Here is a 57671-nt window from a genome sequence, read left to right as displayed (position 1 = left end):
CAGCGCCACGTCGGCGGCAGGCAACGCCTCCAGCAGCGTCAGCAGCGCGAGGTACCCGTGTTCCTGGGCCGCCGCCACGGCGTCGGCGTCCGGGCCGGCCGGGTCGCCGTCGAGCGCCCACGCGTGCACGATCCGGGCGGCCCGGCCGTCGTCGGCGCACTCGTCGAGCAGGCGCTGGTGGTCGGCGACGCTGGCCGGGCGCAGCCGGTAGCCGTCCGGGCGGACCGCGAAGGCCGGTCCGGGACGTACCACCGTGACGTCCACGCCACGCTCGCGCAGCCGGTCCGCGAGCGCCGTGCCGCGCTCCCCTGCGGCGAACAACAGCAGCGGGCCGGGCGCCTCGACGGGCGCGAGGTCGGGCAGTTGACCCCAGACCGGCACCTCGACCACGCCGTCGTCGTACCGCTCGTCGGTGGCCGGTCCGGCGGGCGCGGCCACCGGCTCCGGGTCGATCCAGTGCCGGGCGCGCTGGTACGGGTAGCCGGGCAGCGGCACCCGGCGCGGCGTGCCGGAGGCGGGCAGCCGCACCGGCACCCCGGCCGTCCACAGCCGGCCCGCCGCCTCGTACGCGGTCTGCCTGCCGGTCAGCCGCTCCCCCGGCGCGGGCAGCGTGCGCAGCGGCGCCCGGGCTCCCGCCGGCAGGCTCAGCCGGGCCAGACCGGCGAGCTGCCGGCCGGGGCCGCACTCCAGCAGCAGCCAGTCGTCGGCGGCGCCGGTCGCGGCGAGCGCGGCCACCGTGGCGCCGAACCGCACCGGCCGGCAGAGCTGGTCGGCCCAGTACGCCGGGTCGGTGATCTGCTCGTCGGTGAACGGCGCGGCGGTCGCGGCCGAGAACACCGGCAGGTCCGGCGCCCGGCGCGGCACCGCCGCCACGAGCGCCGCGAACTCGTCGCGCACCGCCGTCAGCAGCGGCACGTGCATCGCGTACGGCGACCGCAGCGGCGTGCAGCCGATGCCGCGTTCGCGCAGGAGGACCTCGGCGGCGGCGACCGGTTCCGGCGCGCCGCCCACCACGCAGGTGTGCGGGCCGTTGCTGATCGCCACCGCGACACCGTCGGGCAGCAGCGGCGCGATCTCGTCGGCGCCGCGCTGCACGGCGAGCATCCGGCCCTCCGGCGCGGCCTGCACGAGGCGGCCCCGGGCGGCGGCGAGCCGCAGCGCGTCCGGCAGGTCGAACACCCCGGCCACCGTGGCGGCGACCAGTTCGCCGACGGAGTGGCCGATCATCGCGGCGGGCGTGACGCCCCAGTGCCGCCACAGCGCCGCGAGCGCGTACTCGACGGCGAACAGCGCGGGCTGCGCCACCGCCGGTCCGGCCAGCCGCTCGTCCGCGCCCGGTCCGGCGTCGAAGATCATCTCGCCCGCGTCCCAGCCGAGGATCGCGGCGCACTCGTCCACGGCGGCGGCGAACACCGGCTCGGTAGCGGCCAGGTGCGCGCCCATGCCGGGGTGCTGCGCGCCCTGCCCGGGCAGGAGCAGGCCCACCCGGGGCGGCGTCGCGGCGTCCCCGGCGGCCCGGCGCTTCGGGTCGGTGAGCGCCGCCGCCGCCCGGGCCCGGTCGACAGCGACGACGGCGGCCCGGTGCCGGTACGCCGGCCGGCCCTCCCGCAACGTGTGGGCCACGTCGCGCAGCTCCACATCGGGCGCGCCGGTGAGCCGCTCGGCCAGCCGGGCACAAGCAGCGGCCAGCGCGTCGGGCGTCGCGGCGGACACCTGGAGCAGCTCGCCGCCGCCGTGATCCGGCTCCGGGGGTACGCGCGGCGGCGCCTCCTGGAGCACCAGGTGCGCGTTGGTGCCGCCGAGGCCGAGCGAGCTGACGCCGGCCCGCAGCGGCCGCTGGTCCTCGGGCTCCCACTTGGTCAGCGTGGACACCACGTAGAACGGGCTCGCCTCGATGTCGATGTCCGGGTGCGGCCGGTCGTGGTTGACGGTGGGCGGGATGAGCCGGTGCCGCATCGACAGCACGGTCTTGATCAGGCCGATCACGCCGCCGGCCGCGCTGAGGTGACCGATGTTGGCCTTCGTGGAGCCGACCCCGCACCAGCCGCGCTCGGCGGTGCGCCGGCCGTACGCCGTGCTCAGCGCCGCCAGCTCGATCGAGTCGCCGAGGACGGTGCCGGTGCCGTGCGCCTCGACGTACCCGACCGAACGCGGGGCGACGCCGGCCACCGCGAGCGCCTGCGTGACCACCTCCACCTGACCGGTGACGCTCGGCGCGGTGAAGCTCGCCTTGGCCGAGCCGTCGTTGTTCACCGCGTTGCCGATGACCAGCGCCCGGATGTCGTCGCCGTCGGCGAGCGCGTCGGAGAGCCGCTTGAGCACGACCACGCCGACGCCGCTGCCGTAGACGGTGCCGTCGGCGTCCGCGTCGAACGGGCGGCAGTGCCCGTCGGCGGAGGTGTAGCCCTCGTCGGCGACGTACCCGACGCCGTGCGGCAGTTCCACGCACACGCCGCCGGCCAGCGCCGTGTCGCACTCGCCGCTGCGCAGCGCCTCGGCAGCCAGGTGCACCGCGACGAGCGACGACGAGCAGGCGGTCTGCACCGTCATCGCCGGGCCGCGCAGGCCGAGCCGGAACGCGACGGTGCTGGCCAGGTAGTCCGGCTTGTTGCCGAGCGACACGCGCAGCTCACCGGCGTCCGCGAGCGCCCGCGGGTTCCGCCGGACGTTGAGCCACTGGTACAGGTCGGCGTTGCCGCCCGCGTACACGCCGATCTCGCCGTCGTAGCGGGCCGGGTCGCAGCCCGCGTCGGTGAGCGCGGCGTGCGCGTGCTCCAGGAACAGCCGCTGCTGCGGGTCGGTCAGCTCCGCGTCGCGGGGGCTCAGCCCGAACAGCTCCGCGTCGAACCGGTCCACGCCGTCGAGCACGGCGGCCACCGGCACGTACGCCGGGTCGTCGAGCTGCTCCGCCGGGACGCCCCGGGCCAGCAGCTCCGCGCGGGTGAACCGGGTGAGCGACTCGGCGCCGACGACCAGGTTGCGCCAGAACTCCTCCGCCGACGCCGCCCCCGGCACGCGCAGGCTGAGCCCGACGATCGCGATCGGCTCCACTGTCTCGTTCACGCCATGACCTCCGGCTCGGCCGAATCGCTGATGTGCAGGCGCAGTTCGCTGACGTAGCGGCGGCCCGCGCGGTCGGGCAGCCACGCCTGCCCGAGCGCGGGCAGCAGCTCCGACACGGTCACCGTCACGTCGTCGCCGCCGGACCGCCGGGCGGCGCGCAGCAGCAGGCAGAGCCGGTTGGCGTAGAGCGGGCTGGTCAGGTCCACGTAGGTGGGCTTGAGTTCGGTGGCCACCCGGACGAAGACCCGCTCCGGCAGGCCCAGCGCGGTCCGCCACCGGCGTACCGCGAGGTAGCGCCGCGCCTGGTCGACGGCGTCGGCCAGGCCGGTCGCCCCGACCGTGGTGCGCCAGGTCTCCCGCGCCAGCACCAGCCGGTCGACTGTCACCCGGGGGCTGTGCGGGCGGTCGGTCATCAGCTTGAACGCGTCACCGGCGTGCACCGCGATCAGGTCGGAGAACACCTCGACCAGCGGCCAGCGCGTGCCGTCCGGGCCGGTCGCCACCAGCACGCCGTCCACCTCGGACACGATCGCCGCGTTCGCCGGCACGAGCCGGTCGCGCGGCGCGCCGGGCGCGTCGGCGAACGCGAGCCGGTGGTCGTCCGGCCCGTGCAGGGACGCGGACAACCGCCCGCCGACGCGGGGGAAGTCGACCGGGTAGAGCGGGCGCAGCCGTCCCGGGCCCAGGTCGGCCGCGTACGCGCGCCGCAGCCGGTCCACGTCGGGGTGGCAGTGGGTGAACAGCTCGGCGTTGAACGTGGCGTACGCGGCGTGCAGCTCGCCGAGCACCGCCCCGACCTCGCCGGCGGCCAGCGCCTCGGGTGACTCGGCGAACAGTTGCAGGTCGGGGCTGTGCACCCGGCCCGCGCTCCAGCCGGGACGGCCGGCCGGGAACGCGTCGGCCACCAGGGGCGCCAGCTCGGCCGCGGCGAACTCCACCCGGGTCGTTCCCTCGGGCAGTCCGGCCAGTCCGAGCACCCGCTCCCAGCGGGCGGCGAACTCGGCCGCGACCCGGTCCACCGGCCGGTCACCGGGCCCGAACAGCGGCCCCTGCGCGACGAACCACAGGTCACCGAGCCGGACCGGCCCGTCGCCGCCGAGGTCGTCGTACAGGTCGCGCAGCGCGTCGCCGTACGCCGTGGCCAGTTCGGCGGTGAGCCAGCGCGCCGCCCGCAGCGGCAGGTCCAGCGCCGGGGCCAGGGAGTCGAGCAGGCCGCCGCCGACGGTGAGGTCCACGTCGCGTGCGGTCTCCTCGTGGCACAGCGCCCGCCCGGCGTAGTTCTGCCCGGCCCGGCGGCGCGGCGGCAACCCGGTGAGCGCGGTGAACTCGGCGTCCAGCGCGGACAGCGCGGCGGTGAGGGCGGCCGGGTCACCGGCGGCGTCGGCGACCCGGGTGCGGGCGGCGGCCAGCCGGTCCAGCCCGGCCAGCGCCCGCGCGCGGCACTCCCGGTCACCGATCGCGGCGATCCGCTCCCGCAGGTGCTCCTGCGCGGCGAAGCCCTGCGGCAGGTCGAAGTCCCAGCGCAGCAGCCCTCGCTCGACGAGCTGCGCGAGCAGCAGGAACCCCTCTGCGGCGCGGCGCACACCGGTCTGCCCGTCGCGCACCAGGTCGTCGACGACGTCCCGGGCCGGGCGGGTGCCGTCGCACCGGCACAGCGCGATCGACTCGCTCAGCGACACCGGTTCCGGGCGCTGGGCCGGCCGGTGCACGACCCGGTCCGCCAGGTGGACGTGCGGCGCCCGGACCGGGGCCAGCCACTGCCGGACCTGCGGGTCGGCGGCCAGCCGGTCCGCGTACGCGGCGAGCGCCCAGTGTTCGAGGTGGACGGCGCGGCGGCGGAGCAGTCCGGGGCCGGGCGCGGCGGTGACGCCGGGCGCACCAGGTGCCACGGTGCCCCAGCACACCGGCCCGAAGAAGCCGATGGTCTCGCACTTGGCGACGTAGCGCTGCCAGTACCCGGCGACGACGTTCTCCCGGCCCCGGCGGCGCACGTTGCGGGGCGCGTCCGGGCCGTCGCGGAGCAGCCCGTCCAGCGCCACCAGCGCCTCCGGGTTCTGCCAGGCGACGGCCTCGCGGAACAGCGGGTCGGCGGCGATCCCGCACAGCGCCGCCGACGACGCCCGGACGGCGGTGGCGTACGCGGCGCTGAAAGCCGTCTCGTCCAGCTCGCCGGACAGATGCCGGTCGGCCGCGTCGGCGCAGTCCGGCGCGGCGAACCGGTCCAGTCCGTCGGCGGGGAACCCGGCGCTGCGCAGCAGCACGTCCCGCCACACCGACCAGCCGGTGTCGCCGAGGGGGACCAGGTACGTCACCGTGGCTCCTCCTCCACCACCGGGCGGCGCTGGACCCGCTGGCGGCGTAGCGCGCCCCGGCGCGCCGCGCGTTCCACCGCCTCGTCCTCGGCGTCCTCGCCGGACGAGGGCGCACCGAGGCTGTCCAGGTGCGCGGCGAGCGCGCGGACGGTCGGGTGGTGGAACAGGTCCACGACCCGCAAATTCGTGCCGAGCAGCCGGTTGAGCTGCCGTTGCACGACCGCGACCGCGAGCGAGCCGCCGCCGACGTCGAAGAAGCTGTCCGTCGCGGCCACCTCCGGTACGCCGAGCACGTCGCACCAGACCGAGGCGATCCGCCGCTCGGTGGCGGTGGCCGGGCGGGCGGCGGGCACCCCGGCGCGGCCTCCGGCCCGGTTCACCCGGGCGGCCCGGGGCACGTCGTCGGCCGTTCCGGCCGGGACGGCGGTCCAGGCGGGCAGCTCGGCCACCGGCCGCTCCGGGTCGGCGACGCCGGCCCGCAGCAACCGCTCGACGTCGGCGAGCACGTCGGTGATCAGGGCCTCGCCGTAGACGTCCGGGTTGAAGACGATCTCCACGCGCAGCCGCCCGTCCCGGGTGATGCCGTAGAGCGTGAGGTCGAACGGTGAGCCGGGTGCGGGCACCGGCACCGGCTCGGCGGACAGGCCGGCCAGGTCCAGCCGGGGCTCGTCGAACGTGTACATGTTGAACAGCACCTGCACCAGCGGGCTGCGGTCGAGCAGGCCGCCCAGCCCGAGGCCGCCGACGATGCGTTCGACAGGCGCCTCCGGGTGGGCGAGCGCGGCGAGCAGTTCCTCCCAGGCGGCGCGGACGTGCGCGGCGAAGCCGGCCCCGGGCGTCCGGCGCAGCCGCAGCGGTGCGATCTCGATGAAGAAGCCGACCATCGCCTCGAAGTCGGCGGCCCGCCGGTCCACCGTGGGGGTGCCGACCACCAGGTCGGGCAGGCCGGTACGCCGGGCCAGCACCAGCGCGAACGCGGCGAGCACGGCGGCCGCCGGCGTCGCGCCGAGCCCGGCGGCGAGGTCGGTGAGCGCGGCAGTGGCGGCCCGGTCCAGCCGGGTACGCACCGTCGCGCTGGTGTACGTCTGTTCGGCCGGCCGGTCCCGTCCACCGGGGAGCCGCAGCACGACCGGCGCCCCGGTCAGGTGGTCCAGCCACCAGTCGAGGTCGGCGGCGGCGCGGCGCCGGGCACGGTCGGCGCGCCAGGCCACGTAGTCGCCGTACGTGGCGGGCAGCGGCGGCAGCGGCGGCCCGTCCCCGAGCGCGGCCCGGTACGCGGCGGCCAGGTCGGCGTAGAACAGCGACTGCGACCAGCCGTCGAACACGGCGTGGTGGGCGTAGACGGCCAGCACGTGCTCGCCGTCGCCGGTGCGGATCAGCTCGGCCCGCCACAGCGTGTCGGTGCCCAGCGCGAACGGTGTGGCGGCGCTCGCCGCGAGGTGGCCGGCGAGGTCGGTGCCCGGGGCGAGGTCGCGTACCGGCAGCGGCACCGGTGTGGACGGGTCGGCGACCGCGTACGGCACGCCGTCGCGCTCCGGGATGCGCCAGCGCAGGATCTGCTGCCGGTCCGCGACGGCGGTGAGCGCCGTGGCGAGCGCCGCCACGTCGAGCGGGCCGGTGATCCGTTCGGCGAACGCGACGTTGTACGCCGACGCGGCGGCCGGGAAGTAGCGGTCGAGGAACCACAGCCGCTGCTGCGCCGGGGACAGCGCCGGTGGCCGTCCCCGGACGACCGGGGCCGGGCCGGTTCCGGCGGCGGCGTCGGCGCGGGCGGCGATGCCGCGTGGCGTCCGCCCGACCAGCACGTCCTCGATGGCGAGGTCGCGGCCCAGCCGCTCGCGCAGGTCGGCGACCAGCCGCATCGCGGTGATGGAGTGCCCGCCCTGGTGGAAGAAGTCGTCGTCGCGGCCGACCGCGGGCACGTCCAGCAGCGCCGCCCACGCCTGCGCGACGAGGCGTTCGGTGTCGGTGGCGGGCGGCTCGCCGGACGGCACGGGGGCCGGTCCGGCCAGGTCGAGCGCGGCCAGCCGCTCGGTGTCGATCTTGCCGTTGATGGTGATCGGCAGCGCGGGCATGGTGTGCATCCGGGCCGGTACGGCGGCGGGCGGCAGCAGCCGGGCGCAGTAGTCACGCAGCTCGGCGGCGTCCAGGCCGGTCGCCACGTACGCGACGAGTTCCTGACCGCCGGCGCCGGCGCGGACCTGGACGCTGGCCAGGTCGACGTCCGGGTGGCGGCGCAGCACCGCCTCGACCTCGCCCAGTTCGATCCGCTGCCCGCGGATCTTCACCTGCCGGTCGGCCCGGCCGAGGAACTCCAGGCTCCCGTCCGGCAGCCACCGGGCCAGGTCACCGGTGCGGTAGAGCCGCTCCCCGGGCTTGCCGGAGAACGGGTCCGGGAGGAACCGTTCCGCCGTGCGGGCGGCGTCGAAGAGGTATCCGCGGCCGAGCCCGGGCCCACCGGCGAGCACCTCGCCGATCTCCCCCGGGCCGACCTCGCGCAGCTCGTCGTCGACCAGGTGGATGCGGTGGTTGGCGGCGGGCCGGCCGATCGGGATGGGCCGGGTCCAGTCGCCGCTGCCCTCGAACCAGGTCACCAGCACCGTCGCCTCGGTCGGGCCGTACACGCTGACGAAGCGGCGCCCGCCGGCGGTCCAGCGGCCGACCTGTTCCGGGCCGGTGGCCTCGCCGCCGGTGACGACCAGCCGCACGCCGGGCAGCCGGACCGGGTCCAGCAGCGGCAGGATCGGCGGCGGCAGCACCACCACGTCGACCGCCTGCTCGGCACAGATCCGGTAGAGCCGGGTCGGGTCGGCCCGCTCGGCGTCACCGGCGAGCACGACGGTGCCCCCGGCGGCGAGCGGGGCGAGCATGTCGACCACCGACGCGTCGAACCCGATCGAGGCGAACGCCAGGCACCGGGTCGCCGTGTCGAACCCGGAGAACTCCGCGATCGAGGTGACCTTCTCGGTCAGCGCCCGGTGCTCGATCACCGCGCCCTTCGGCTGCCCGGTCGACCCGGACGTGAACATCGCGTACGCGGTGGTGCCGAGCGTCGCCGGGGTCGGCTGCCAGGGCGCGGTGCCGGTGGGGACGTCCAGCACGGTGCGTCCGGTGAACGCCTCGGCGGCGGGCGTTCCCACGACGACGCGCAGCCGGGCCTCGGCGGCCAGCTCGCGCAACCGCCCGGGCGGCAGCGCCGGGTCGAGCGGGACGTACCCGGCGCCGGCCGCCTGCACGCCGAGCAGCGCGACCACCAGGTCCGGGCGACGGTCCACGCAGACGCCGACGAGGTCGTCCGCGCCGATGCCGTGGGCGCGCAGCGACGCGGCCAGCGCGGCGGCCCGGCCGACCAGGCCGGCGTAGCTGAGCGTCAGGTCGCCCTGCACCACGGCCGGGGCGCCGGGACGCCGCCGGGCGTGCGCCGCGACCAGGTCGGGCAGGCACACCTGCGGGTAGGGCAGCTCGGGACCGACCTGCTGGTCGCGCTGATCGTCGCGGACGGTCATCGTCGGGCCTCGATCCAGTGTCGGGTCCGCCGGAACGGGTAGCCGGGCAGCGGCACCCGCCGGCCCGGCGGGACGGCCGGCTCGTCACCGGCGCGCCAGGCGCGGACTGCGGCGTCGTCGTCGGAGGCCGGGTCGCCCGCCGCGAGCGCGGTCAGCCGGCGCACCGCCTCCCCCGCGTCGGCGCAGGCGACCGCGTCCCGGTATGCCAGCCGCCGCCGTCCCACCGCGAGCGTGTGCGCCACGTCGGCCACCGCCAGGTCGCCGTCGGCCAGCCGGAGGGCCAGCCGCCGGGCCAGTTCCCGCAGCGCCGCCGGGCTGCCCGCGGACAGTCCCAGCACCACCGGGCCGGGTGCCCCGGCGTCCGGCGCGTCCGTCGCGGGCGCCGGCTCGACCAGCACGTGCGCATTGGTGCCGCCGAGACCGAACGAGCTGACGCCCGCGCGCCGCTCCCCCGTCCACGACCGGGTCTCCGCGCCGACTTCGGCACCCGCTGCGGCCAGGTCGACGTCGTCGTGCGCGCCGGTGAAGTGCGCGGTACCCGGCACCTGCCCGGTGCGGACCGCGTACACGGCCTTGATCAGGGAGATCACGCCCGCCGCGGCGTCCAGGTTGCCGAGGTTGCCCTTCACCGAGCCGAGCAGCAGTGGGCCGCGGGCGCCCCGGCGTACCCGGGCCAGCGCGTCCACCTCGATCGCGTCGCCCACCGGGGTGCCGGTGCCGTGCCCCTCCAGGTAGCCCACGTCGGCCGCGTCCCAGCCGACCGACGCCAACGTCTCCGCCAGCACCGCCGCCTGCCCGGACACACCCGGCACGGTGAAGCCGGGCCGGGCGGCGCCGTCGTTGTTCACCGCCCACCCGGCGAGCACCGCGTACACGTGGTCGCCGTCGGCGCGGGCGTCGGCGAGCCGCTTCAGCACCACCGCCCCGGCGCCGTTGCCGAACACCTGCCCGGTGGCGGCGGCGTCGTACGGGCGGCACACCCCGTCGGTGGCCAGCAGCCCGCCCGGCCGCAGCCGGTAACCGGCCTGCCGCGTCGAGACCACCGCCGCGCCGCCCGCTATCGCCACGTCGCAGCGGTAGTCCAGCAGGCTCTGCCCGGCCTGGCACACCGCGACGAGCGAGGTCGAGCAGGCGGTCTGGACCGCCACGGCCGGGCCGGACAGCCCCAGCGCGAACGCGGTGCGCGTCGGCAGGTAGTCGCAGCCGGAGCCGGTCAGCGCGTCGTCCCAGTCCTCGGCGAGCGTGCCGGCCGCCGGGGCCAGCGCGGGGTTGCCGAGCAGGTGGTGGTGCAGGTAGCGGCTGGGCGCGCATCCGGCGAACACGCCGATCTGGGCCGGGTCGCGGTCCGGGTCGATCGCGGCGTCCTCCAGGGCGTGCCAGGCGACCTCCAGGAACAGCCGGTGCTGCGGGTCGAGCAGCGCCGCCGCCGCGGCGGGATAGCCGAACAGGTCCGCGTCGAAGCCCTCCAGGTCGTCGAGCCGGCCGAACGCCGACACCCAGTCCGGTCCGCCCGGCGCGCCCTCCCCGGCCGGGACCCGGCGCACCGAGTCCACCCCGGACAGCAGGTTGCGCCACAGCGCCGGTGCGTCGTCCGCGCCGGGCACCCGGCAGGCCAGGCCCACCACCGCGATCCGGTCGTCCTCGCTCACGCCCGTCCCTCCCCGCCGCCGGCGGCCCGCGCGGCGGCACGGCGGGCCATCCGGCGTCCGACCGCGGTCAGCCGGCCGTCCTCCGGTACGCCCGCGGCGTCCCCGGCCGTCTCCAGGTACGCGGCCAGCGCCGCCACCGTCGGGAACTCCACCAGCCGGGCCAGCGGCACCCGGCGGCCGAGGTGTTCCTCCAGGTACCCCTGCACCAGGGCGAGCTGGAGCGAGTGCCCGCCCGCCTCGAAGAAGTTCACCAGGCGGCCCACAGTGGTCAGTCCGAGCACCGTGCGCCAGCCCGCCGCGATGGTCTGCTCGACCGGCCCGGCCGGCGGTCCCCCGGCATCCGGGCGGTCGGCGGCCGGCTGCCCCGCGTGCGGCCCTTCGGCGGCCGGGTGGCCGGCGTCCGGGTCGGGCAGGGCGGCCTGGTCGAGCTTGCCGGTCGGGCCGATCGGCAGCTCCGGCACCGCCACCACCGCCCGGGGCACCATGAAGTCCGGCAGCACACCGGCCAGCCGTTCCCGCAGCGCTCCCGGCTCGACGACCGTACCGGCGGCGCCGACCACGTACGCGACGATCTCCTGCTCGCCCGCGCCGGACGCACCGCGTCGCGCCACCACCGCCGCGTGGGCCACGCCGGGCAGCGCCGCCAGGCACGCCTCGATCTCGCCCAGCTCCACCCGGTAGCCGCGGATCTTCACCATCCGGTCGCCGCGGCCCAGGTAGACGAGCGTGCCGTCGGGCAGCCGCCGCGCGATGTCACCGGTCCGGTACGCGCGCACCCCGTCGTGCTCGGTGAACCGGTCCGCGGTCAGCTCCGGCAGGCCCAGGTAGCCGAGCGCGACGTGCGGGGTCCGCACGACCACCTCCCCGGTGAGGCAGGCGGGGCGTCCGGCCGGGTCGGTGAGCACCACCTCGACGCCCGGCAGCGGGTGCCCGATCGGCACGACTGCCCGCCCCGGGTCGGCGTCCGGCGGCAGGTGGTGCTGCGCGGCGAAGCTGATCTCGGTGGTGCCGTACCCGTTGACGAACACCACGCCCGGCGCGAACGACCGCCGGGCCAGCGTCACGTCGTGCCGGGTGACCTCCTCGCCGCCGAGGACGACAGCACGGACCGACGGCAGCCGCCCATGCTCGCCGAGGCTCGCCATCACGTACCGGAAGACGGTCGGGGTGGAGTGGTAGACGGTGACGCCCCGGCCGGCGAGCGCACCGGTGAGGTGGCCGAGGCCGTGCGTGCGGACGTCGACCGGGACGGCGGCAGCGCCGGACAGCAGCGCGCCGAACGTGTCGGTGACCGCCATGTCGTAGCCGAACGAGGTGAGCACGCTCGTGCGGTCGTCCGGCCGGACGGCGAAGTTGCGCACGTGGTTGCGGACGCCGAACAGCACGTTGCGGTGGCTCTGCACCACGCCCTTCGGCTTCCCGGTGGACCCCGAGGTGTAGAGCACGTACGCCGGGTCGTCCGGGCGCGCGGGCCCGGCCGGCACCGGCACGCCGGCCTCGCCCCGGCGCAACGACACGACCGGCAGCTCCAGCCCGGCGGCGGCAGCGAGCGTGGCGGCGCGCTCTGCGTGGCCGGGGTCCGCGACGATCGCCCGGACGCCTGCGTCGCGCAGCATCGCGGCCAGCCGGGCCGCCGGGTACGCCGGGTCCAGCGGCACGTACGGCGCCCCCGACGCCAGCGCCGCCAGGATGCCGGTGATCGTGGCGACGCCGTGGCGGCACAGCACCGCCACCGGCGCCGTGACGTCACCCGGCCCGGCCAGCGCTTCGGCGGTCGCGGCGACTGCCGCGCCGAGTTCCCGGTAGGTCACCGTCGCGTCGTCGGCGAGCACCGCCGGCCTGTCCGGGTACGCCCGCACCGCCGCGGCGAACGCGGCCGGGATGGTGTCGCCGCGGACCCGCTCGGCCTCGGTGCCGTCGCCACCGTGCAGCCGCCACAGGTCCGGCGCCGGTCGCCGCTCGTAGCGGGCCGACGGCAGCAACCCCGCCGACGAGGCGGCCGGGTCCAGCGTGGACAGGACGTCGGCCAGGTCGGCGCGGAGGTCGTCGGCGTACGCGGCGGGCAGCCCGGAGACGGTGACGCCGGCCAGGTCGGGGCTCACCTCGACGGTGGCGTCGACCGGGTGGTCCGGCGGCGCCGGGCACAGCGACCGGCACAACTCCCGGATCGGCGCGTCGGCGGTCAGGTCGAGCGTCACCGGGTCGTCGCCGTGCCGCAGCGTCACCGCGGGGGCTCCGGTGTACCGGCGTACCACCAGGGCGGTGGCGGTGAGGACGACGGCGGCCGGGTCGACGCCCGCGGCGCGCGCCCCGGCGGCGAGCCGCGGCGGCAGGCCGAGCGGCTGCGGAGACGGGCTCACCGCTGGTCCAGGACGGCGGCGACCACGTCGGCGAGCGTGGACACCTCGGCGTCGGCCTCGGCGATCCGGAAGTCGTCGCAGTAGCTGCCGGTGCCGTGCACCACGATCTCGTACCCGGCCGGCACCAGGCCCCGGTCGACGGCGTTGCAGACGCCGGTAAGCGCCATCAGGATCGACCACTCCCGCAGCCGGGCCGGGTCCTCGGGCAGCGTCAGACCGGCGTCGGGGAGCCACTGCCGGGCGACCGGATAGCGCCGCACGCACTCGCGCCGCGACACCACGATGCCGTCGCCGCCGTGCCGTCCGATGAGCGCGTTCATGGCCGGGGAGGTCACCGGGCGATGGGTGTAGAACGTCGGGTCGAGCACCTCGGCCGGGTCGTCGGTGACGGCCGGGAAGCGCAGGTCGGCGTCCTGCGTCCAGACGCCCCGGCTCTCGTCGAGCGTGTACGCCGGGCAGTGGTCCCGCTCGAACGAGCCGTGGCGCAGGCTGAGCACCATGTCCGGCGTGCCGAGGTGCTGCACGAGCAGGAAACCGGGCCGGTCGGCCGGGTCGGCGTCGCCGGCCGCTTCCAGCACGTCGCGGCCCAGGTTGTAGCCGAGCAGGCCGAACGCGCTGGACACGGCGTGCGCGTGCCAGCGGGAACCGGCGGCGGGCGACACGTCGGCTTCGAAGGCGGCCCGGGCGGCGTCGGCGACCAGGTAGTTGCGCAGATCGAGCGTGTACCAGAGGGTGACGCCGCGCTTGTCGTACGCGGTGGCCGCGTACTCGTCGACGAACGCGCGGCCGAGCGCCTTCACGCCCTCCGGGTCCGCGCCGGTGTACCGCAGCAGCGGGTTGACCGCACGGGTCGCGGGATCGTCGGCGAGCGCGTCGTGGCGGAACTTGTGCCGGGTCGCCGCCGGGGCCAGCACCACGATGGACAGCTGCTCCGGGGTCACCAGCCCGGCCGCGTACGCGCGGGCCACCGAGTCGCGCAGCGCGACGCCCTTGTTGCCGGAGGTCGGGGTGACGATGCACAGCCGCTCGCCGGTACGCCGGATGTGCTCCACCGCGCGGGCGACGATCACCATCGAGGCGAACGTCTTCGTGGTCCGGGTGCCCGGGTTGGCGGTCAGGTCGAGCATCGTCAGGTCGTGCCCGCCGTAGTGGCCCAGCGGGGACCAGCTGACCGTGGCGGCGGCGTAGAACTCGCGTACCTGCGGGGTCAGCTCGGGCAGGTCGAAGCCGGGCGCGAAGCCGGGCGTGCCGGGCGCGTCGCCGGGGACCGCGCCGCATCGGCGCACCGCCGACGCGATGACGTCGTAGTAGTCGGTGATCATGTTGCGGGTGGCCGGGGTGGTCACGGTCATCGGGCTTCCTCCAACACACTCCGGGCCGGCGCCGGCGGCACCGTTCGCAGATGGTCACGCAGGGCGGTGAACCGGCAGGCGATCTCGGGCAGCTCGCTCGCGTGCCAGCCGCCGGCCAGGTCCGGCCGGTACGCCGCCAGTGCCGCTCGGGCGCGCTCCGGGTAGCGGACGTGGCCGCCGCCGACCTCGACGCCGTCGCGGCGTCCGGCGGCGGTGTTCCAGGCGACCGCCTGCGCCACCGGCAGCTCGGCCGGCAGCCGCAGCTCGGTCCGGCCGCCGGTGAGCCGGACCGGATAGCCGCCCGGCAGTCCCAGTGGCCCGGGCAGGCTCGCCGTCACCTCGTCGCCGGTGGCGAGCGCCGCCACCAGGGCGGCCCCGGCGTGCCCGGCGAGCGCGTTCAGCTCCGGCCGGGGCAGCGCGCGGTAGCCGGCGAGCAGCCCGGTGACGTCCGGGACGGGCCGGCCGTCCAGCCAGGCGCGTACCTCGGCGGTGTCCTCGTCGTCCGGGCCGGGCGCGGCGAGGTGGGCGTGGTGGCCGAGCACCGCCAGGCGGCGCTGGCCGGGACGGCCGAGCGCGGCGTCCAGGCACGCGGCGAGCGTCGCCACGTTGCCGATGCCGCAGCGCACCGGCAGGTCCCGTGCGGCGAGCAGCGGGTTGACCGCGTCCGGGAACGCGCCGTTGACGAGCGTCGCGCCGGGCGCGCCGCCGGCCAGCGCGGCGGCCAGCCGGGACACCAGCTCGGCCTGCAATGCCAGCGTCACGCCGAAGCCGGCCGCGGCGATCAGGTCCGTCCAGGCCGACGGCGCCGCCGCCCGCTCGTACGGCGACTGCGCGGACGCGGCGCAGACCAGCACGTCGGGCCGGAGCCGGGCCATCGAGGCGGCGTCGGCGGCGTACCCCTCCCCCGGGTCGGCGCCGGGTTCGGCGGTGAACGGCCGGGCGGTGACGGCGACGGGGGTTCCGGCGACTGTGGCGCGCACCCGCGCGGCGCGGGCGAGCGCGAGCGCCGCGTCCGGGTCGCGGGCCAGGACCGTCACGCGCAGCGGCGCCGGGGTGGGCGTCGCGGCCAGGGCGTGGCACAGCGAGCGGGCCAGCCGGCCGGCGCCCACCACGACGACGTGCCGCGCGTCAGCGGACCGGGCTGACATCGCGTCCCGCCTCCGTGACCCGGTCGACCCAGTCGGCGAACGACCCGGCGCGCAGGCAGCTCGCCGGGGACACCTCCAGCCCGGCCATCTCCCGTACCCGCAGCGCAATCCGCAGCGCGGTCAGCGAGTGCCCGCCGAGCGCGACGAACGTGTCGTCGTCGTGCACCGCGTCGACGCCGAGCGTGGCCCGCCACGCCTCGCGCAGCCGGTCGGTGAGGGCGCCGTCGCCGGGTTCCGCAGCAGGCCCGGTGGGCCGGGGCGGTGGTGGTGGCAGCTCCAGCCGGGCGACCTTGCCGTTGGGCAGGCGGGGCAGCCGGTCGACCAGGACGATCTGGTCCGGGCGCATCGCGGGCGGCAGCGCCGAGGCCAGGTAGCCCTGGAGCAGCCCGGTGGTCAGCAGGTGGTCGGCGGGCTCGTCCCGGGGCGTCGCCGCGGGCGGCGGGTCCTGCGGCCGTACGGCGTAGACGTAGCTGACGTCGGCGTCCGCGCCGACGTTCCAGTCGCCGATGTCGTTGACCTCGAACCCGGCCGCGCACAGCATCTCGCGCACCAGCGGGGTGGTCACGCTGCTGCGCTCGACCTCCAGGCAGACCTGGCGGATGCGGGGCCAGTGCTCGGGGCGCAGCCCGCGCAGCACGCTCAGCTCGGCGCCCTCGGTGTTGATCTTCAGCAGGTCGACGCGGTCCAGCCCGAAGCGGTCCAGCAGGTCCGACAGCGTCACCGTCGGCACCACGTGCGCCACCGGGGCGAGGCGGCGGCGGGCGTCCGCGAGTAGCGCCGCCTGTTCGGTCTCGTCGGCGTCGCCGCCACCGTTGCGGTAGTGCGACCGGACCAGGTCGGAGGCGACGCCGGCCCGGTCGGCGCCGAGGCCGGACAGGTAGCTCAGCTCGGGGAACGAGGTCAGCTCGGCGGTGCCCGCCGCGTCGGTCACGGCGGCCTCGACGACCGACGCCGACCCGGCGTAGAGGCCGAGGTTGGCGCGCAGGTACGGCAGGGTGTCCGGGTTCGGTTCGACCGCCACCAGTCGCACGTCGCGCGCCTGCCGGGACGCCCAGAGCGAGAACAGCCCGATGTTGGCGCCGACGTCGACGACCACGGCGCCGTCGCCGACGCGGACGCCGAAGCGGGCGTACTCGGCCTGGTCGAAGATCTGCCGGTAGAGGAAGACCGCCTCGTCCGGCGACGCCGCGGTGACCGCCATGCCGTTCGGCAGCGGGAAGCGCGGCAGCCCGCCGACCGCCGGGGCCTGCCGGGGCTGCGGCACCACGTACCCGACCAGGCGGGGGCCGTCGTCGGTGTCCGGGACCGTCACCACCACCGCGTCGTGCACGGCGGGATGCTCGCGCAGCACGGCGGCCACCTCGCCCGGCTCCACCCGGACCCCCCGGATCTTGACCTGGTCGTCGGCCCGGCCGCGGAACTCCAGGAAGCCCTGCGGCGCGATCCGCACCAGGTCGCCGGTGCGGTAGAGCCGCGCGCCCGGCCGCGCCGGGTCGGCGCGGAAACGTTCCGCCGTCCGCTCGTCGTCGCGCAGGTAGCCCAGCCCGACCGCGACCCCGCCGATCCACAGCTCGCCGGTCCCGCCCTCGGGCACCGGGCGCAGATCGTCGTCGAGCACGTGGGCGGTGACGCCGTCGATGATCCGGCCGATCGGGGCGATGCTGCCCGGGTACGGCTCGGCGCAGTCCCAGTAGGACACGTTGATCGACGTCTCGCTCGGGCCGTACCCGTTGAACAGCCCGCACGGCAGCACCTCGCGCAACCGCCGGACCAGCCGCATGTCCAGCGCCTCGCCGCCGCACAGCACCCGCCGCAGCGTGAGGCAGCCGGCGAACTCCGGCTCGTCGAGCACGTGCCGCAACATGGTCGGTACGAAGTGCGCGGTGGTGACCGCCTCCCGCTGGATCAGCCGGACCAGCCCGAGGCTGTCGAACTGCAGGCCCGGCCCGGCGACGACCACGGTGCCGCCCGCGATCAGCGGGGAGAGGATCTCGTGCACCGACGCGTCGAATCCGATCGACGCCTTGTGCAGCACCCGGTCGTCGGCGCCGAAGCCGAACCACTCGTGACCCCAGGCCAGCCGGTTGACCAGCCCGGCGTGGTGCAGCACCACGCCCTTCGGCCGGCCGGTGGAGCCGGAGGTGAACAGCACCAGCGCGGCGTGCTCACCCGGCGGCAGCCAGCCGGTGCGATCGGTCAGGTCGGCCGTCGACCCGGCCCGCGCGGTACGCACGTCCCGCCAGCCGGTGGACGCGGGCGCGGCGACGGCGGGCGGACGGTCGGCGTACAGGACGAGCCGGGGCGCGGCCGCCGCGAGCATCTGCTCGGCCCGGCCGGAGGGCAGCTCGGGGTCGACCGGCACCGCCACCGCGCCCACCGCGAGCGTCGCCAGCAGCGACGTCACGTAGTCGGCGGACCGGTGCAGGTAGAGACCCACCAGGTCACCCGGCCGCACGCGGGCGCGGCGCAGCAGCTCGGCCGTCGCGCCGACCCGCTCCCACAGCGCGGTGTAGCTCAGCTCGCCGTCCGGGCCGACGATCGCGGGCCGGTCGCCGCCGGCGCCGGCGGGCCGGTGCACCAGGTCGATCAGGTAGCGCGGGCCGGTCAGGTGGCTCGGGCCGGTCACGGCGCTACCTGCGTCCTCGTCGCGACCGCGACGATCGCCATCCGGGGCACCTCGGCCACGAACTGCCCGTCGGCCCGGTAGACCAGCGGACGGGCCGGCAGGTCGTCGCGGCCGATCCCGGCCAGGTAACGGGTGTGGTCGAAGTGGCGGGTCAGCAGCTGCCACACCTCGTCGTCGGTGAGCGTCGCGAAGTAGTCGCGCACGCCGTACATGTCGCCGACGTAGTCGCGCATGCCCGCGGACGCGGACTCGGCGCTGTCGGCGCGCACGATCAGCGGGTCGTACAGGTCGAGGACGCGTACCGGCAGCCCGGCCGCGGTGAACAGGCCGGTCAGCTCGGCGCGGCTGAAGTGCCGGTAGTCGTGGCCGCCGGCGGCGTGCGGGTGCACCACTTCGCCGAAGAACCCGGCCATCGGGCTGGACTCGTCGAAGTCGTGCAGCACGATCCGGCCGCCAGGTCGGACCACCCGGGCCGCCTCCGCGACCGCCTGCGGCCGCCGGGCCGCCGGGATGTGGTGCGTGCCGTACGCCAGCAGCACCGCGTCCACGCCGGCGTCGCGCAGGAACAGGAAGTGCGCGGCCTGGCGGACGGCGGGCAGGCCGTGGGCGAGCGCCTTGTCGACCATGTGGCCGGACAGGTCGCCGGTGATGAATGCGAGTTTGGACTCGAAGCAGGCCGACTGGCTGCCCGCAGCGCGGGCCACCGTGCCGTCGCCGCCGAGCACGTCGAGGATCAGCGTGACCGGAGCGGCTGCGTCCGGCGTGGCGAGGTCCAGCAGCCGCCGCATACCGGTCCAGCGGACGAGCGTGTCCCGCTGAGCCCGGCGATAGGAATCGCCCCGGCCGGTGGAGTCGGTGTCGAACTCGCTGACCGTGCCGGCCAGTTCCGCGAGGGCCGCGTCCGCGCCGGGACGGCCGAAGTCGAGCAGCTCGCGCAGTTGCGGGTGGAGGGTCGCCACGGTGTGCAGGTAATCGCGTAGGACCAGGGACGGAAGGTACGGCCGGCTCATGAACACCTCGGCGCACGCGACAGTATGCCGCCTCGTCAGCGACGTCCCTTCGGCGAACGGATGGCGAACTTTAACACCGCTTCTCGGCCACTCACCAGGTCGAATACCGGACATTGTGGAAGGTCCGGCGCGGGTACGAGTCCTTACCTGCTCTTTGTCGCTTATTCCGCCACAGGGGTGTGACTGACGACGATGTGTCGCATTAGGTCGATGATTTCCGGCAGATGGTCGGTAAGGAAGAAATGCCCGCCGGGAAACACGTGCCATCGCGGCTCGGTGACACATTCCCGGGCCCACCCCGCGGCCCGTTCCGGGTCCACGTGCTCGTCCCCGTCGCCGAGCAGCACGTGCACCGGCACCTCCAGCGGCGGCCCCTGGCGATAGGCGTACCGCTCGGACAGCGCGAAGTCGGCCCGCACCCCGGGCAGGATCAGCTCCATCAGGTCGCGGTCGGCCAGCAGCGCGGCCGGCGTGGCCCCGAAGTCGCGCAGCGCGTCGATGAGACCGGCGTCGTCCAGGTCGTGGACGCGCCGCCGTACCAGCCGGGTCCCCGGCGCCTCCGCGCCGCCGACCAGCAACGCCAGCGGTGCGGGCGCGCCCCGGCGGCGCAGCTCCCGGGTCACCTCGAACGCCACCAGCGCCCCCAGGCTGTGGCCGAACAGCAGGAACGGCCCGGACGCCCGCTCGGCGACGGCTGTCGCCAGCGCGTCCACCAGTTCCGCGAGGTCGTCCACCGGTGGCTCGTGCAGCCGGGCGCCCCGGCCCGGCATCAGCGCGACCTGCACCGACAGCTCCGGCGCGGCCAGTTCCCGCCACTGCGCGAAGGAGGCGGCGACGCCGCCGGCGTACGGGAAGACGAACACCTGGGCGTCGCCGGTCGAGGATCCGGCCGGCCCGAACCAGCGGCTCGCAGTCACCTGGGACATGGCCAGGAGCATAGGGCGCACGGCGCGGCGGGCCGCCGCGCGGACGCCGGTCCGGCACGCCCGCGCCGGGCACTGGCCGGTGCTACGGTGGACCGGAGTGATCCAGTGGCGATCAGGCAGGCAGGGAGACCAGACATGGCGGGTGACGACGACATCTCCGGGTGAGACCGGACATGTGACCGACCACAGGCAGGCGCCGTGGTCGTGTCGTCGTACCCCGAGACCGTGTCCCCCGCCGGGCGGCTGAGGTCCGCCCGCCCTCATCTTCGAGGTCGTCTTCCTGATGTCCGATTCCTTCGTCGTCTGCTCGAACCTGACCTTCTCCTGGCCGGACGACACTCCGGTCTTCCAGAACCTCTCCTTCACCCTCGGCGCGGGCCGGACCGGCCTGGTCGCGCCGAACGGCGCCGGCAAGAGCACGCTGCTCAAGCTGATCGCCGGTGAGCTGCGGCCCGCCGCCGGGTCGGTCACGGTGCACGGTGTGCCGGGCTACCTTCCGCAGAGCCTGCCGCTGTCCGGCGGCCTGACAGTGGCGCAGGTGCTGGAGATCGCCCCGCTGATCGCGGCGCTGCACGCCATCGAGTCCGGCGACGCCGACGAGCGGCACTTCACCACCATCGGCAACGACTGGGACATCGAGGAGCGCACCCGCGCCCAGCTGGACCGGCTCGGCCTCGGCGACCTCGCGCTCGACCGGCGGCTGGACACCCTCAGCGGCGGGCAGGTCGTCTCGCTCGGCCTGGCGGCGCAACTGCTCAAACAGCCCGACGTGCTGCTGCTCGACGAGCCCACTAACAACCTCGACCTCGACGCCCGGCACCGGCTCTACGACGTGCTGGAGCAGTGGACCGGCTGCCTGCTGCTGGTCAGTCACGACCGGGCGCTGCTGGACCGGATGGACCGCATCGCCGAGCTGGACCGCGGCGAGGTGCGGTTCCACGGCGGGAACTTCACCGCGTACGAGGAGGCGGCGCGCGCCGCGCGGGAGGTGGCGGAGAAGAACATCCGCAACGCCGAGCAGGACCTCAAGCGGGAGAAGCGGGAGTTGCAGGAGGCCCGCGAGCGGGCGGCCCGCCGGGCCGGCAACGCCGCCCGCAACCTCAAGAACGCGGGGCTGCCGAGGATCGTCGCCGGCGGCATGAAGCGGGACGCGCAGGTGGCCGCCGGCAAGGCGAACGAGATGCACTCCGGGCGGGTGGACGACGCCCGGGCCCGGCTCGACGAGGCCGAGCGGGCGCTGCGCAACGAGCAGAGGATCTCGGTGGAGCTGCCCGCCACCGAGGTGCCGGCCGGGCGCACGCTGCTCACCGCCGAAGGAGCGCAGATCCGGTACGGCGACCGGCAGCTGTTCGCCACCGGTGGCGTCGACCTGACGATCCGGGGACCGGAGCGGATCGCTCTGCTCGGCGGCAACGGCGCGGGCAAGTCCACGCTGCTGCGCCTGATCAACGGCGACCTGGAACCCGAGCAGGGCCGGATCAGCCGGGCCGACGGCCGCATCGCGTACCTGTCGCAGCGCCTCGACCTGCTGGACTCCGACCGTACGGTGGCGGAGAACCTGGCCGCGTTCGCGCCGCAGGCCCCGGATGCGCAGCGGATGAACCTGCTGGCCCGCTTCCTGTTCCGCGGCCCGCGGGCGCACCTGCCGGCCGGGGTGCTCTCCGGCGGCGAGCGGCTGCGGGCGACGCTGGCCTGCGTCCTGGGCGCCGAGCCGGCCCCGCATCTCCTGCTGCTCGACGAGCCGACGAACAACCTCGACCTGCTCAGCGTCGCGCAGTTGGAGAGCGCGCTGAACGCGTACCGGGGGGCGCTGCTCGTGGTCAGCCACGACGAGCGGTTCCTCGCCGCGATCGGGGTGGAGCGCTGGCTGCGGCTCGCCGACGGGCGCCTGACGCAGACCGGTCCCCCGGACGCCGCCTGACCGGGCGCGGCGGCTGTCAGGCGGGCGGGAGGCGGACGACGAACCGGCAGCCGCCGGTGACGTTGTGCGCGTGCACCCGCCCGCCGTGCGCCTCGACCAGGCCGCGCACGATCGCCAGGCCCAGCCCGCCACCGGCCGGCGCCGGCTGGTCCGCGCCGGCCGGTGTGCGGGCCCGGGTCCCCCGGAACGCCACGTCGAACACCCGGGGCAGGTCCGCCTCGGGGATGCCGCCGCAGGTGTCGGAGACGGCGAACCACACGTCGCCCTCGTCGTGGCCGGTGTCGACGCGCACCGTGCCGTCCGGCGGCGTGTACCGCACCGAGTTGACGAGCAGGTTCGTGACGACGCGGGCGAGTTCGGCCTCGCCGGCCCGGACCGTGGGCCAGCCGGTCTCCGGGGCGAGCACACGCACCCCCCGGTCGGCGGCCAGCGGCGCGGTGGCGGCGATCGCGTCGGAGACGACGTCGCCGAGCGGCACCGGGGACAGCGCGGGCCGCAGCGCGCCCGCGTTGATCCGGGACAGCTCGAACAGGTCGTCGACCAGCCGCGTCATCCGGTCGGTCTCGACCCGGACCCGGTGGTGGTACTCGGCCACCGTCGCCGGATCGTCCACCACCCGGTCCTCCAGCGCCTCCGCCATCGCCCGCAGGCCGGCCAGCGGTGTCCGCAGGTCGTGGGAGACCCAGGCGACCAGTTCGCGGCGGCCGGCCTCCAACTGCCGTTCCCGCTGCCGGGCCTGGTCGGCCCAGACCGCCGCCCGCGCCAGCCGGCGGGCGAACGCCACACCGACGGCCAGGCTGACCGCCGCGGACGCCGCGACCGTCACGAGGACCACCTGCAGGTCGTGCGCGGACAGGAACATGGCCTGCGCGACAGCGGTGACGCCCGCCGTCACCGAGGCGATCGTGACCGCGAGCAGCACCGCGATGTGCGCGAGGATCGACCGGCGGCGCACCAGCCGCAGCGCGCCCACGCCGAGCGCGCCGACGACCGCGCCGGCCAGCAGGGCGTAGGACCCGATGACCAGCAGCTCGCTCACCGGGACCCCAGCGGCTCGTAGCGGTAGCCGACGCCCCACACGGTGACGATGCGGCACGGCTGCGCCGGACGGTCCTCGATCTTCTCCCGCAGCCGCCGGACGTGGACGGTGACAGTCGACTGGTCGCCGAAGCGCCAGCCCCACACCCGGTCCAGCAGTTCGGCCCGGGACCACGCGCGACCCGGGTTCGCCAGCAGGAACGCGAGCAGGTCGAACTCCCGCACGGTCAGCGCCAGCGGCTCCCCGCCTCGCTCGGCGACCCGCCGGCCGGCGTCGACGGTCAGGTCGCCGTCGCGCAGCACCCCGGCCGGTCCCCGGTCGTCGCGCGCCGTGCGCCGCAGCACCGACCGGATGCGCAGCACCAGTTCCCGGGGGGAGAACGGCTTCGTCACGTAGTCGTCCGCGCCGACCTCCAGCCCGGCGACCCGGTCGGCCTCGTCGCCGAGCGCGGTGAGCATGACGACGGGCAGCCCCGGCAGCCTCCGCCGCAGCCGCCGGCACACCTCGATGCCGTCGAGGCCCGGCATCATCAGGTCGAGGACCACCAGGTCGGGCGGCTGCTCCCCGGCCGCGACGAGCGCGTCCGCCCCGTCGAAGGACAGCCGGACCCGGTAGCCGTCCTGTTCGAGATAGCGGCGGACGACGTCGCTGACCGTCCGGTCGTCGACGACGACGAGCACGTAGCGCTCCATGGGCCCGACGCTACCCATCGGCGTCCCGGCGCGGCGGCCCGCGGTCGGGCCGTAAGCGGACGGAAAGATCCTCCGGCCGGGTACGGCCCTACGGTTCACGGCATGGGCAGAAGACGTGTGGTGTTGTCGGTGGTCGCCGTCGTGGTGGTCGCCGGTCTCGGGGTGAGCCTGTACCTGTTCCAGCCGTGGCGGCTGGTGACCGACCGCGAGGTGCGCGAGGCGCTGCCCACGGTGACGGAGCCGCCGACGGCCGGCACGAGCGGCCCGCCGGCCACCGGCGGGCCGCCCACCGACGTGGTCCTGGCCGCCGGTGACTTCGTCACCCACGAGCACGACACGTCCGGCCGGGCGCAGCTGGTCCGGCTCGCCGACGGCCGCCGTCAGTTGCTGCTGCGCGGCCTGAACACGTCCGACGGTCCCGACCTGCGGGTCTGGCTCACCGACCGGAAGGTGCAGCAGGGCCGCGCGGGCTGGCAGGTGTTCGACGACGGCCGCTGGGTGGAGCTGGGCCGGCTCAAGGGCAACATCGGCGACCAGGCGTACGACATCCCGGCGTCGGTGGACCTGGACGGGCTGCGCAGCGTGTCGATCTGGTGCAAGCGGTTCGCGGTGTCGTTCGGCGCGGCCCCGCTGGCCGTGGCGGGGACGAGATCGGCGCCGGCCTGATCGGCGCGTCAGCCGCGGCCCAGCAGGCGCAGCGTGTTGCCGCCGGCCACCAGGGCGCGCTGGTCCGGGTCGAGGCCCGCGCCGCGCAGCGCCGCCTCGACCCGCTCCCGGGTGGTCTCCCGTTCGGCGACCGGCCAGTCCCCGCCGACGACCACGTGGTCGACCCCGAGCAGGTCGGTGGCGAAGCGGATCGCCGACGGCGCGAAGCCCATGGTGTCGGCGTACACGTGGGCGCGGCGGCCGGGCGCGCTGAGCAACGCGCCCTCGTCGGTGGCGGCGGCGAGCGCCAGGCCGGCCACCCCGAGCATCGGGAAGACCACGTGCAGGCCGGGCAGCGCGGCCAGGGCGCCGCCGGTGAGCAGGGACAGCAGCGCGGCGGCGTTGATCGTGCCGCGGGCCAGCGACGTGCCGAGCCGGCCCAGGCCGGCGAACTCGGCGGTCAGCGTGGACCTGCTGACCGGATGCGCGAAGACCGGCACACCCAGCTCGGCCGCGGCGGACAGGGTGGGACGGGCGGCCGGGTCGCCGAGCAGCCGCCCGTCCGCGGCGGCGCAGTCGACGACGACGCCCGGCAGGCCCAGCTCGCGGACGGCCCGGACCACCTCCCCGGCGGCCGCGTCGCCGCCGAAGGCGTCGATCGTGGCGAGCCCGGCGAGGCGGTCCGGACTCGCGGCGACCACGGCCGCCAGGTGGTCGTTGAGCCGCCGCAAATCGTCCGGCCGCGTCCGTTCGCCGTGCGGGGTGACCATCGCCGGCGGGGCGCTCAGGACGCGCAGGTCCACGCCGTGCCGGCCGGACTCGGCGAGCAGGCCGTCGAGGTCGGCGACCCGCCGGGCCGTGTCGGCCCAGCGGGCGGCGAGCACGCCGGTGGCGTTGTGCGGCAGCACCGCGGGATAGTCCGGACAGGCGTGGTGGGTGTGGAAGTCGGCGATGAGCATCAGACGTCGAGGAACGTGTAGGTGAAGCCGCGCTCGGCCCGGCGCACGTACCCGGCCGCGGGGAACGGGAAGTGCGCCGGCACGAGCAGGTCACCCGAGTCGGCGGCCCGTTCCAGCAACCGGCGGCGCTGGTCGGCGGAGTCGCCCGGCACCACGCAGTAGCGGATGCTCCACTCCGGCCGTTCCAGCTGGACGCCGTGGTGCAGCATGTCGCCGGCGAACAGCGCCCGCTGCCCGGCCGACTCGACGACCAGGTAGACGTTGCCGGGCGTGTGACCGAACGCGGGCACCAGGTGCACGTGCGGAGACAGGACGTGGTCGGCCTCGATCAGGTCGAGCACCCCGGCGTCGCGCAGCGGCAGGATGCTGTCTGCGATGTAGTCGCCGGTACGCTGCATGGCCCGCGCGCCGTCCGGGCCGGTCCACCAGTCGAACTCCTCCCGGACCACCAGGTACCGGGCGTTCGGGAAGGTCGGCTCCCAGCCGCCGCGGCCGTCCGCGCTGGTGGCGAAACCGACGTGGTCGACGTGCAGGTGGGTGAAGACGACGGTGTCGATGTCGCCGAGCGACACCCCGGCGCGGGCGAACTGTTCCAGGAACGGCCGGTCCGCCCGGTCGAACACGCCGCCGTTGCGCGGTTTGCCGTTGCCCCCGCCGGCGTCGACCAGGATCAGCCGGTCCGGCGTACGCAGCAGGTGGGCCTCCTGGTTGAGCAGGATCCGGCCGTCGTGGGTGAACGGCTCCCGGGTGTAGAACGCGCCGTCGGTCCACGACTCGGTCGCCAGCTGCGGGAAGAACTCGGCCGGGTCCACGAAGTAGTCGACCTCGCGGATCGGGAAGACCTCGACCTCACCGACTCGGAAGGACCACAGCGGGCCCTCGCCGCCGCCGGTGTCGGTCCATCGGGCGTTGCTCATACCATCTCGCTCTCGGGGGTACGGCGGACCTGCGTCCACACTCGGGTGCGCAGCTCGCCGAAGCGGGCGGAGGAACGGGTGCCGATCTGTTCCCGGTCGGCGGGCAGGTCGACCGGGATGTCGGCCTGGACGCCGGAGACGCCGGCGCCGAGCACCACGACACGCTGACTGAGGTAGACCGCCTCGTCGATGTCGTGGGTGACGAACACGATGGTCATGCCGTAGCGCTTCCACAGCGTGGCCACCAGGTCCTCCAGGTCGGCGCGGGTCTGCGCGTCGACGGCGGAGAACGGCTCGTCCATCAGCAGCAGCCGGGGCCGGTAGGCGACCGCGCGGGCGATCGCGACGCGCTGCTGCATGCCGCCGGAGAGCTGCCAGGGGTACGCGTCGCCGGCCGCGCCGAGTCCGACCGCGTCGAGCGCGTCGGCGACGAGTTCCCGCCGCCGCGCCCGGCTCAGGTCCAGGTGCCGCAGCGGCAGCTCGACGTTCTGCCGGACCGTCTTCCAGGCGTACAGGCTGCGGCCGTACTCCTGGAAGACGACGCCGAGGCCGGGCGGCGGTTCGGTGACCGGACGGCCGCCGAACCGGACCTGCCCCACGGTGGCTGGCAGCAGCCCGGCGACGATCTTGAGCAGGGTGGTCTTGCCGCAGCCGGACGGGCCGACGAGCGCGACGAACTCGCCCTCGGACACGGTCAGGTCGATCGCGGTCAGCACCTCGACGGTGCGTTCCCGGGCCCGGTAGGTCTTGCCGATCCCGGCGATCTCGAGCAGGGAGGTCATGGTCGCTCCGTGAGTTGTCCGGTGTGGCCGCGATGCCAGCGCAACGCGCGCCGCTCGACGAGCTCGAAGAGTTTGGCGAGCCCGAACCCGAGCAGGCCGATCAGCAGCACCCCGCTCCACATCTGCGGGATGGCGAAGCTGCGCTGGAACTGCACCACTGTGAAGCCGAGCCCGTCGGTGCTCATCAGCATCTCGCTGACCACCATCAGGATGATCGACAGGCCGAGGGCCTGCCGGGCGCCGGCGAAGATCTGCGGGCTCGCGCCGCGCAGCGCCAGCAGGTGCCGGGTGCGGCGCGGCAGCCGGTACGCCGCGGCGGTCTCCAGCCCGACCTCGTCGGCGGCGCGGACGCCGTCGGCGGTGTTGAGCAGGATCGGCCAGACCGCGCCCACAGTGATGACGACCAGCTTGGTCGTGTCGCCGATGCCGACCGCCACCAGCAGCACCGGGATCAGCACCGGGGCGGGCAGCACCCGGAAGTACGCCAGCAGCGGGCCGGTCAGCGCGCGCGGCACCGCCCACCGCCCGATCACGAAGCCGAGGACGACGCCCGCGGCGAGCGCGATCGTGTAGCCGGCGGCGAGGCGCCACAGACTGGGCACCACGTCGCGGGCGAACGTGTCGGAGAACCACACGTCCCGGAACGCCTCGACGATCGTGCGCAGCGGCGGCAGGAACACGTTGGTGCTGCCGTCGCTGGCCACCCACCAGGCGGCCACGAGCGCCGCGGGCAGGCCGAGCGCGTACCCGAGGGCCTTCATGCCAGGGCCTCCCGGCGGGTCGCCACGTGCCAGTGCAGCAGCCGCCGCTCGGCCAGCCGGGCGAGCTGGTCGAGGCCGATGCCGAGCCCGCCGGTGAGCAGCACCAGCGCGTACATGCCGGTGGACTCGCCGGACTCCTGGCTGCTCCAGATCATCTCGCCGAGCCCGGCGGCGCCCATGACCAGCCCGCCGGTCAGCGCGAGGGCCAGCGCGACCGAGACGATCAGGCGCAGCGCCGTGCCCAGGTACGGCAGCACCGTGGGCCAGGTGACGTGCACGATCCGGGCCAGCCGGCCGAGCCGGAAGGCACGGGCGGTCTCGACCGCCACCCGGTCCACGTCCCGCAGGCCGTAGAGCACCTGGAACACGACGATCCAGAAGCAGGACACGGCGACGAGCAGCACCGTGATCTGCCGGACGTCGAGCACGAGCACCAGGACCGGGATCAGCACGATCGACGGGACCGGCCGCAGGAAGTCGAGAGTGGAGGAGGTGGCCCGGCGCACCTGCGGCACCGAGCCGAGYGCGAACCCGGCCAGGATGCCGGCGGCCAGCGCGATGACCAGGCCGACCGCCACCGTCGCCAGCGTACGGCCGGTCGCCGCCCAGAACCGTTCCTCGGTGAGCAGGCGCAGCGCCTCCGGAACCACGGCGCTCAGCGGCGGCACGTAAGCCGGGTCGAGGAACAGGCGGGCGAGGATCTCGTAGGCCGTTGCAGCGCCCGCCAGGCCCAGGGCGCCGAGCCACCCCCTTCTCACCTGAGGATCAGTTCGTCGAGGTCGGGTGTGGTGGTGATGAGCCCGTCGCGCTGGGCGTAGCCGGCGAGCTTCTCGGCGGCCTGCCGGCTGACCTCGTCACGCAGGCCGGTCAGGGTGATCTTCGCGGCCACCTCCGGCTTGATCTCGGTGAACGTGGGGATCTTCGCGCGCACCTCGTCCTCGTGGTCGCGGGCGTACGCGTACGCCTCCCGCACCGCGTCCCGGAACGCGGTGACGGTCTTCGCGTTCTTCGAGGTGTAGGAGCCGGCCGCGTACCAGGCGGAGACCGTGAGGTCGGGCGCCAGGTCGGTGAAGCCCCAGCCGACCGGCACCGCGCCCTGCGCCTTGGCCGCCGACAGGAACGGCTCGACCACCCAGGCGCCGTCCACCCGGCCGGTGCTGACCGCGGCGGGCGCCTGCGGGAACGGGATCTCGACGAGCTTGACCTTCGTCGGGTCGCCGCCGTCGGCGCGGACCGCCTCGCGGGCCGCCGCGGCGGCGATGTTGGTGAGGACGTTGACCGAGACGGTCTTGCCTTCGAGCTGCTTGGCGCTGGTGATGCCGGAGTCGCCCTTGACCACCAGGGCGCCGTAGTCGGCGCCCTCCTTGCCGGTGGACGCGGACGCCGGCACCACGGCCTTGACGTCGAGGCCCTTGGACCGGGCCACGATCAGCGTGGTGAGGTCGCCGGTGGCGAAGTCGACCTTGCCGGCCAGCACGGCCGGCACGGAGGTCAGGTCGGAGGTCTCGGTGTCGACCTCGACCTTGAGGCCGTGCTTGGCGAAGATGCCCTGCTCCTGCGCCAGGTAGATGGGCGCGAGGTGGCCCAGCGGCGACGAGGCGAGCCGGACGGTGGTGAGGCCGTCGGCGCTCGCCTCGGCGGGCTCGTCGTTCCCGCCGCAAGCGGCGAGCGACGTGGTGAGCAGGACGGCGGCGAGGGCGCCGGCGATCCGGCGGCTACGGGTGGTCATGCGGTCGGCTCCTCAAAGCGCAGGCGCAGGTCGAGGTCGTGGACGTGGTCGGGGAACGGCGCCGGGCCGCCGAGCGGCTCGGCGCCGATGCTGGAGACGGCCGCCTCCTCGATCGCCACGACGAGGCTCGCGGCGTGCCGGGCGGAGTCGCCGGCGACGAGCAGGCCGTGGTTGCCGAGCAGGATCGCGTACGTGCGGGGGTGCGCCGCGAACGTCTCGGCGATCGACCGCACCGCCTCCTCGGTGCCGCGCGGCGCCCACGGCGCGACCGGGATGTCGACCGGCTGGCCGTGCACCAGCAGGGCCTCGTACCGGGCCGGCAGCGACACGCCGGCGAGGGCGTAGCTGGTGGCGTACGGCGAATGGGTGTGGATGACGGCGTTGACGTCCGGCCGGGCCTGGTAGACGCCGATGTGCATCTTCAGGATCGCGGCCACCGACGGGCTGGGCGTTCCCTCGTGGACGGTGCCGTCGAGGCCGACCACGACGACGTCGTCGTTGACGGTGCGCAGCGCGGGCGCCGCGACCCGCAGGTCGTCGGCGGGCCACGGGCGCAGCAGTTCCCCGGCGTTGACGAGGAGGCGGTCGTCGTGGCCGGGGATCCGGACGCTGATGTTGCCGTGTCCGCTGGCCGACATGGCCGAGGCGGCGAAGAGCTTGTTGATGCCGGCGGTCAGGTCGGCGCGGGCTTTCTGGACAGGGTCGTGCTGAGTCATGGCGTGTCGGGCCTTAAAGGAGTCGGCCGTGCCCAGGAGGGCACGACGAGGCGACGTGTGCGAAGCGAGCCGGTGGGGCTCAGCGGCGACAGAGCGCGCTGGACGTACGGCCCTGGTCGAGGGCTCGTCGGGTGGTCAGCAGCGCGGGCATAACCCTACTATAACCCTAGGGAATGTAGGCGATCAAGGGGTGCCCGGCCCGGCCCCCGCGTGACAGGATCGGTCAGGTGCCCAAGGTCAACGTTTATCTACCCGACGCCCTCGCCGACCGCGTCCGAGACGCCCGACTGCCGGTCTCCCGGATCTGCCAGGCCGCGCTGACCCAGGCGCTGGACGGCGCCGTGGGCGCGACTCACGAGACACCCACCACCCGGGCGCTGCCCGCCGGGCTCACCCTGACACCGCCCGCCAACCACCACGTGGCGGCGATCCTGCACCAGGCGTACGCCCTCGCGTCCGCCTCCGGCGCGGGCACGGTGGAGCCGGTCCACCTGCTGCGGGCCTTCCTCGACGAGGGCGAGAGCCTGGTGCTGAACACCGTCGAACTGCTCGGCTTCCCCGCCGCCACGATCCGCGCGGCCCTGGGCGAGACCCCCGCCGTCACGGCGACGCCCAGCGAGCCGGCCACCTCACCGGCCACCCTGGCGGTGCTGGCGGCCGCCGCCGAGCAGGCCACCGCGCACGCCTCGGCCGTCACCACCGGCAGCCACCTGCTGCTCGGGCTGCTGCGCGACGACGGCGAGGCGGGCGCCGCGCTGCGCCGCACCGGGGTGAGCGCCGTCGTCACGCCCGCCGCGCTCTCCGCCCTCTACTACGGCGTCGCGTTCGGGCGGATGCTGCCCGGACGCGACGCCGACACGACGGTCCTGCGCGTGATGATGCACGACGTCCTCGACCGCCTCGACCGGCTGCAGAAGCGGCTCGACGCGACGGACGCCTGACGGCGCCGGGCGGAACGTCGATGCTGAGCGCGCGGGCGCCGGCCGAGACGCGACGCGGGTGCGGTCGACGACCGCACCCGCGCCACTGCCTCTGTCCTCCCCGTTACCCCTCGAGCTGGTACAGGGTGGTTCCCTCGTCAGCACCCACCGGCGCCCGGCGGCACCGGCGAGCTTCTTCCGGGCGTGGCGGCCAGTCCCGGTAGGGCAGCAGGGTCAGGCGCCACGCCAGCCGTGCGGTCAGGAGCAGACCCAGCGGCGGTAACAGCCAGGCGACAGCGTCGCGACGGCGGTAGGAGACCAGCGGGGCGACCGCGACGACGAACAGGGACGGAACAACCACCCCCAGCACGTCGCTCAACGGGCCGCTACCGAACACCGGATCGTAGATCAGGGCCTCCAGCGACACGTACGCGAGGAGCACCAGAATCAGCACCACTCCGGTCAGGGCCACACGGGCCCTCGGTGAGCGAGGGCGTCGAGGCTCAGGAGCGTCACCCTGAACCGTCGGCGAACCCGTCGCGGTCGTCCTCCTGGCCATCATCACGTCCAATAGTATCCAGTGTGGTAATTACGATAGTGATTCGACCGGTAGGTCAGCCACCAGCCGTAGAACCACGGCGTGATCCACTTCGTGTACTTGTACCGGTACTTGATCCGTGCCCGATACTGATAGTCGGTGTAGGTGAAGCGCACGGAATACACCTTGAAATCGCCCCAGCCGTACCTCTTGACCACGACGCAGTTCACCCGCTCCACGTCGCGGGTCCGGTACTGCATCTGCATCCGGTGGAAGTCCAGCCACGCCTCGTCGCCGATGACGTCCATGAGCGCACGACCGAGCCAGTTCAGCTGGCTCTCGTACCAGGGAGACGTGTACAGGACCCTCGACCACCGGATGTACGACGCACGGTATCCCGTCCAGGCCCAGCCGGGGATGTAGCAACGGCACACGGCCAGGCCGGAGGTGTCCGACTCGTTGACCGGATCCTGATTCGCGTACTCGTACGCGTTCGCCGACCCCGCGTAGACCCGGTCGGCCGTCAGGAAGCGCCCGGTCGCCGGGTTGAACAGCCGCACGCCCATGAGCACGAGGCCGGCCGGGTTCCCCCCGTCCCGGAAGGCGGCCCCCAGCCAGCCGTAGCGGCCCGCCGACACGCTGCCGGTGCGCGCCATCCCGAACTCGTCGGTCTCGTGCACCGCGGAGATGCCTGTCGCGGCGCCCTGGATGGTGGCGACGAAGTCGCCGTGCAGGTTGCGCAGCTTCCAGTCGACGGTGCCCGAGGCGCCGAGATAGATGCCGACGGCATCACCGAGACCGGAGAGGTTGCGCGTGTACGACGTGCCCTCGGAAGTCCAGCTCGGAGCGTCGCTGTCGTCGGCGTAGTGATGCGTCTGCACCGTCACGACCGCGCCTGACGTGGTCTGGACCCTGCGGAACCTCGTCAGCATGACGTCGAGGGTGTACTCCGCCTGCGTGGTTCCCGCGACGATCTGCCGCACCATGTCGTTCGTGTAGTAGCCGACCGTCGCGGCGGTGCCGGTGGTGGTGTCGGCGGCCGCCACCGCTGTCGTACGACCCAGCAGGTCGTACGACGTGCCCGAGGAGATCAGCCGGTCCGCGTCGTCGTACTCCCAGGTCCGGGTCGACGCTGCCGTGCTGCTCTGGCACACGCCACCGCCACCGGCGGCGTAGTTGTCCCGCTGGGTCCGGTTACTGGCGTTGTCGAACTGGTAGACCCGGGTGGAACAGGCGCCCGAGACGGTGTCGCGGACGGTCGACAACCGGCTTGCCTGGTCGTAGTCGTAATGCTGCTGGGAGAACGTCGACGTGCTTCTCCGCTGCTGCTTGTGCGGGCTGAACGCCGCCGTCTCCCGGTAGACGGTGCAGTCGGCCTGCCCGCAGCCGGGGCGGCGGTAGGAGACCTCCACGGTGTTACCGGCCTCGTCGCCGGCCGTCTCCGCGACGATGCCGTTCGGCCACGTCTCGCTGATCAGCTCGCCGTCCGGGTCGTACTGACCGGTGAACGTCCCCGCCTGGCTGTCGATCAGCTTCGTCGCCAGACCGCGAGCCTCGCCGGCTGTGCCGTACTCGAACGTCTGAGTGGCCTTGCCGTCGTCGGCGACGGCCACCCGCGACATCACGTCGTACGTCCTGGTGGACACGTTGCCGTCGCTGTCCTGGTAGGAGGTCTCCCGGCCGAGGTTGTCATAGCCGCGGACCACCTCCGCGAGGACTGTGGACCCCGACATCGACTGGGTACGCGCCAGCAGGCCGCTCTGCTGGTGGTACTCCAGCCGGGACGTGTCCACCGTCGTACCGAGACCCGCCGCGGTCGTGACCGTCGTGCCCCGCACCCGCCCCGCGGCGTCGTACGTCACCGTCGTGGTGCGGAGCTGGGCACCCGCCTTGGTCTTCTCGACCAGGGTACGGACCTGCTGGTACAGGTCGTAGGTGCGGACCGTCACCCGCAGCGGAGCCGAGGCCGGCGACGTGCCGGCGTGCTCCGTCCGGCACAGCAACCCCGCCCATTCGGCACGGTTTCCGCATTCCGGGTACGTCGAGTTGGCCGCCGAGGTGTAGTACGTGCTGGTCTTGGTGGCCGCGGTGGTGTCGACGCTTCCGCCTGACGGCATGGTGCTCGACGTCACCCTTCCCGCGGAGTCGTATCGGGTCCACGTCGTCAGATCCAGACCGTCCGGGTCGACGGTCGATCCGATCGCCTTCCGCAGATCCCAGTCGTACTGCGTGGTGGTGGTGCGCACGTCGGCGTCGACGGTCTGGCCGGCGTTGACGTAGCTGACGGAGGAGCTCGTGGTGGTGGTCAGGTTGAAGGGGATGTCGGTGGCGGGCGCGCCCTCGTCGTACGTGTGCCGGCTGTGTGCCCGGCCCCGGACGACGACGTTCGACGACAGCAGCACGTCGTGCTCAGGTCCGAACGTCTCGACGAGCTGCTGTCCGTCCTCGGAGTAGACGCTGACGGATGAGAGCGAGGCGGCTGTCGCCGCCTCCACCGTGGCGGTGTCGGACGCCGAGGCGTCGAGGGCGCGACGGCGGTTGCCGGCACTGAGTTGACGTACCGTGTTGCCGTAGTCGTCGTACCAGGTGGTGGTCAGGTGTCCACCCGGCTGCGCGACGTTCACCATGCGGGCGTTGGCGTCGAGGTACGTCACCGAGGCGCGCTCGTAGGAGGCGGGTAGCGTGCCGGTCACCGGGTTACCCGTCGGCAGTTGGGTGGGTGGGAACACCGCTGTGGCATCCGTGGGCTGCTCGGTCTGACCCCACCGGTTGGTCTGGGTGGGCGACAGGTCGTACGGCGCTCCGCTGCCGGAGACCGGCACTCGGTAGACGACCGTCTCGACCGCCGTTCCCGCCGTCAGGGCCGAACGAGTGACCTTCGACAGCCGGCCCGCTCCCGGGTCGTCCGGCAGGGTCGTGTAGGTGAACTGCCAGGGTTCCAGCGCCGGCGGCGCCAGCGAGGTGATGACTCCGTTCGAGTCGTAGGCGTACGTGGTGCGCAGTGAGTGGGCGCCACTGCCGTCGGTCCAGTCCACGCGGGGGTCCCACGCGGCACGAAGACGCCCGGCGCTGTCGTAGGAGTAACGCGCGAGGGTCACCGTGCGCATCGCAGGGGTGGCGAGGTCCGGATCCCACGCGGTGAGGCTGATCTGCGTCACCCGCCCGGTGTAGTCGCCCCAGGCGCCGTCGGCCGTTCCCGTGGCGGTCGTACCGGTGGCATAGGTGAAGTTCAGCGCCCGGCAGCCACGCACCAGGGTGGTACAGGTGACGCCGTCGGCCACGGGGGCGAGCACCCGGGTCGGCCGCATGACGTCCTGCCCGCCGACGGTGACCTTCTGCCACGAGTACGTGGTGGTGGTCCCCGACCCGGGCGACCGGGAGGCGGTCGGGGTGAACACGCCGGCCGGGTCGGTCGAGCTCCGCCCGAAGGTCACCACGTTCCCGTTGCCGTCGGTCAGCGTGTAGACGTTACCCGTCGTGCTGTAGGTCAGCTTGTAGGACTCGGCGCCGATCTGTGGCTCGAACGTGGTGCCGGCGCTCGTCGCCTTGGCGAAGCCGATCGTCGAACCGTCGGGCATCCCGACCTGGACGATGCTGCCGTACACCGTCAGCCGGGTGTACGGCGCCTCCGAGGTCGAGACCGCCGTGCTGGAGACCCAGCCGGGGCCGAACATCGGATCCACCCCGCCCGGCTGGCGGCTGTTGTAGGTGCGGGTGACCGAAAGGTCGTTCACCGAGGCGTCCTGCTGGCTGATCTGGTAGTTGCCGGTGACCAGGTTGACCGAACCCGGACCGACCTGAGCGGTGTCGGCGGAGGCGAGGTTCCGGTCGAACCGGAACTTCACGTTGTCGGCCGGCGCCCCGTTGCTGCTCAGATTGAAGTAGGCGCGCACCTGTACCGGCCCGTCCCGCGGGATGCTCGCCGGGTCGACCGAGGCGAGGGTGGCGGCGACGTCCCAGTTCAGTTTGGGGGCCACCCCTGCGGAGAGGGCGACGGGCCAGGTGACGGCGCCACCGCCGGCGGCGTAGGTCACGTGGGCGGCGGGGATGGCGACCCAGGCGTCCGAGCCGGCACGCCGCCACTGGTACGTGGCGTCCCCGAACGACGGCGCGGCAGTCGAGCCGAGCGCCACCCTGGCCCCTGTGACGTCGCCGACCTTCGGCGAGGTGACCGCGCCGTTGCCCACCTTGAACGGGTAGCTGCGCACCTCGGTCACGTTGTTGGCCGAGTCGCGGGTACGCGCCCACACGTTGTGCCAGCCCGGTGTCAACGGGGTGATGCTGACCGTCGCGCTGGCGCCCGGCGTCGCGGTGTTGACGACCTTGTTCAGCGTCTGCAGGTCGAGGCTGTACTCGTAGGCCGCCGCGTCGGCGACGCCATTGGCGTCGAAGGTGAAGCTGCCGGCGACGTTCGCGTCACCGCCCCACTGGTTCTCCGGGTACGTGGTCGAGCTGACGATCGGCGGGCTGCCGACCGAGGTGTCGACGGTGAACTCGCAGAATGCCGACCAGGCGCCGTTGACCGTCCCGTCATTGCCACGAACCCGCCACTTGTACGAGGTGTTGTGGGTCAGGGCGGCGGACGGCACGGTGGTGGCGAACGTCGAGCCGGAGGCGGCGGTACCGGTGATCGCGCTGCCGAGCTTGGTGGTGCCGGCCAGCGTCCACCACTCGAACTCGGCCTTGACCGTCGACCCCTCGGCGTCGGCGACGACCGACCGAAGCTGCGGAGTCGCGGTGTTGACCTTCGGCCGGGAGGCGCCGGTCACGCAGGCGGTGGCCGGCACCGTGGAACGGGTGCCGACGGTCGGGTACGAGTTGTAGTTCACCACCGCGTACGGCACCTGGCTGCTGTCGGTCGCGTTGCGGGAGCGGAACTGCTTGAAGCTGTTCAGGCTGGTCTCGTCGGTACCGCGGACGCCCATGTAGGCGGTGGACTGGTTGGCGTTGGCCGCCCGCTGGAAGAAGGACGTGCCGCTGATGCTCACCCAGCCGTCGGCACATGCCGTGCCACCCTTGGTCTGGTTGGAGGTGGCCTCCTGCTGCACCCAGGTCGGCTGGGATCCCCACCGGGTCGCCGAGGAGGCGGCACCCGTGGTCCAGATCTCCCACGAGGTGGCGGTGCAGGTGTGCGACCAGAAGTTCCAGAAGTTCACAGTGGCCGAGGTGATCTGCTTGCCCTTCAGGGCGGACACACCCCAGTGGACGAACGACCGGGCCTTGACGTTGGGCGAGCCGGACAGAAGACCGAGCTGAAGATCGTTCGCTCCGCCCCGGTCGACGTTGTCGCCCTCCTTCACATACGTGTCGAACGTCGTGTAGAGCGGGTTGATCTGCGGGTCGATCGTCACCGGGTACTGGGTGGCCGGATCCTTCAGCCACGCCAGGTCCGGGTTCAGCCGCATGACCAGACCGCCGGTCGCACGGGCCAGGCGGCTGGCGGGCCGCTCCGACTTGGCCGCCACGACCGCCCGCCGGACCGGTTCGTCCGTGCCGGGAGTCCGCCGGGCGTCCCACATCTCCGGCGCCGGTACGGCAGCGACCGCCCGGCCTCTGGCGTCCTTGAGGACCAGTCCGCCCGAGGTGTCCTGGGTGAACGAGGAGAATCCCTTGCCGGTCAGCGGAAACGTCAGCGCGGGCAGCCGGTCCACGGCCTCCCGGTTCTTCACCGTGAGGAACTGGGCGAAGCCGGTCCGGGTCGCCTCGACCACCAGATCGACACCGGCGGCCACCTCCGGATAGGTGGCGCGGTTGCCGGTCAGCATCGGCGCCGGCAGCGCACCCGGCCAGCCCATGGTCAACCGGCCGTCGCCGACGCCGACCGCGGCCAGCTCACCACCGTCCTTGCGGGCGCCGGAGATCCGCAGATCCGCGGGGTGCGCCCGGGGCCGCACGGAGCCGTCCGCCGCCGTCTGGAGTGTGAGGTCGACCGGAACCCACGTGTCGTTCTGCCGGATCCGCACCGGGCCGGCGTGAACCTTGGCCTCGACATGGCCGTCGGGATGGGCGACGTACTCGGCGGTCTCCGTGGTCATGCCGGTGACGCGGACCTGCTGGCCCGTCATCCGTGCGGTGACCAGGGCGGCCATCTCGTCCGGTCGTTCCAGCACCTCGGCTGGCGCCTTCGGCGACGGAGCCGCCTCGGCCCGTCCGGCGGGGACGTCGCTCATGGTGACGGTCAGTACGGCCACCATGGCGAAGGCCGTCAGGCGGCCCCATCGGGCACTTCTCGGGTTGGCGCAGTCCTTGACTGCACCGGATTTCGGCACGCGCGCAGGAGCCACTACTGGCCCTCCCCCGTGTTAGACGGCCTATGGAAAGGCGAACAGTACGGCGCGCAGGAAATTGACGTCAATGAAAACTTTTCGTTATACCACCGGGCGCACGAAGGCAAGGCGCCCGTGTGTAGGGATTTGAGCGCTTCAGGCGATTGCGACGAGTTGAAGCGGCCGGTCCGGATTCGTCTGTTGCGGCGCGGAGGGGCGGGCAACGCCGGCACGACCACCGGACGGGCGAACGCGATCCGGAAGACCGATAATTCGGCAATTGAGCCGGGTGGACGCCTTGGCGTATTAGGCGTTCCTCGATATGTGCCGACGTACCCGGAAAGGCGAAGCGAGTCGAGAGGATCTCCGCCTCGCGGAGCGGACGGCGGCATGCGTCACTCAGGCCGCCACCCCGGTCGACCAGCGCGAAGTCGCGTCCACACAGCGGACGTTACATTGACACTTTTCGTTACGCCGGTGATAGTAACCGCACACCGACACCACCAAGGGCGCCTACGCGTCAGTCGCTGGAGGACCCATGAGAAGGAGATCGAGAATCTACGCGGGACTGGCCGCCGCCGTCGTTTCGGCCGCCTCTGTGACCATGACGTTCGGCGCGACACCCGCGGGCGCCGCGATCGGCGGCTCCGGCCCCTACCCCGCCGACTACGAAACCTCGTCCGCCCTGGCCAACCACACCATCTTCCGGCCCCAGACCCTCCCGTCCGAGCGCCTTCCCATCCTGGTGTGGGGCAACGGCGCGTGCTCGGCCAACGGCCTGTCCCAGGGCAACTTCCTCCGTGAGATCGCCTCCCACGGCTTCCTCGCCATCGCCAACGGCGCGCCGAACGGCTCCGGCTCCACGAACGCCCAGATGCTCACCCAGTCCATCGACTGGGCGGTGGCGGAGAACTCCCGGTCGGGCAGCAAGTACTTCAACCGGCTGGACACCACGAAGATCGCCGTGGCCGGCTTCTCCTGCGGCGGCGTGGAGGCGTACGCCGTCTCCAACGACCCGCGCGTCACCACGACCGGCATCTTCAGCAGCGGGCTGCTCAACGACGCCGACGACTACCAGTTGCGCCGGCTGACCAAGCCCATCGCGTACTTCATCGGCGGGCCCAGCGACATCGCCTACCCCAACGCCATGGACGACTGGGGCAAGCTGCCGTCCGGGCTGCCCGCGTTCATGGGCAACCTGAACGTCGGTCACGGCGGCACCTACGACCAGCCCAACGGCGGCGAGTTCGGCCGGGTGGCGGTGCTCTACCTGAAGTGGCGCCTGAAGGGCGACGTGGGCGCCGGGGCCAACTTCGTCGGCCCGGACTGCGGCCTGTGCCGCACCCAGTGGACGGTCCAGCAGAAGAACCTGACGCTCGACCCGCCGCCCACCACCACGCCACCCCCGACCACGCCACCCCCCACCACGCCGCCGCCCACGACTCCCCCGCCCACTACGCCGCCGCCCGGCGGAGGCCCGTCCTGTTCGGCCGCCTACGTGGTGCAGGACCAGTGGAACGGCGGGTTCGTCGCCACCGTCACCGTCACCGCCGGCAACACGGCGCTGACCGGCTGGCGCGTGACGCTCGCCCTGCCGGGCGGCGCGTCGATCAGCTCGTTGTGGAACGGTGTGCCCAGCGGCACCAGCGGCACCGTCACCGTGGCGAACCAGAGCTACAACGGGCAGGTCGGCGCGGGCCAGACCACCACCTTCGGATTCCAGGGCGCCGGCAACGGCAGCGGCGCCACCGTCACGTGCGCCGGAAGCTGAGACGCGACTGACACGGCGGCGACCGGCCCGGCGGGAGGTGAGTAACGTCTCGCCGGGCACCGGGCGGGTGCCGGGCCGCCGTCGCGGCCGGTGCGCGCCCGCCGCCGGAAGGCCCCTGCTAGCGCGATCGGCAGGGGCCTTCCGCGATCGCGCGGCGCACCGGAATGCCATGTGCCGTAAGGGTTCCGGCCATGTCGACGAAGTTGACATAGTGGATGGGTGAGCTAGGGTTCCGCCCGGATGGTTGTCACCGGGACAGGGTCACCACGAGGACGGCATGACGGCACAGTGCAGTGGCTTCGACATCCGCTTGCTGGGCCCCCTCCGGGTCACGTACGCCGGGCAGGAACTGACGCTGCGGTCGGCCCAGCGCCGGGCCGTCTTCACCGCGCTCGCCCTCACCCCGCAGCGGGGACTGTCCAAGGACGAGCTGATCGCCGCCGTCTGGGGCGACCGACCGCCGGCCAGCGCGCAGGGCAACCTCTACACGTACGTCTCCGCGCTGCGCCGGGTGCTCGAACCCGATCGCGACCGCTGGTCCTCCGGCGGCGTGCTCACGTCGGAGGGTGGCGGTTACCGCCTGCACGTCGCGGCGGACGCCGTCGACGTCCACCGCTTCGAGCGCCTGCGCGAACGCGCCCGCACGCCCCGCGCCGCCGGTGACGTGGCCGGCGAGCTGGCCGCGCTCGACGCCGCGCTCGCCGAGTGGCGCGGTGACGAGGCGCTGGTCGGCGTCCCCGGGCCCCGTGCGGCCAGCCAGCGTGTCCGGCTCGGCGAGCTGTACCTGACCTCGGTGGAGCGGCGGGCGGAGCTGATGCTGGGCCTCGGGCGCGCCGCCGAGGTCGTCGACCGCCTGCTCTCGCTCGTCGAACGCCACCCCGGCCGGGAGAGCCTGTACGCGGTGACCATGCGGGCGCTCGCCGCGCAGGGCCGCACCGCCGACGCACGCGCGCTCTACGCCACTCTCCGGGACCGTCTGGTGGCGGAGTCGGGCACCGAGCCCGGCGCCGCCGTCCGCCAGATCCACGAACAGATGCTCGGCACCGATCCCACCGCGACGCGCGGACACATCCCGGCGCCGCCCTCACTCCCCGGCTTCCAGGGGCGTACGGCTGCGCTGGCCCGGCTGCGGCAGGCGGTCACCGCGCTCGCGGCCGGGCGCGGGGGCAGCGTCTGGATCAGCGGCGAGGCGGGCATCGGCAAGTCGGCACTGCTCGCCGAGGGGCTGCGCGACGCGGCGCCGCTCGGCGTCCAGGTCGGCTGGGGCGTCGGCGACGAGCTGGCGTACCGGATGCCGCTGAGCATCATGCTGGAGTGCCTGTCGCTGGGCGACGACGCCGGCCTGCCCGCCTCGCTGCACGACTGCTCCGGCGGGGCGCCACCGACCATGACGGTCGTCGACACGGTCCAGCGGTTCGTGGTGGCGCGCTGCGCCGAACGGCCGCTGCTGCTCGTCCTGGACGACCTCCAGTGGGCCGACGACCTGTCCCTGCTGGTCTGGCACGCGCTGCACAACCTCACCGGGCGGCTGCCGTTGCTGCTCGTCTCCGCCTGCCGCCCGGTGCCCGCCGGCTACGAGGTGCGGCTCCTGCGCAGGGTGCTGCCCCGCAACGGCACCGCGCTCGTCGAACTCGGCCCGCTGGACGACGACACGGCGACCCGGCTGGCGCGTTCCTGGACCCGCCCGCCCGGCCCGGGCGCGGACACCGTACGCGCGCTCGTCGCGGCCGCCGCCGGCAATCCGTTCTATCTCCGCCAGCTCGTGCTCGCCGACCGCGACGGCCGGACCGCCGACACGCCCGGGCCCGAGCTGACCGAAGCCGTCAACCGGCACCTGCAACCGCTTGCCGACGACACCCGGCAGCTGCTGCGGGCGATCGCGTTCCTGGGCAACAACTATCTGGTCACCGACCTCGCCGCGGTCACCGGCAAGTCGGCGCCGCAGCTCGTCCCGGCGGTGGAGGAGGCGCTCGCCGCCGGGGTGCTCGTCGAGGACGGCCGCCGCCTGCGGTTCCGGCACCCGGTGATCCGCCGGGTGCTGCGCGGCGCGATCCCGACCGCGCTGCGGGTGCTGATGCACAGGCAGTTCGCGCAGCGGATCGCCGAGGCCGGCGGCGACCTCGGCCGGGTCGCCGGCCAACTGCTGGCCGGGCCGGTGCCGGTCGACGCCTGGGTGCAGGGGTGGTTGACCGCCCACGCCGCGCAGCTCAGCGCCGCCGCCCCCGCGCCGGCCATCGCGGTGCTGCGGCACGCCGTCGCCTCACCGGGCCTCTCCGCGTCGTCCCGCGAGTTGCTCACCGCGCAACTGGCCCGGGTGCTGCACCGCTGCGGCCTTCCCGCCCGGGCCGAGGCGATCTGGGTGTCGGCGCACACCGGGGACGCCGCGACGCGCGCCGAGATGAGCCGGATCGCCGGCTCCGACGACCCGCCCCGCAGCGCCGGGCAGGCCGTCGTCGGCCGCTCGTGACGGACCTGCGCGTCAACGTCCTGGGGCCGGTACGCGCCTGGCGCGGCGAAGCCGAGATCGACCTGGGACCGGCCCGGCGGCGGGCCCTGTTCGCGATGCTCGCCGCCAACGCCAACCGGCCGGTCACCCGGGGCGAGCTGATCCGGGCGCTGTGGGGCGGCTCCGTGCCCCGCGCCGCTGCCGGCAACGTCTACACGTACGTCTCCGGCCTGCGGCGCAGCCTGGGGACGGCCGGCGGGCGGCTGCTGTCCGGCCGGGCCGGTTACACGCTGCGGCTCGAACCGGGCGCGCTCGACGCCGACCGGTTCGTGTCGCTGTGCGAGGCGGCCGAGGCGCCGGCCGCCGCGGGCCGGCCCGGCGAGGCGGTGGCGCTGCTCGACGAGGCGCTCGCGCTGTGGCACGGCGACGCGTACGCGAACGTGGCCGCGCTGTTCGCGGAGCTCGACCGGCACCGCCTGGCGGAGCTGCGGATCGCCGCGGCGGAGCGGCGGGCCCGGCTGATCCTCGACGGTGGGTGTGACGAGAGCCCGATCGCCGACCTGACCGCCCTGGTCCGCGACCACCCGCTGCACGAGCCGTTCCACGAGCTGCTGATGCGCGCGTTGCACCGGGCCGGTCGCGGCACCGAGGCGCTCGACGTCTACCACGCGGCGCGCCGGGTGCTGGCCGACGAGCTCGGCGTCGAGCCCGGTACGGCGATGCGCGAGCTGCAGAGCCGGATTCTCACCGAGTCGGGACCGACCGCCGCGGTCGCCGTCGTCGCCCGTCCGGTCGCGCCGCGTCGCCGCCGCCTCGTCGGACGCGACGGCGAGCTGGAGCTGCTGCGCGGCCTGCTCGGTACGGCGCGCGAGGGACGCAGCGCGATCGTGTGGATCGAGGGTGAGCCCGGCATCGGCAAGTCCGCGCTGCTGGACGCGGCGCTGCACGAGGCGCGGACCCTCGGCCTGCGGGTCGCGCGTGGCGTCGCCGAGGAACTGAGCAGCCGTATCCCGCTGCACGTGATGCGGGCGGCGCTGGGCGAGGAGGCGGTACCGCACGACGAGCCGGGCGCGGCGCTCGACCGGGTGCTCGCACATGTCCGTCGGCTGACCGCCGCCGGTCCGCTGGTGCTGGCCGTCGAGCGCCTCCAGTGGGCCGACGAGGCGAGCCTGCTGGCCTGGGAACGGCTGGCCGCGCTGACCCGGTGGCTGCCGTTGCTGCTCGTCGCGACGACCCGGCCCGAGCCCGGCCGCCGCGACCTGGCCCGGCTGCGGCGGGGCGTGGCGACACGTGACGGGCACCTGATCCGGCTCGCTCCCCTGCCCCGGGCGGACATCGAGCAGATCTTCGGCACCGCGGTGGGTGTCCCGCCCGGCGCCACGCTGCGGTCGCTCGCGCCGCTGACCGGCGGCAACCCGCTGTACGCGCGGGAGCTGGTGAGCGGTCTGGTGGCGGAGGACGGGGTACGGGTGGTCGACGGGCTCGCCGAGGTCGACGCGCGGGCCGACGGCATGCCGCGCTCGCTCGTGGACACCGTCCGGGCCAGCCTCGACCACCTCTCCCCCGGCGCCCGGGATGCGCTGCGGTACGCGGCCCTGCTCGGCGACGAGTTCGCCGTCGCCGACCTCGCCGCGGTCACCGGGCGGACGCCGTTCGACCTGATGGCCGACCTGGAGGAGGCGGTCGCCGCGACAGTTCTCGGGGGCGCGGGCCGCGAGCTGGCGTTCCGGCAGCCGGTGCTGCGGCGGGCGCTCGCCGGGAGCATCCCCGCCGCGCTGCGGCCGACCCTGCACCGGTACGCGGCACAGGCGCTCGCGGACAACGGCAGCGCCGCCGCCCGGGTCGCCGGACACCTGCTCGCCGGGCCGCCCGAGGTCGACGACTGGCAGGTGGGCTGGCTCGTCGCGCACAGCGAGGAGGTGTTCCGGCAGGCGCCGGGGCCGGCCCGCGAGTTGTTCCGCCGGGCCCTGGCCAGCGGCCGGTGCGCGCCGGAGCAGCGGGAGACGCTCGCCGCGTTCCTGGACGGCCTGGGCCGCTAGCGCTCAGCGCAGCCCGGGGACGCCGACGAAGCGGCGCGCCGCAGCCGGCGGGACCGGCGTACCCGGGCCGGCACCGCCCGCGACGTGCCGGTCCAGGGCGGCCAGGGCCAGGGCGTCGTACCGCGCCCGCCCGTCGGCCGCCGCGTCACCGGCGGACAGCTCACGCAGCAGCAGCCGCCCGGGAGCCCCGGCGGCCGGCTCCCGCACCTGGAGCACCGCGAAGGCCGTGCCGGGCAGGAAGAGGACGCGGGACGGCACGCCGTCGCCGGTCTCCAGCGCGCCCGTGCGCCGGCCGGTGGCCGACCAGATCAGCACCTCGACGTCTCCCGGCAGGTCGGCGGGCGGTTCGGCGAGCGCGTTGGTGAACCCCCAGTCGGTCAGCACCCGGCGCTGCGCGATCCGGCGCAGGTCCGCCCGGGTCAGGTCGGCGGCGGCGTACGTGACGCCACTGTGCACCGGCAGCGGGCGCGTACCGGCGGCCACGCACCTGGCGAACGGCACGTGACCACCCGGCTCGGCGGACCGCAGCGCCTGGTCGACGCCGTCCCCCGCGGCGGTGAGGTAGAGGCGGACCGCTGTGGCGTACTCCAGCGCGTCCGCGCCGTCGGGCAGGGCCGGGTGCGCCGCGAGCACGCGGGCGACGTCGGCGGCGAGCGCGGCGAGCTGGCGCCGGAACGCGCGGCGGAACCAGGCCCGCTCCTCGTCGAGGTCGGGACCGGGGCGTACGCCCCGCGCCTCGTCGACCGGGGTGCGCTGGAAGCGGGCTGGCGCCACCGTCGGGCGGTGCACCGGCAGCGCCATCGTCGGAGCGCTCGCCCAGGTCACGCCCCCGCCACCCGCCCCGGCCACGCCGAGGAAGGCCGCCTCCGCTCCAGCCAGAGCGGGAACGGCCGCCTCCGCCCCGGCCAAGGCGGAGAAGGCCGCGGCCGCTCCGGCCACGGCGGGACGGGGCGCGTCTCCTCGGGACACTGCGGGGCGGGCCGCGTGTGCGTCAGTCACTGCGGACACGGCCACCTCGGGGGCCACCGGCGCGGCGACCGGACCGGCCACGGTGAGGCCGACCGGCGGCGGGGCGGGAACCGGGGGCACGGGGACCTGATCCGGCGCGTGCCGCCGCGTCGCGGACGCCGGGGCGAGCGGGCGTGCCGGCGCCACGAGCGAGGACGGACGCACCGCCGTACGCCCGCGGGTGGCCGGGTCGAGCCGCGCGGCCAGGTCGGCGGCCAGTTCCCGGTGGCGGTCGGCCACCGCCGGCGCCGGGTCGTCCACGACCAGCCGGGCCTGCGCCGGGTCCAGCGGGACGGCACGGATCCGGTCGGCGTCGCGGGACGGCAGCGGAGCACGCAGCCAGAGCCCGGACGGGATCACCTCGACCACCGCGTCGTGGGCGTACTGGTAGACGCCGGGACCGACCGGCTCGCCGAGTTCCGCTGGCGCGCGGTGGCTGAGGATGCGCGGCGTCGCCGCCGCCCCGAGCGCCGTCCGGGGACCGTACGCCAGTTCCCGCGCGAAGACCTGCCAGCCGGGACCACCGTCGGCGGTGACGGTGAACATGGCCGGGTCGTCCGGGCGGCCGGTGGGCACGCCGGTGAAGACCCGCACCGCACAGCCCAGCACCTCGGCGAGCGCCTGGCCGAACTGCTCGCCGTCGGGCAGCGCTACCGGCCCGTAGTGGATGAAGCGGGCGTGCTCGCGGCCCTGCGGCGCGAGTCCACGCCAGAACCGGGCGACGTCGTCGAGCCGCAGCGGGGCGGTGCCGGGGCAGCCCACCAGGACCGGCATCGCGTCCGGCAGGCACGCCATGGCCGAGGTCAGGCGGCCGCCGTGGGTGGCGATCGTCGCCTCGTCGCGGCTGTCGCGCAGCCAGACGCCACCCGGCAGCGGCTCCACGGCGCAGGTGGAGCTGACGGTGAGGTGGTCGGTGGCGGCGCCGTCCCAGGCCGGCGCCGGATAGCGCTTCGACTGCCAGGCCGGCGCCCGGCCGCGCCGGTAGCAGACCCAGCCGCCGAGGTCCGTGCCGTGCACGAAGAGCAGCCCCGCCGCGCCCGGGATCATCCGCCCGAACGGCGCGATCACCGGCCGGCCCAGCCGGTCGGAGAGCCACTGCCCGGCGAGCGCCCCGGTCTCCGGGCGCGCGCCGCAGACCACCAGCCGGATGCCCCGGCGCAGGCGCTGCCGGCGCAGCTCGGTCGCGACCGTGTCCCAGACGTCGAAGGGCAACTCGTGCTGCAGGTCGAGGATCACGATGTCGTTGTCCGGATCCGGGTCCACCGACAGCGCGACCGTACGGGCCTCCGGGCTGATCCGTTCCCGGGGGTGCAGCACCAGGGCGTTCCCGACGGTGTGGCGGGTGATCACCTCAGATCATGCCGGAGCGCAGGGCGTAGGCGACCGCGTGCGAGCGGTTGCGCAGCTTCAGGCGGTGGTTGAGGCCGTAGATGACGTTCTTCACCGTACGTTCGGAGTAGCGCAGTTCGTCGGCGATCTCGTTGGTGTCGAAGCCCTCGGCCATCAGCCGGAGCACGTCGATCTCGCGCGCGGTGAGCCCCGAGGCGTTGAGCCCGTTCGGGTTGAGCACGTCGCGCTGGAGCCGTTCGATGTGCTTGAGCAGTTCGCCCACCAGGTTCGGGGGCAGCACGCCGCCGCCGGAGGCGGCCGCCAGCACGCTGTGCGCGAGGCGTTCGGCGGTGACCGCCGCGCGTGGCAGGACCGCCACCACCCGGCACTCCACGGCGGTCAGCAGCTCCTGCTCGCTGATGTCGGTGGTGATCAGCACGACGGGCGCGCCGATCTCGGTCGCGGCGAGGCGCAGCATGGCGATCACGTCGGTGGTGAGGCGGTCCGCCGCGACGATCAGCACCTGCGCGCGGGTCCGGTCCGCGCTGTCCAGCAGCGTGACGTCCGACCGCGACCGGAGGTGGGCGGTCAGCCCGGTGTGGGTCAGCGGGTCCGGCGCGTGCACAAAGACGGCAACTTGCTCCACAGCCATCTCCATCACTGTCAGTAGGGGCTGACAGTCTCGTGGAGACTCCTTCAGGAAATCTCCACAGTGGTGCCGCGAGGCGCGGCAACCCGTGAAGATAGGCACGTAATCGCTGGTCAGACTTTTTTCAGTCAGTGAAGATTGATTTCGACGGGACCCATCTTCTCCGTGGCGAGCTTCCCGGCGTTCGCGGCGGCGGCCTGGATCGCCTCCATGATCGCCGTTTGCAGTGACGCGGCGTCACGCTGCTCGTACACCCGGGGGTCGACCCGGACGGCCTGGACCTTGCCCAGGCCACTGGCCATGACCACGACCGTGCCGTCCTGGGAGCGGCCGGTGACGATCGCCTTCTCCAGCTCCGTCTGCGCGGCGCGCATCTGGTCCTCGAGCCGCTGCGCGTTCTCCATGAACTCCTGGAACGAGGGCGGGATCGGCTTGGCTTCGGGCTGCATGCGAGGACCTTTCTACGGGAAGCGGGCGTACCGTCAGCCGACGGCGGCCAGGCCGCCGAGACGCTCGCCGACCGCGGGCGGCGCCACGGCCAGGTCGGCGAGCGCGAGCGTGCGGGAGCCGGTGCGCCGGGTCAGGGCGAGCGAGAACTGGTGGGCGGCGTGGACGGTGCGCCCGGGCAGCTGACCGGCCATCCGGGCCAGCGCCTCCCGGACGTCGTCGGGGACCTCGTGGCCCCGCCGCACCAGGTGCCGCAGCACGATCTCGGCCAGCTCGTCGGTGCTGAACTCGGGCACCGACCACTGCTGGCCGAACACCTCGTTCACCGCGGGCACCGCGGCCCGCAGGCTCGCCAGCGCCGGCTCCTCGCCGGTCAGCACCACCACCGGGTCGCCGAGCCGGGAACGCATCTGCGCGACGAGCGCCTCGGCGATCTCCGACGCCACCCCGGAGCCGTCGTCGACGTAGTCGAGCTGGAGCACGCCCCCGGCCGCGTCGTCGAGGACCGCGGTCACCAGGCTGGCGGCCTGCCCCGGCCACTGCGGCGCCAGCTCCCGGCGGGTGCTCACCCGCACGAGCTGGCCGACCGGCACCAGGCCCAGCTCCGACAGGCAGGCGGCGTAGAGCCGGGCGTACTCGCCGCGACCGCTGCCGGCCGCGCCGCCGATCAGCACGTTTCCGGTACGGCCCGGGCCCCGCCTGCGGTTACGTCCCTCGCACAACTGCAACAGCGTCTGCCCGGCCGCCTCCTTCACCCGCTGCCCGCCGACCAGCCCGCAGATCCGCTTCCAGCTGCGGGCCGCGTTGATGGCGCCGGTCGGGTCGGTCGCCGCGTCGGGCTGCTCACCGGGCTCGACCGGCAGGTCCTCCAGCAGCGCCAGCTCGGGCTCGACGTCGGCGGCGGTGAGCCGGTTCAGCTCGTTGTCCTTCGTCGGCGGGTGGGCCGCCAGCCGGGACGCCTGGTTGTTGATCAGCGCCTCGAACAGCTTGCGGGCGACCCGGCCGTTGCCGAACGTCGCGTTCCTCGGCACCCGGGTGAAGTACGCGGTCAGCGCGTCAACCGCGTCGTCGGTCAGCTCGTAGTAGTGCTTGCTGACCAGGTTGGAGGTGATGGTGACAAGTTCCTCGACGGAGTAGTTCGGGAACTCGATGGTGCGTGTGAAGCGCGACGCCATACCGGGGTTGGAGGCGAGGAACTGCTCCATCAGCTCCGAGTACCCGGCGACGATCACCACCAGCTCGTCGCGGTGGTCCTCCATCATCTTCATCAGCGCGTCGATGGCCTCCTGCCCGAAGTCCGGGCCCGAGCCGCCCGAGCCGCTGGACAGCGTGTACGCCTCGTCGATGAACAGCACGCCGCCGAGCGCCTTGGTGACCAGCTCGGTGGTCTTGATCGCGGTGGAGCCGATGTACTGGCCCACCAGGTCGGCCCGCGCCGCCTCCACCATGTGGCCCTTGGACAGGATGCCCAGCTCCTTGAGCACCGAGCCGTAGAGGCGGGCCACTGTGGTCTTGCCCGTACCGGGTGGGCCGGCGAAGACCAGGTGCCGGCTCATCGGCGGCATCGGCAGCCCCATCTGGAGCCGCACCTGCGACATCTTGATCAGGTTGATCAGCGCGGTGACCTCCTGCTTCACCCCGCGCAGACCGATCAGGCCGTTCAACTGGCGCAACGGCTCGCTCAGCTCGTCGCCGCCGCTCTCCTCGGCCGTACCGTCGTCGCCGGCCGGCGGGACGGGCGCCGGGCCGGGGACCGGCGGCGGCGTGGCCTGCTGGCGGCCCACCGTCAGCGCGTCGACGGTCAGCGTGGCGCCGGGCGAGCGGCGCACGTCCTCGCCGCCGCTGTCGCGCACCACGCAGCGGGTGAGCGCCACCGGCTCCTCGGTGTCCACGCCGATGCCGGCCGCGCCACTGCCCAGCACTTCGCCGTCGGTGACGGACCCGTGGGACCCGGCCTCGAAGACCACACCGTCCGCCCGGGCGTTGCGCACCCGGACCTGGGTGACCGCCGCCGCGCCGGTCACCCGCAGGCCGTCCCGGGCCGCGTCGGCGATCTCGCTGTCGCCCATCTGGAGAGCACCCTCGACGAGTACGCCGGAGCCCCGCAGCAGGGCCGCGCGCAGCGTCAGGTCGGCGCCGGCGCCCACCCGCACGCAGGCGGCCCCCGTACCGGTGAAGCGGGCCTCCCGCACGACGGCCCGCGCGGGACCGGTCAGCGCGAGCGCTGTCGCGTCGCCGGCGTCGACGGCGAGGTCGGCGCCCTCCAGCGACGCGCCGTCCTGGACCAGGACCCCGGCGCCCGCGGTGATCTCGGCCCGCAGCCGCTGCAGCACGACCGTCGACTCACCGGCGAGCACGGCGACGTGCTCCCGCGTACCCCGGACCGTCAGCCCGAGGAAACGCGGTGCCCCGCCGCTGACCGCGACGCCGACCGGCGAGTCCAGGACCGTGCAGTCGGTGAACGTCGGCCGCCCGGCGCCGAGCACCTGCACGGCGGTGTGCCCGGCCCCGCCGAACATGCAGTTCCGGAACGACGGCGACGCGCCCTCGGCGATGTGCGCCGACTGCACCGCGGCGCCGGTGAACGTCGAGTCGCTGATCTGCACGTCGGCCTCGCCGCGGACGAAGACGTCGACGTTCCCGCTTCCGGTGACGGTCAGGCCGCGGATGCGGGCCCAGGCCCGCTGCTCGACCACGAGAGCCGGCTTGCCCGCCCCGGCGATCTCGCACTGCTCGACGGTGAGCCGGGCGTCGCCGCCCACGCAGACGCTGTTCGCGCCGGCCGTGCGCAGGCGGCAGCGGCGCAGCGTCAGGGCGCTGCTCTCCCCGGCCACGACACTGCTCGTGGCGACGTCGTGGACGACGGTGTCCTCGATCGTGCTGGACCCGGCCGACATCACCACCACGCCCGCGCCGGCCGAGCTGGTCACGTCGCAGCCGCGCAGCGCCACGGTGCCCTGCATCCGCGCCAGCAGCGTGACCCAGGAGGCGCCGCTGACCCGGCAGTCGTCCAGCGCCACCTCGCCCGCGTACACGTCGACCGCCGCCAGCGTCGTGTCGGCGCTGCTGAGCGTGATGCCGCGCAGCTGGGCGCCCTCGCCACGGACGACGAGGACGCTGCCCTCCTCCACGTGCACCTCGACGGTGCCGGGCTGGACCGCGCTGATCGTCACCCGGTCGCCGACCACCAGCTTCTCGACGTACCGGCCGGGGTGGACGTCGATCGTGGCGCCGGGCTCGGCCCGGGACAGCGCCGAGCCGATGGTCGGATAGGAGCCCGCCTTACGGTCTCCCACCACGAGAACCTGCCGACTCACGGCGTCACCCCTTCCGGTCCAGTCCGGGCAGCACCCGGAGGCGGCCACGGGCCCCGGCGCCGATCCGCTCCCGGGGCTCGGCCGTGGCCCACCGGTCCAGGCTGCGCCGCAGCGACGTGACCGCCAGCTCGTCGAGCGACACCCGGTTGGAGTCGACCCGGCCGGTGTCGTCGATCTCGTTGGCGCCGATCTCCCGCAGCAGGACCGCGCCGCGCTCGCCCGCCGCGGGCCGGCGCTGGTCCAGCACCTTGAAGTTCGTGCCCGGAAGGAACAGCACCCGGTCCTCGACGTGCTCGTCCCCCTCCGGCTCCAGCAGGCTGGTACGGCGGGCCGTCATCGACCAGATCAGCACGTCGGTGTCGCCGTCCTCGGTCGCGCACGGCTGGGTGAGCGCGTTGACGAAGCTCCAGTCGGTGACCAGGCGGCGGTCCTGGTAGAGCTCCCACTCCCGGTCGGTCGGGGACAGCCGGTAGACGGTCGTCCCCCGGAAGGACGGCATCCGGGAGACCCCGGCGACCACGCAGCGCGCGAACGGCACGTGCGGGCCCTTGCGACCGGAACGCAGGCCGGCGTCGACGCCCGGGCCCCGGCCGGTCAGGTAGAGCCGCAACGCGACCGAGTCGGCGAGCACGTCCTCAGTCGACACGCCGGAGCCCTGCATGCCCGGGTGCTGCGACATGATCCGGGACACCGAGCTGGCCATCACGTCGAACTCGCGGCTGAGCGTACGGCGCAGCCAGGCCCGCTCGTCGGCGAGCCCCTTCTTCTCCGACAGCAGCGCGCCCGCGCCGGCGGAGGGGACCGGCTGCACCCGGGCCTCGGCGCTGTCGACCGGCTCGGCCTCGCCGGGCGGCCCGGCCTCAGCGGCCGATGGTTCGACCTCTCCCGGCGCGGTGGCCGGAGCCGAGGTAGTGGCCGGAGTCGCCGCTGCGGGAATCGGATCGACGGCGTGGACCGTCAGCGACGGCACGGTGGGCGCTACCGGCCCGGGCGCCACCGGTGGCGGCGTCGCGAGCGCCTGGCCGAAACCGGCCGGCATGGTCGGCGGCTCCGGCTCGCCGAAGCCGGCCGGCATCGTGGGCGGCTCGGGGATCGGGTACGCGCCGGGCGCGGCGTCCTGTCCGCCGTCTACCGTGAGCCCTCCTCCGATGGCCTCGGTGTGCGCCGACGGCTCGGCGCGGACCAGCGGATCGGCGTGCTCCACCGGCTCGGGCGGTCCGGCTCGATCGGCCGGGGCGACCGACCCGACCGGCGGGACCGGCCCGAGCGACCCGACCGACCCGACGGGCTCGACGGGCTCGACGGGCTCGACGGGCTCGACCGTTACCACCGGATCGGCGGCGACGATCGGCTCAGGCAGCGCGCGCCGCCCGTTCTGCCCCGCCGACTCCCCCGAGCCACCGGACGGGACCGGACGGCCGGCGGGGACCGGCCCGGCCAGGGCCGCAGGCGGGACGGGTGCCGGGCCGGCGGCAGCGGGCACGGCGGAGGGCGGACCGGAGACGGCCCGCTCGCCAGGGGCGGCCGGCAGCACCGGCTCGACCGGAGGCGGCACCACGGGCGGCGCCGGCAGATCCGACGCGAACGCCCCGGGTGGCGGCGGCAGCTCCGACCCGGACGGCACCACGGGAGGGGCCGGCAGCTCGGACGCGACCAGCAGCACCGGCGGAGGCGGCAGCATGGGGGCCGCCGGGACCACGGGCGCGACCGGGCGCGGCACCGCCGGAGGCGGCGGCAACGTGGGCGTGCTCGCGAGCGGGTCCCGCTCGGACGTCACCGGCGCGGGACCGGCGACCACCACGCTGTCCGCCGACGCCGGGGCGACCGGCGCGGGCGGCGCCACCTCCACGTACGCCGGCATCGGAGCGGGGCCGCCCACCGCGTGCGTCTCCGCTTCCAGGTCGACGACCACCTGCGCCCGGCTGGACGGCTTCGCACCGGGCACGAGCACCGACGCCGGCATCAGCGTCCGGGCGGTGCCGGCCATGCCGTCCACCCGTGCGGCCAGGTCGGCCGCCAGTTCCCGCATCCGCTCGGCGGCGGCGTGGACGGTGTCGTCGAAGACGAGCGTGCCGCTGCGGGCGTCGAGCATCGCGGCCCGAACCTGCTCGGCGTTCTTCGGCTCGGCGGTGGCCCGTACCCAGAGCCCGCTCTGCACCACCTCGACCACCGCGCCCGGGGCGAACCAGTAGACGCGGGGCGCGAGCTCCTCGGCGCCGGTCAGCGGCGGACGGTGGCGCAGCACCGTGGGACGGCGGGCCCGCGAGTTGGGGTGCGCCCGGGGCGAGTAGGACAGTTCCAGCGCGTACGGGGCCCAGCCGAACGCGCCGTCCGGCAGCACGGTACGGATCTCGTACTTCTGCGGGCTGCCGATCGGCACGCCGGTGTAGCAGGTGACCTCGGTGTTGAGCAGGTCGGCGAGCGCCTGCCCGAACGCCTCGCCCTCCGGCATGCGGATCTCGCCGAACTGCACGAAGCGCACCCGCTGCCGGTGCTCCTCGTCCAGTCCGCGCCAGAAGCGCACCACGTCGTCGAGCGACAGCGGCGGTGTGCCGGGGCAGCCCAGCAGCACCGACATGGTTTCCGCCTGGCACGGCACGTACGCGGTCAGCCGCCGCCGCTGCGGGTCGACCACCTGCGGGTCGCGGTTGCTGTGGATCCAGACCCCGGCCGGGATCGGCTCGATCTCGGCGACGGCGCTGGACGGCCGGGTGTCGACGGCGGCCCGGTCCCACGTCGGCGTCGGGTAGCGCTTCGCGTCCCAGGCCGGCGGGCGGCCGGGCCGGAACCGCACCCAGCCGCTGCCCGGTACGGAGTGGACGAACAGCGTGCCGGCCGAGCCGCGTACCAGGTCGCCGTCCGGGGCGATGACGGTGCGGTTGAGCCGCTCGGAGAGCCACTGCCCGGCCATCGCCGCGGAGTTGCCGTGCCGGCCGCAGGCGACCAGGCGGATGCCGCGGCGGCGGCGTGGCAGCACCCCGGCCATCGACTCCCACGCGCTGATCGGCATGCCGTCGCCGAGGTCGAGCACGACGACGTCGTTCTCCGCGTCCTCGATCATGGACAGTGCCAGCGACTGCGCCTCGGGGCTGATCGCGTCCTCGGCGTGCACCACGAGTGCGTTGCCGACCGTGTGCTGCACGACGCCGCCGGGGCGGTCCTTGCCGCCGCCGAACAGGTCCCGGATCCGGGTCGCCATGGTCGACCTACCCCACTTCCGCGGCCGCGATGGCCCTCAGGCTCAGCGCCGGGCCCTGCGGCAGCAACGCGAGCAACTCCTTCGGGAAGGGCACGTGCGGGACCCGGTCGAGCTTCAGCGCCTTCGCCGAGTCCTGGTCGCCGACGGGGTACGCCTTTCCGTCGTCCGCGATGTAGGTGGGCAGGGGGGCCACCCTGTCCGAGTCGAAGGGCGCCGGGAGCACGGCCATGCCGCTGCCCGGCCGGGTGCGTACCGACGCCTGCCCGGCGGGGCCGACGCCGGAGCGGTCCAGCGGGACGAGGACGGCGGTGCTGGCGAACCGCGTGCCGTCCACCGCGCTCTGCCGCAGGCACAGCGCGTTCGGGGCGGGCTCCTGCGGGGTGAGGCCGGTCAGGTCGGGCAGCCGGGTCAGCAGCGACCGGTCGGCCGACATGCGCGCGGCGGCGAGGTCGGCGGCGGTCAGCTCGACCGCCTTCGCGCCGGTGGTGGCCGTGGCGAGCAGGAACTCGGTGCGGCTCAGCGGGGCCAGGCCGTCGCTGCGCAGCACCAGCAGTTGCTCCGCGCCGGTGTCGGGCTGCTGGCGGAACAGCGTGCCGACCGGGTACGTACGGTCGCCGACCCGGCCGGACCGGCCCTCACCGGGGATCGTGGCCGGCGTCAGGGCCGGCCCGTCGGGCAGGAAGGCGAGCCAGTTCTCCGGCGCGGGCACCCGGCGGGTCGTGGTGGCGCCGAGCGCGACGAGCACGGCCGGGTCGCCGACCCGGAACTTGCGATCGGCGGTCACCAGGTAGGTCGGCCCGGCGGTGTCGCGGACCACCACGAACCGGTCGGCCGGTACCGCGGTGGCTTCCGCACGCGGGTCGAGGTTGAGGCCGAGCCGGTCGCCGGGGGTGTCGGCGACCGATCCGGGCAGGCAGGCGAGCCACGGCCCGGCGACCATCGCGCCGGTGGCGATCGACTGCGGCGCGCCGTCGATGCCGATGGACGGTCCGCGCGGCACGTCCTTGATCGACTCCTGGGAGATCAGCTTCACGGTGGCGGAGCCGCCCTGGATCAGCATCGCCGAGGTCAGGTTCGGCGTCGGCCGCAGCATCCCGTCGAGGTAGACGTATCTGGTGCCGCTCTCCTTCTCCACCAGGATCACGCCGGCCTTGGTGTACGCCTTGCTGCCGCCGGGCACGATCCAGCCGTAGACGGCGAACCCGGCCACGACCAGGACGCTGATGAGCACGCCGAAGGCCAGGCCGGTGACGGCGCGCCGGCCGGGTATCTCCGCCGTCGACGGGTCGCCCTGCACCAGGGCGGAGCTCAGCCGGCCCATCATGAACTGGTGGGCGTGCACATGGTCGCGCTGGGTCTGCACGGTCGGCTACCCGAACAGTCCGCGGGCCCAGGCGTAGAGCCCCAGCACCTGGGCGAGCACCGGCAGCACGGCCAGGCCGGTGGCGACGTCCAGCCCACCCGCGGTGTACTCCCAGAACGGCAGCATGCGCCGCGGCCACGGCCGCAGCGCGGCCATCACCAGCGGCACCAGGAGGGCGACGAGCCCGCCGAGCAGCACGTACCGGCCGGTCGGGGCGAGCGTGTCGGAGAACATCAGGGCCACCATGAGATAGCCGACGGTACCGGCCGCCACCAGGGCGATCCGCTGCCAGAAACCGAAGAAGGTACGCGAGCGCAACAGGATTGCACTCGATGTCACGAGCACCAGCGTCCAGCCGGACCAGCCCGGTACCTGCATGGTGTGGTGCAGCAGCACCGGCAGGACCAGCGCGGAGGCGGTCATGCAGGCGGTCAGGTAGGTGTCCGCCTCGTCGGCCCGCGCCTTGACCAGGTCGGAGTCCTCCGGCTCGATGTCGTAGGACATGTCGGCGCCGGTCTTGGGCAGCTGCGGGCCGCGCAGCCGGGCCAGCTTCACCGCCGCGCGGGGCGCGATCACGATCAGCACGAGGATCACCGAGACGGCGACGGCGGAGACCTTCGGCGCGGTGAGCTGGAACCCGGCGCCGGCCAGCAGCACGAGCACCACCATCGCGGCGGTCAGCGCGACGATCAGCAGCGGGGCGAACGGCATGACCGGCGTGACCGTACGCTGCGCCACGAGCAGGAACGCGGTGACCGTGACGATCGCGACGGCCGCGGCCAGCGCGGCGTCGCCGTTCCAGGCGACGCCGTCGGGGTCGCCGTCGACGGCGCTGGACGCGGCGACCGCCGCGAAGAACGCCGCGCCGCCGCCGAACAGCAGCGGGAAAGCGCCGTCGGTCTGCTGGCGGGCGCTGACGATCGCGGCGGTGAACAGGCCGGCGGCGAGCACCGCGCCGGCGATCACCTGGGGCAGCACCGGGCCCCGGTCCACGAGTACGGCGGCGATCAGGCCCATCGCCACCAGGGAGAGCACCAGGAACAGCACCCGGCGGTACTCCGGCTGCCACCTGTCGGCCCGCCGGTTGACCACTGTGGCGACGCCCTCGGCGAGATCGTCGAAGTCGAGTTCGGGCAGCGGGTCCTGCGCGGGGCGCAGGTGCAGCTCCTCGCCCTCCAGCCAGTCCAGGCTCTCCGGCGTGCCGGACAGCTCGAACGGCGCCTGGCCGAGGCGTTGCAGCACCCACGACTCGTCGGGCACGTCGCCGTCGGGAACCCGGGACAGGTCGGTGGTGTGCCGCACCAGCAGCGGCATCAGGTTCGCCACCGGCATCCGGGCCGGCACGGCCAGGTCGGCCCGCCGGGCCGGCCCGACCACGGTGATCCGGCACAGTTGGTCGTTCAGCGCTGCGCTCACCAGCGAGCCTCTCTCATCGGGCCGTGTCCGACACGAAACCGGTCTGCATCAGACGTACGCCGCGCCGGGTGACGAGCTGGGCGCGCCCGGGCGGCAGTTGGCGGGCCTTCGCCTCGCCCAGGAACTTGCCCTCCTCCTTGGGGTAGGAGAAGAGCGTGGCGGGCGTGCCCAGCTCCCACATGCGCCGGATCACCGGGTCCATCATGGCCCGCATCGCGCCGGAGGTGCTCCGGGCCACGATCACGTGCAGGCCGATGAAGGAGCCCTGGGCCAGCAACGGCAGGAGGGGGTCGAGCGTCGAGCCCATGCCGGTGCCCTTGGTCATCAGGTCGTAGTCGTCCACGATGACGAACAGCTCCGGCCCTTCCCACCAGTCGCGTTTGCGCATCCGCTCCGACGAGACGTCCGCCCCCGGCAGCCGCCGGTTCATCGAGACCGACGTCTGGCCGGCCAGCTCGAACATCTTGTCGCCGGTGAACGCGAAGCCCACCTGGTACGCGGCGCCGATCGCGGTGTCCAGGTCGCGCCGTGAGTCGCCGAGCACGACCTTCGCCCGCTCCGGCGGGTAGTGCTGCTGGATGGCCCGCAGGACGAGCCGGAGCATGTTGGTCTTGCCGGTCTCGCTGTCGCCGAAGACCAGCATGTGCGGGGTGGCCATGAAGTCGTGCCAGACCGGGGCGAGACGCTGCTCGTCCTGGCCGATGACGACCTTGAACTCGGACTCGGGCGGCGGCAGCGTCTCGACCATCAGGTGCGCCGGGAGCATCCGTACCGGCGGGGCGGTCGGGCCGGGCCAGAACGTGCCGATCTCCTCGACCACCGACTTGGTCGCCTCGGCCAGGTCGCCCAC

At 74.5% G+C, this 57671-nt stretch carries 35 protein-coding genes (2 of these 35 cut by a window edge); 6 read left to right on the top strand and 29 right to left on the bottom strand.

Annotated elements, in window-relative coordinates:
• The 10 genes from A8711_RS30720 to A8711_RS30675 form a co-directional block, all read right to left on the bottom strand.
• Window positions 1-3063 carry the 5' portion of an SDR family NAD(P)-dependent oxidoreductase gene (locus A8711_RS30720; protein WP_069090121.1) on the bottom strand. It extends 1287 nt beyond the left edge of the window, so the window shows 3063 of its 4350 coding nt (coding positions 1-3063); it begins with the start codon at window positions 3061-3063; its stop codon lies beyond the left edge, outside the window.
• Window positions 3060-5375, bottom strand: a complete 2316-nt coding sequence (locus A8711_RS30715) for a lantibiotic dehydratase (RefSeq protein ID WP_069090120.1) — start codon at window positions 5373-5375, stop codon at window positions 3060-3062. Before A8711_RS30715 ends, A8711_RS30720 begins: the two co-directional genes overlap by 4 nt.
• Window positions 5372-8881, bottom strand: coding sequence for a non-ribosomal peptide synthetase (locus A8711_RS30710; RefSeq protein ID WP_069090119.1), 3510 nt, complete (start codon window positions 8879-8881; stop codon window positions 5372-5374). The genes A8711_RS30715 and A8711_RS30710 overlap by 4 nt, the downstream gene beginning before the upstream one ends.
• Window positions 8878-10530: a polyketide synthase gene (locus tag A8711_RS30705; protein WP_069090118.1), complete on the bottom strand. Its 1653-nt coding sequence runs from the start codon at window positions 10528-10530 to the stop codon at window positions 8878-8880. Before A8711_RS30705 ends, A8711_RS30710 begins: the two co-directional genes overlap by 4 nt.
• A complete protein-coding gene (locus tag A8711_RS30700) occupies window positions 10527-12890 on the bottom strand; it encodes a non-ribosomal peptide synthetase (protein ID WP_069090117.1) in 2364 nt (787 codons plus the stop codon). The genes A8711_RS30705 and A8711_RS30700 overlap by 4 nt, the downstream gene beginning before the upstream one ends.
• Entirely contained in the window at window positions 12887-14242 is a 1356-nt protein-coding gene (locus A8711_RS30695) for a DUF6002 family protein (RefSeq protein WP_069090116.1), read from the bottom strand. Before A8711_RS30695 ends, A8711_RS30700 begins: the two co-directional genes overlap by 4 nt.
• On the bottom strand, window positions 14239-15390 hold the full coding sequence (locus tag A8711_RS30690; protein WP_069090115.1) for a potassium transporter TrkA: 1152 nt from the start codon (window positions 15388-15390) through the stop codon (window positions 14239-14241). The genes A8711_RS30695 and A8711_RS30690 overlap by 4 nt, the downstream gene beginning before the upstream one ends.
• A complete protein-coding gene (locus A8711_RS30685) occupies window positions 15371-18016 on the bottom strand; it encodes an amino acid adenylation domain-containing protein (RefSeq protein ID WP_233607713.1) in 2646 nt (881 codons plus the stop codon). Before A8711_RS30685 ends, A8711_RS30690 begins: the two co-directional genes overlap by 20 nt.
• The gene (locus A8711_RS30680; protein WP_043330251.1) at window positions 18013-19026 is read right to left on the bottom strand and encodes a class I SAM-dependent methyltransferase; all 1014 of its coding nucleotides are present in this window, start codon (window positions 19024-19026) and stop codon (window positions 18013-18015) included. The genes A8711_RS30685 and A8711_RS30680 overlap by 4 nt, the downstream gene beginning before the upstream one ends.
• A gap of 161 nt (window positions 19027-19187) precedes the next feature.
• Window positions 19188-19952 carry a thioesterase II family protein gene (locus A8711_RS30675; protein WP_233607714.1) on the bottom strand — a complete coding sequence of 255 codons (765 nt, stop codon included), beginning with the start codon at window positions 19950-19952 and terminating at the stop codon, window positions 19188-19190.
• A gap of 283 nt (window positions 19953-20235) precedes the next feature.
• Between A8711_RS30675 and abc-f the strand changes: the two genes are divergently transcribed.
• Window positions 20236-21873, top strand: a complete 1638-nt coding sequence (gene abc-f, locus A8711_RS30670) for a ribosomal protection-like ABC-F family protein (protein WP_069090113.1) — start codon at window positions 20236-20238, stop codon at window positions 21871-21873.
• Window positions 21874-21889: 16 nt separating this feature from the next.
• Here abc-f and A8711_RS30665 read toward each other — a convergent pair whose 3' ends face one another.
• Together A8711_RS30665 and A8711_RS30660 are read right to left on the bottom strand one after the other, a co-directional pair.
• Window positions 21890-22912: a sensor histidine kinase KdpD gene (locus A8711_RS30665; protein WP_043324777.1), complete on the bottom strand. Its 1023-nt coding sequence runs from the start codon at window positions 22910-22912 to the stop codon at window positions 21890-21892.
• A complete protein-coding gene (locus A8711_RS30660; RefSeq protein ID WP_083297143.1) occupies window positions 22909-23622 on the bottom strand; it encodes a response regulator transcription factor in 714 nt (237 codons plus the stop codon). Before A8711_RS30660 ends, A8711_RS30665 begins: the two co-directional genes overlap by 4 nt.
• 84 nt (window positions 23623-23706) lie before the next feature.
• On the opposite strand from A8711_RS30660, the gene A8711_RS30655 reads away from it, so the two are divergent.
• The gene (locus A8711_RS30655) at window positions 23707-24270 is read left to right on the top strand and encodes a DM13 domain-containing protein (protein ID WP_069090111.1); all 564 of its coding nucleotides are present in this window, start codon (window positions 23707-23709) and stop codon (window positions 24268-24270) included.
• A gap of 8 nt (window positions 24271-24278) precedes the next feature.
• Here the strand turns inward: A8711_RS30655 and A8711_RS30650 are convergent, their stop codons facing one another.
• Genes A8711_RS30650 through A8711_RS30620 form a run of 7 tightly spaced genes read right to left on the bottom strand, consistent with a single transcriptional unit; the run spans window position 24279 to window position 30113 of the window.
• Entirely contained in the window at window positions 24279-25208 is a 930-nt protein-coding gene (locus A8711_RS30650; protein ID WP_069090110.1) for an amidohydrolase family protein, read from the bottom strand.
• Window positions 25208-26125 (bottom strand): MBL fold metallo-hydrolase, encoded by a 918-nt coding sequence (locus tag A8711_RS30645; protein ID WP_051610992.1) that lies wholly within the window; start codon window positions 26123-26125, stop codon window positions 25208-25210. The genes A8711_RS30650 and A8711_RS30645 overlap by 1 nt, the downstream gene beginning before the upstream one ends.
• On the bottom strand, window positions 26122-26907 hold the full coding sequence (locus tag A8711_RS30640; protein WP_043324780.1) for an ABC transporter ATP-binding protein: 786 nt from the start codon (window positions 26905-26907) through the stop codon (window positions 26122-26124). The genes A8711_RS30645 and A8711_RS30640 overlap by 4 nt, the downstream gene beginning before the upstream one ends.
• Complete coding sequence (locus A8711_RS30635; protein ID WP_064446292.1) at window positions 26904-27668, bottom strand: ABC transporter permease; 765 nt, start codon at window positions 27666-27668, stop codon at window positions 26904-26906. Before A8711_RS30635 ends, A8711_RS30640 begins: the two co-directional genes overlap by 4 nt.
• Window positions 27665-28426: an ABC transporter permease gene (locus tag A8711_RS30630; RefSeq protein ID WP_069090109.1), complete on the bottom strand. Its 762-nt coding sequence runs from the start codon at window positions 28424-28426 to the stop codon at window positions 27665-27667. The genes A8711_RS30635 and A8711_RS30630 overlap by 4 nt, the downstream gene beginning before the upstream one ends.
• Window positions 28423-29397 carry an ABC transporter substrate-binding protein gene (locus A8711_RS30625; protein WP_069090108.1) on the bottom strand — a complete coding sequence of 325 codons (975 nt, stop codon included), beginning with the start codon at window positions 29395-29397 and terminating at the stop codon, window positions 28423-28425. The genes A8711_RS30630 and A8711_RS30625 overlap by 4 nt, the downstream gene beginning before the upstream one ends.
• Window positions 29394-30113 carry a class II aldolase/adducin family protein gene (locus A8711_RS30620; protein WP_069090107.1) on the bottom strand — a complete coding sequence of 240 codons (720 nt, stop codon included), beginning with the start codon at window positions 30111-30113 and terminating at the stop codon, window positions 29394-29396. Before A8711_RS30620 ends, A8711_RS30625 begins: the two co-directional genes overlap by 4 nt.
• Before the next feature lie 227 nt (window positions 30114-30340).
• On the opposite strand from A8711_RS30620, the gene A8711_RS30615 reads away from it, so the two are divergent.
• Window positions 30341-31054, top strand: coding sequence for a Clp protease N-terminal domain-containing protein (locus A8711_RS30615; protein ID WP_069090106.1), 714 nt, complete (start codon window positions 30341-30343; stop codon window positions 31052-31054).
• A gap of 103 nt (window positions 31055-31157) precedes the next feature.
• Here A8711_RS30615 and A8711_RS30610 read toward each other — a convergent pair whose 3' ends face one another.
• Both A8711_RS30610 and A8711_RS30605 read right to left on the bottom strand, forming a co-directional pair.
• The gene (locus A8711_RS30610; protein WP_124778824.1) at window positions 31158-31490 is read right to left on the bottom strand and encodes a hypothetical protein; all 333 of its coding nucleotides are present in this window, start codon (window positions 31488-31490) and stop codon (window positions 31158-31160) included.
• Between the two features lie 104 nt (window positions 31491-31594).
• Window positions 31595-37741, bottom strand: coding sequence for an RHS repeat-associated core domain-containing protein (locus A8711_RS30605; RefSeq protein ID WP_233607715.1), 6147 nt, complete (start codon window positions 37739-37741; stop codon window positions 31595-31597).
• Window positions 37742-38375: 634 nt separating this feature from the next.
• On the opposite strand from A8711_RS30605, the gene A8711_RS30600 reads away from it, so the two are divergent.
• The 3 genes from A8711_RS30600 (at window position 38376) to A8711_RS30590 (ending at window position 44093) form a co-directional block, all read left to right on the top strand.
• On the top strand, window positions 38376-39608 hold the full coding sequence (locus tag A8711_RS30600) for a cellulose binding domain-containing protein (RefSeq protein ID WP_069090104.1): 1233 nt from the start codon (window positions 38376-38378) through the stop codon (window positions 39606-39608).
• 277 nt (window positions 39609-39885) lie between these two features.
• On the top strand, window positions 39886-42075 hold the full coding sequence (locus tag A8711_RS30595) for a BTAD domain-containing putative transcriptional regulator (protein ID WP_069090103.1): 2190 nt from the start codon (window positions 39886-39888) through the stop codon (window positions 42073-42075).
• A complete protein-coding gene (locus A8711_RS30590; protein WP_069090102.1) occupies window positions 42072-44093 on the top strand; it encodes a BTAD domain-containing putative transcriptional regulator in 2022 nt (673 codons plus the stop codon). Before A8711_RS30595 ends, A8711_RS30590 begins: the two co-directional genes overlap by 4 nt.
• A 3-nt stretch (window positions 44094-44096) precedes the next feature.
• Here the strand turns inward: A8711_RS30590 and A8711_RS30585 are convergent, their stop codons facing one another.
• The 8 genes from A8711_RS30585 to eccCa all read right to left on the bottom strand — a co-directional run.
• Window positions 44097-46451 carry a hypothetical protein gene (locus A8711_RS30585; protein WP_069090101.1) on the bottom strand — a complete coding sequence of 785 codons (2355 nt, stop codon included), beginning with the start codon at window positions 46449-46451 and terminating at the stop codon, window positions 44097-44099.
• Between the two features lies 1 nt (window position 46452).
• Entirely contained in the window at window positions 46453-47088 is a 636-nt protein-coding gene (locus A8711_RS30580; RefSeq protein ID WP_176722919.1) for a response regulator transcription factor, read from the bottom strand.
• A gap of 119 nt (window positions 47089-47207) precedes the next feature.
• Window positions 47208-47507 (bottom strand): YbaB/EbfC family nucleoid-associated protein, encoded by a 300-nt coding sequence (locus A8711_RS30575; protein ID WP_369830137.1) that lies wholly within the window; start codon window positions 47505-47507, stop codon window positions 47208-47210.
• Window positions 47508-47561: 54 nt separating this feature from the next.
• Window positions 47562-50843 carry a right-handed parallel beta-helix repeat-containing protein gene (locus tag A8711_RS30570; RefSeq protein ID WP_233607680.1) on the bottom strand — a complete coding sequence of 1094 codons (3282 nt, stop codon included), beginning with the start codon at window positions 50841-50843 and terminating at the stop codon, window positions 47562-47564.
• Window positions 50844-50847: 4 nt separating this feature from the next.
• Entirely contained in the window at window positions 50848-54042 is a 3195-nt protein-coding gene (locus A8711_RS30565; protein ID WP_069090098.1) for a hypothetical protein, read from the bottom strand.
• Window positions 54043-54049: 7 nt separating this feature from the next.
• Window positions 54050-55405, bottom strand: coding sequence for a type VII secretion protein EccB (eccB, locus tag A8711_RS30560; RefSeq protein WP_069090097.1), 1356 nt, complete (start codon window positions 55403-55405; stop codon window positions 54050-54052).
• 6 nt (window positions 55406-55411) lie between these two features.
• A complete protein-coding gene (gene eccD / locus A8711_RS30555) occupies window positions 55412-56821 on the bottom strand; it encodes a type VII secretion integral membrane protein EccD (protein WP_069090096.1) in 1410 nt (469 codons plus the stop codon).
• Window positions 56822-56834: 13 nt separating this feature from the next.
• A protein-coding gene (eccCa, locus tag A8711_RS30550) for a type VII secretion protein EccCa (protein ID WP_176722922.1) crosses the window boundary here: on the bottom strand, window positions 56835-57671 show its end. It continues 3159 nt past the right edge of the window; 837 of the gene's 3996 nt are visible here — the last part of the coding sequence; its start codon lies beyond the right edge, outside the window — the gene reads right to left on this strand; it ends in the stop codon at window positions 56835-56837.

The organism is Micromonospora sp. II (assembly GCF_001709195.1).
Classification (GTDB): domain Bacteria; phylum Actinomycetota; class Actinomycetes; order Mycobacteriales; family Micromonosporaceae; genus Micromonospora; species Micromonospora chalcea.
Note: the sequence above shows the minus strand (reverse complement) of the source record. Positions and strands in the feature narration are given on the sequence as shown.

Bases quoted from the DNA above. Each gene is read 5' to 3' on its own strand.
- abc-f (WP_069090113.1), top strand. From the start codon at position 20,236: ATGTCCGATTCCTTCGTCGTCTGCTCGAACCTGACCTTCTCCTGGCCG.
- A8711_RS30675 (WP_233607714.1), bottom strand. From the start codon at position 19,952: ATGTCCCAGGTGACTGCGAGCCGCTGGTTCGGGCCGGCCGGATCCTCG.
- A8711_RS30605 (WP_233607715.1), bottom strand. From the start codon at position 37,741: ATGAGCGACGTCCCCGCCGGACGGGCCGAGGCGGCTCCGTCGCCGAAG.
- A8711_RS30680 (WP_043330251.1), bottom strand. From the start codon at position 19,026: ATGAGCCGGCCGTACCTTCCGTCCCTGGTCCTACGCGATTACCTGCAC.
- A8711_RS30595 (WP_069090103.1), top strand. From the start codon at position 39,886: ATGACGGCACAGTGCAGTGGCTTCGACATCCGCTTGCTGGGCCCCCTC.
- A8711_RS30710 (WP_069090119.1), bottom strand. From the start codon at position 8,881: ATGACCGTCCGCGACGATCAGCGCGACCAGCAGGTCGGTCCCGAGCTG.
- A8711_RS30695 (WP_069090116.1), bottom strand. From the start codon at position 14,242: ATGACCGTGACCACCCCGGCCACCCGCAACATGATCACCGACTACTAC.
- A8711_RS30645 (WP_051610992.1), bottom strand. From the start codon at position 26,125: ATGAGCAACGCCCGATGGACCGACACCGGCGGCGGCGAGGGCCCGCTG.
- A8711_RS30620 (WP_069090107.1), bottom strand. From the start codon at position 30,113: ATGACTCAGCACGACCCTGTCCAGAAAGCCCGCGCCGACCTGACCGCC.
- A8711_RS30625 (WP_069090108.1), bottom strand. From the start codon at position 29,397: ATGACCACCCGTAGCCGCCGGATCGCCGGCGCCCTCGCCGCCGTCCTG.
- A8711_RS30635 (WP_064446292.1), bottom strand. From the start codon at position 27,668: ATGAAGGCCCTCGGGTACGCGCTCGGCCTGCCCGCGGCGCTCGTGGCC.
- A8711_RS30640 (WP_043324780.1), bottom strand. From the start codon at position 26,907: ATGACCTCCCTGCTCGAGATCGCCGGGATCGGCAAGACCTACCGGGCC.
- A8711_RS30600 (WP_069090104.1), top strand. From the start codon at position 38,376: ATGAGAAGGAGATCGAGAATCTACGCGGGACTGGCCGCCGCCGTCGTT.
- A8711_RS30580 (WP_176722919.1), bottom strand. From the start codon at position 47,088: ATGGAGATGGCTGTGGAGCAAGTTGCCGTCTTTGTGCACGCGCCGGAC.
- A8711_RS30650 (WP_069090110.1), bottom strand. From the start codon at position 25,208: ATGCTCATCGCCGACTTCCACACCCACCACGCCTGTCCGGACTATCCC.
- A8711_RS30655 (WP_069090111.1), top strand. From the start codon at position 23,707: ATGGGCAGAAGACGTGTGGTGTTGTCGGTGGTCGCCGTCGTGGTGGTC.
- A8711_RS30690 (WP_069090115.1), bottom strand. From the start codon at position 15,390: ATGTCAGCCCGGTCCGCTGACGCGCGGCACGTCGTCGTGGTGGGCGCC.
- A8711_RS30565 (WP_069090098.1), bottom strand. From the start codon at position 54,042: ATGGCGACCCGGATCCGGGACCTGTTCGGCGGCGGCAAGGACCGCCCC.
- A8711_RS30660 (WP_083297143.1), bottom strand. From the start codon at position 23,622: ATGGGTAGCGTCGGGCCCATGGAGCGCTACGTGCTCGTCGTCGTCGAC.